At 65.3% G+C, this 45,759-nt stretch carries 45 protein-coding genes, 1 tRNA gene and 1 pseudogene; 25 read left to right on the plus strand and 22 right to left on the minus strand.

The genetic code is table 11. The features are described 5' to 3' along the window. Positions 1 to 194: 194 nt before the first annotated feature. The 6 genes from JNL31_RS15015 to JNL31_RS15040 form a co-directional block, all read right to left on the minus strand. Positions 195 to 986: a DUF1217 domain-containing protein gene (locus JNL31_RS15015; protein WP_294974841.1), complete on the minus strand. Its 792-nt coding sequence runs from the start codon at positions 984 to 986 to the stop codon at positions 195 to 197. Continuing rightward, positions 983 to 1,387, minus strand: coding sequence for a flagellar biosynthesis repressor FlbT (gene flbT, locus JNL31_RS15020; RefSeq protein ID WP_294974844.1), 405 nt, complete (start codon positions 1,385 to 1,387; stop codon positions 983 to 985). Before flbT ends, JNL31_RS15015 begins: the two co-directional genes overlap by 4 nt. Next, a complete protein-coding gene (gene flaF, locus JNL31_RS15025; RefSeq protein ID WP_294974847.1) occupies positions 1,384 to 1,755 on the minus strand; it encodes a flagellar biosynthesis regulator FlaF in 372 nt (123 codons plus the stop codon). The genes flbT and flaF overlap by 4 nt, the downstream gene beginning before the upstream one ends. 70 nt (positions 1,756 to 1,825) lie before the next feature. Next, positions 1,826 to 3,031, minus strand: coding sequence for a flagellin (locus JNL31_RS15030; protein WP_294974850.1), 1,206 nt, complete (start codon positions 3,029 to 3,031; stop codon positions 1,826 to 1,828). A 193-nt stretch (positions 3,032 to 3,224) separates the two neighbouring features. Beyond that, positions 3,225 to 3,536: a hypothetical protein gene (locus JNL31_RS15035; protein ID WP_294974853.1), complete on the minus strand. Its 312-nt coding sequence runs from the start codon at positions 3,534 to 3,536 to the stop codon at positions 3,225 to 3,227. Continuing rightward, entirely contained in the window at positions 3,523 to 3,795 is a 273-nt protein-coding gene (locus tag JNL31_RS15040) for a rod-binding protein (RefSeq protein ID WP_294974856.1), read from the minus strand. The genes JNL31_RS15035 and JNL31_RS15040 overlap by 14 nt, the downstream gene beginning before the upstream one ends. A gap of 1,238 nt (positions 3,796 to 5,033) precedes the next feature. On the opposite strand from JNL31_RS15040, the gene JNL31_RS15045 reads away from it, so the two are divergent. Beyond that, on the plus strand, positions 5,034 to 5,744 hold the full coding sequence (locus JNL31_RS15045) for a flagellar hook-length control protein FliK (protein ID WP_294974859.1): 711 nt from the start codon (positions 5,034 to 5,036) through the stop codon (positions 5,742 to 5,744). Positions 5,745 to 5,751: 7 nt separating this feature from the next. Further along, entirely contained in the window at positions 5,752 to 6,417 is a 666-nt protein-coding gene (locus JNL31_RS15050; RefSeq protein WP_294974862.1) for a flagellar hook capping FlgD N-terminal domain-containing protein, read from the plus strand. Positions 6,418 to 6,482: 65 nt separating this feature from the next. On the opposite strand, the gene ubiB is transcribed toward JNL31_RS15050, so the two are convergent. Together ubiB and ubiE are read right to left on the minus strand one after the other, a co-directional pair. Next, positions 6,483 to 8,015, minus strand: a complete 1,533-nt coding sequence (gene ubiB / locus JNL31_RS15055; RefSeq protein WP_294974865.1) for a 2-polyprenylphenol 6-hydroxylase — start codon at positions 8,013 to 8,015, stop codon at positions 6,483 to 6,485. Beyond that, positions 8,012 to 8,764 carry a bifunctional demethylmenaquinone methyltransferase/2-methoxy-6-polyprenyl-1,4-benzoquinol methylase UbiE gene (ubiE, locus tag JNL31_RS15060; protein WP_294974867.1) on the minus strand — a complete coding sequence of 251 codons (753 nt, stop codon included), beginning with the start codon at positions 8,762 to 8,764 and terminating at the stop codon, positions 8,012 to 8,014. The genes ubiB and ubiE overlap by 4 nt, the downstream gene beginning before the upstream one ends. An 83-nt stretch (positions 8,765 to 8,847) precedes the next feature. Between ubiE and JNL31_RS15065 the strand changes: the two genes are divergently transcribed. The 9 genes from JNL31_RS15065 to gyrB all read left to right on the plus strand — a co-directional run bounded on the left by JNL31_RS15065 (position 8,848) and on the right by gyrB (position 19,096). After that, complete coding sequence (locus JNL31_RS15065) at positions 8,848 to 9,525, plus strand: hypothetical protein (RefSeq protein ID WP_294974870.1); 678 nt, start codon at positions 8,848 to 8,850, stop codon at positions 9,523 to 9,525. Then, the gene (gene mutM / locus JNL31_RS15070) at positions 9,518 to 10,369 is read left to right on the plus strand and encodes a bifunctional DNA-formamidopyrimidine glycosylase/DNA-(apurinic or apyrimidinic site) lyase (RefSeq protein ID WP_294974873.1); all 852 of its coding nucleotides are present in this window, start codon (positions 9,518 to 9,520) and stop codon (positions 10,367 to 10,369) included. The genes JNL31_RS15065 and mutM overlap by 8 nt, the downstream gene beginning before the upstream one ends. Positions 10,370 to 10,429: 60 nt before the next feature. Continuing rightward, the gene (locus JNL31_RS15075) at positions 10,430 to 11,206 is read left to right on the plus strand and encodes an enoyl-CoA hydratase (RefSeq protein WP_294974875.1); all 777 of its coding nucleotides are present in this window, start codon (positions 10,430 to 10,432) and stop codon (positions 11,204 to 11,206) included. Between the two features lie 221 nt (positions 11,207 to 11,427). After that, complete coding sequence (gene rpsT, locus JNL31_RS15080) at positions 11,428 to 11,697, plus strand: 30S ribosomal protein S20 (protein WP_294974878.1); 270 nt, start codon at positions 11,428 to 11,430, stop codon at positions 11,695 to 11,697. Between the two features lie 518 nt (positions 11,698 to 12,215). After that, positions 12,216 to 13,580 carry a chromosomal replication initiator protein DnaA gene (gene dnaA, locus JNL31_RS15085; protein ID WP_294974880.1) on the plus strand — a complete coding sequence of 455 codons (1,365 nt, stop codon included), beginning with the start codon at positions 12,216 to 12,218 and terminating at the stop codon, positions 13,578 to 13,580. Between the two features lie 114 nt (positions 13,581 to 13,694). Then, positions 13,695 to 14,813: a DNA polymerase III subunit beta gene (gene dnaN / locus JNL31_RS15090; protein ID WP_294974882.1), complete on the plus strand. Its 1,119-nt coding sequence runs from the start codon at positions 13,695 to 13,697 to the stop codon at positions 14,811 to 14,813. 32 nt (positions 14,814 to 14,845) lie between these two features. After that, positions 14,846 to 15,940, plus strand: a complete 1,095-nt coding sequence (recF, locus tag JNL31_RS15095; protein WP_294974885.1) for a DNA replication/repair protein RecF — start codon at positions 14,846 to 14,848, stop codon at positions 15,938 to 15,940. 4 nt (positions 15,941 to 15,944) lie between these two features. After that, positions 15,945 to 16,565 (plus strand): LysE family translocator, encoded by a 621-nt coding sequence (locus tag JNL31_RS15100; protein ID WP_294974888.1) that lies wholly within the window; start codon positions 15,945 to 15,947, stop codon positions 16,563 to 16,565. Positions 16,566 to 16,645: 80 nt separating this feature from the next. Then, entirely contained in the window at positions 16,646 to 19,096 is a 2,451-nt protein-coding gene (gene gyrB / locus JNL31_RS15105; RefSeq protein ID WP_294974891.1) for a DNA topoisomerase (ATP-hydrolyzing) subunit B, read from the plus strand. On the opposite strand, the gene JNL31_RS15110 is transcribed toward gyrB, so the two are convergent. Genes JNL31_RS15110 through JNL31_RS15130 form a run of 5 tightly spaced genes read right to left on the minus strand, consistent with a single transcriptional unit; the run spans position 19,093 to position 26,560 of the window. Further along, complete coding sequence (locus tag JNL31_RS15110; protein WP_294974894.1) at positions 19,093 to 21,132, minus strand: hypothetical protein; 2,040 nt, start codon at positions 21,130 to 21,132, stop codon at positions 19,093 to 19,095. The genes gyrB and JNL31_RS15110 overlap by 4 nt on opposite strands. Beyond that, a complete protein-coding gene (locus tag JNL31_RS15115; RefSeq protein ID WP_294974897.1) occupies positions 21,129 to 22,115 on the minus strand; it encodes a uroporphyrinogen decarboxylase family protein in 987 nt (328 codons plus the stop codon). The genes JNL31_RS15110 and JNL31_RS15115 overlap by 4 nt, the downstream gene beginning before the upstream one ends. After that, entirely contained in the window at positions 22,112 to 23,167 is a 1,056-nt protein-coding gene (locus JNL31_RS15120; RefSeq protein WP_294974899.1) for a DUF4037 domain-containing protein, read from the minus strand. Before JNL31_RS15120 ends, JNL31_RS15115 begins: the two co-directional genes overlap by 4 nt. Before the next feature lie 27 nt (positions 23,168 to 23,194). Continuing rightward, positions 23,195 to 24,481, minus strand: coding sequence for an L-rhamnose catabolism isomerase (gene rhaI, locus JNL31_RS15125; RefSeq protein ID WP_366928950.1), 1,287 nt, complete (start codon positions 24,479 to 24,481; stop codon positions 23,195 to 23,197). A 9-nt stretch (positions 24,482 to 24,490) separates the two neighbouring features. Continuing rightward, entirely contained in the window at positions 24,491 to 26,560 is a 2,070-nt protein-coding gene (locus tag JNL31_RS15130) for a bifunctional rhamnulose-1-phosphate aldolase/short-chain dehydrogenase (RefSeq protein WP_294974901.1), read from the minus strand. A 157-nt stretch (positions 26,561 to 26,717) separates the two neighbouring features. Between JNL31_RS15130 and JNL31_RS15135 the strand changes: the two genes are divergently transcribed. The 6 genes from JNL31_RS15135 (at position 26,718) to rhaM (ending at position 32,620) form a co-directional block, all read left to right on the plus strand. Continuing rightward, positions 26,718 to 27,518, plus strand: coding sequence for a DeoR/GlpR family DNA-binding transcription regulator (locus JNL31_RS15135; protein WP_294974904.1), 801 nt, complete (start codon positions 26,718 to 26,720; stop codon positions 27,516 to 27,518). A gap of 41 nt (positions 27,519 to 27,559) precedes the next feature. Then, a complete protein-coding gene (locus tag JNL31_RS15140) occupies positions 27,560 to 28,606 on the plus strand; it encodes a rhamnose ABC transporter substrate-binding protein (RefSeq protein WP_294974907.1) in 1,047 nt (348 codons plus the stop codon). A gap of 70 nt (positions 28,607 to 28,676) precedes the next feature. Then, positions 28,677 to 30,188: a sugar ABC transporter ATP-binding protein gene (locus JNL31_RS15145; RefSeq protein ID WP_294974909.1), complete on the plus strand. Its 1,512-nt coding sequence runs from the start codon at positions 28,677 to 28,679 to the stop codon at positions 30,186 to 30,188. Between the two features lie 157 nt (positions 30,189 to 30,345). Continuing rightward, positions 30,346 to 31,353, plus strand: coding sequence for an ABC transporter permease (locus JNL31_RS15150; protein ID WP_294974911.1), 1,008 nt, complete (start codon positions 30,346 to 30,348; stop codon positions 31,351 to 31,353). Continuing rightward, the gene (locus JNL31_RS15155) at positions 31,350 to 32,306 is read left to right on the plus strand and encodes an ABC transporter permease (protein ID WP_294974914.1); all 957 of its coding nucleotides are present in this window, start codon (positions 31,350 to 31,352) and stop codon (positions 32,304 to 32,306) included. Before JNL31_RS15150 ends, JNL31_RS15155 begins: the two co-directional genes overlap by 4 nt. Continuing rightward, positions 32,306 to 32,620, plus strand: a complete 315-nt coding sequence (rhaM, locus tag JNL31_RS15160) for an L-rhamnose mutarotase (protein WP_294974916.1) — start codon at positions 32,306 to 32,308, stop codon at positions 32,618 to 32,620. Before JNL31_RS15155 ends, rhaM begins: the two co-directional genes overlap by 1 nt. Before the next feature lie 4 nt (positions 32,621 to 32,624). Here rhaM and JNL31_RS15165 read toward each other — a convergent pair whose 3' ends face one another. Both JNL31_RS15165 and JNL31_RS15170 read right to left on the minus strand, forming a co-directional pair. Further along, complete coding sequence (locus JNL31_RS15165; RefSeq protein WP_294974918.1) at positions 32,625 to 33,977, minus strand: FGGY family carbohydrate kinase; 1,353 nt, start codon at positions 33,975 to 33,977, stop codon at positions 32,625 to 32,627. A gap of 67 nt (positions 33,978 to 34,044) precedes the next feature. Then, positions 34,045 to 34,120 (minus strand) — tRNA-Arg (locus tag JNL31_RS15170). A gap of 262 nt (positions 34,121 to 34,382) precedes the next feature. Here JNL31_RS15170 and JNL31_RS15175 point away from each other — a divergent pair. Further along, positions 34,383 to 35,393, plus strand: a complete 1,011-nt coding sequence (locus tag JNL31_RS15175; RefSeq protein WP_294974961.1) for a LacI family DNA-binding transcriptional regulator — start codon at positions 34,383 to 34,385, stop codon at positions 35,391 to 35,393. A gap of 135 nt (positions 35,394 to 35,528) precedes the next feature. Here the strand turns inward: JNL31_RS15175 and JNL31_RS15180 are convergent, their stop codons facing one another. The 4 genes from JNL31_RS15180 to JNL31_RS15195 are packed head-to-tail and all read right to left on the minus strand — an operon-like array spanning position 35,529 to position 37,891. After that, positions 35,529 to 35,705, minus strand: coding sequence for a Trm112 family protein (locus JNL31_RS15180; protein WP_294974921.1), 177 nt, complete (start codon positions 35,703 to 35,705; stop codon positions 35,529 to 35,531). After that, positions 35,702 to 36,343 carry an LON peptidase substrate-binding domain-containing protein gene (locus tag JNL31_RS15185; RefSeq protein WP_294974924.1) on the minus strand — a complete coding sequence of 214 codons (642 nt, stop codon included), beginning with the start codon at positions 36,341 to 36,343 and terminating at the stop codon, positions 35,702 to 35,704. Before JNL31_RS15185 ends, JNL31_RS15180 begins: the two co-directional genes overlap by 4 nt. 27 nt (positions 36,344 to 36,370) lie before the next feature. After that, the gene (gene trxA, locus JNL31_RS15190; RefSeq protein WP_294974927.1) at positions 36,371 to 37,273 is read right to left on the minus strand and encodes a thioredoxin; all 903 of its coding nucleotides are present in this window, start codon (positions 37,271 to 37,273) and stop codon (positions 36,371 to 36,373) included. Between the two features lie 60 nt (positions 37,274 to 37,333). Continuing rightward, on the minus strand, positions 37,334 to 37,891 hold the full coding sequence (locus JNL31_RS15195) for a DNA-3-methyladenine glycosylase I (protein ID WP_294974930.1): 558 nt from the start codon (positions 37,889 to 37,891) through the stop codon (positions 37,334 to 37,336). Positions 37,892 to 38,008: 117 nt separating this feature from the next. Here JNL31_RS15195 and JNL31_RS15200 point away from each other — a divergent pair, with 117 nt between their 5' ends. From JNL31_RS15200 to JNL31_RS15215, 4 genes are all read left to right on the plus strand, one after another. After that, complete coding sequence (locus tag JNL31_RS15200) at positions 38,009 to 38,863, plus strand: EAL domain-containing protein (protein ID WP_294974933.1); 855 nt, start codon at positions 38,009 to 38,011, stop codon at positions 38,861 to 38,863. Positions 38,864 to 39,068: 205 nt separating this feature from the next. After that, positions 39,069 to 40,244 (plus strand): acetyl-CoA C-acetyltransferase, encoded by a 1,176-nt coding sequence (locus tag JNL31_RS15205; protein ID WP_294974936.1) that lies wholly within the window; start codon positions 39,069 to 39,071, stop codon positions 40,242 to 40,244. A 135-nt stretch (positions 40,245 to 40,379) separates the two neighbouring features. Beyond that, a complete protein-coding gene (gene phbB, locus JNL31_RS15210) occupies positions 40,380 to 41,102 on the plus strand; it encodes an acetoacetyl-CoA reductase (RefSeq protein WP_294974939.1) in 723 nt (240 codons plus the stop codon). Positions 41,103 to 41,253: 151 nt separating this feature from the next. Next, entirely contained in the window at positions 41,254 to 42,114 is an 861-nt protein-coding gene (locus JNL31_RS15215) for an EamA family transporter (RefSeq protein WP_294974942.1), read from the plus strand. Here the strand turns inward: JNL31_RS15215 and JNL31_RS15220 are convergent. The 3 genes from JNL31_RS15220 to JNL31_RS15230 form a co-directional block, all read right to left on the minus strand. Continuing rightward, positions 42,111 to 42,278: a DUF465 domain-containing protein gene (locus JNL31_RS15220; protein WP_294974945.1), complete on the minus strand. Its 168-nt coding sequence runs from the start codon at positions 42,276 to 42,278 to the stop codon at positions 42,111 to 42,113. The two genes, JNL31_RS15215 and JNL31_RS15220, sit on opposite strands and share 4 nt — an antisense overlap. A 96-nt stretch (positions 42,279 to 42,374) precedes the next feature. Then, positions 42,375 to 43,133 (minus strand): methyltransferase, encoded by a 759-nt coding sequence (locus tag JNL31_RS15225; RefSeq protein WP_294974948.1) that lies wholly within the window; start codon positions 43,131 to 43,133, stop codon positions 42,375 to 42,377. After that, positions 43,133 to 43,348, minus strand: coding sequence for a DUF2007 domain-containing protein (locus JNL31_RS15230; RefSeq protein WP_294974951.1), 216 nt, complete (start codon positions 43,346 to 43,348; stop codon positions 43,133 to 43,135). Before JNL31_RS15230 ends, JNL31_RS15225 begins: the two co-directional genes overlap by 1 nt. A 51-nt stretch (positions 43,349 to 43,399) precedes the next feature. On the opposite strand from JNL31_RS15230, the gene JNL31_RS15235 reads away from it, so the two are divergent. The 3 genes and pseudogenes from JNL31_RS15235 to JNL31_RS15245 form a co-directional block, all read left to right on the plus strand. After that, a complete protein-coding gene (locus JNL31_RS15235; RefSeq protein WP_294974954.1) occupies positions 43,400 to 44,416 on the plus strand; it encodes a polyprenyl synthetase family protein in 1,017 nt (338 codons plus the stop codon). 247 nt (positions 44,417 to 44,663) lie between these two features. Continuing rightward, positions 44,664 to 45,491 carry an FHA domain-containing protein gene (locus tag JNL31_RS15240; RefSeq protein ID WP_294974957.1) on the plus strand — a complete coding sequence of 276 codons (828 nt, stop codon included), beginning with the start codon at positions 44,664 to 44,666 and terminating at the stop codon, positions 45,489 to 45,491. Then, positions 45,475 to 45,759 (plus strand): annotated as a pseudogene (locus tag JNL31_RS15245) (serine/threonine-protein phosphatase); the annotation flags it as partial. The gene JNL31_RS15240 and the pseudogene JNL31_RS15245, both read left to right, overlap by 17 nt.

Genomic DNA, 45,759 nt, shown 5'->3' on the forward strand with positions numbered 1-45,759 from the left:
CCGCGCGATCTCCCGCTGGCTCGTGCCCCGGCGATGCTCCGCAAAAATCACCGCACGCTCGCATGCGTCCAGATGCCGCCCCCGCCTCTCCATCGCAACCCCCCTCCAAACCTCAGGTGTTGCGTTCCTTTCTAGAGGCTATGAAGCGTTAACCGAGGGTGGTGGCCCATTCCGCCCGCAGAAGCCCCGCGGCTCTAGCCCCGCAGCAGCGCCAGCGCCGTCGCGGCGGGAGAGTTTCCGGACCCCAGTTCCTTGATCTCGGCCCGCACCAGGAAGCGGCGTGTCAGCGCCTCCATCTTTGCGGAATCCCTGAACTGGCTGACGTCGGACGAGCCGAAGGCGGCCTTGGTCTTCGCCTTCAGCACGGAAACCTGCTGGTCGATGTCGATCGAGGAAAAGCTGTCGGGCAGGCCGAGCGCGGTCTGGAAGACCTCACGCAGGGGTTCGCTGCCGAGGATCGTGTACCATTTCGCCGCATCGCTGCTGGTCTTTGCGGCCAGTGCCCCGACCTCGCGCTCGGCGTTCATTGCCAGGCGATAGGTATTGTTCTGCTCGCCGACCGCCGTCTCGAACGATCGGGCGCGATACTGGGTCAGGATTTCGTCCGCGAAGGTGGAGATCTTCGTGCGCGGCACCGAGAAATCGCCATAGCCGAAGGCGACGGCGAATTTCTGGTACTGCTTGTCGGCCAGCTTGTTGGCCAGGCTGCCTTCCTTCAGCGTGCCCCCTTCCAGGATCTTCCGGACGAAGGCGGTGTTGTTGACATCGCCCTCCAGCCCGAAGGCGGTGAGGGCGATGCGCAGAAGCCGCTTGTCATTCACCAGCTTCTCGGCAGTGTCGGCCTTGCCGATCTTGTCGCGGAAATAGGCCTCGTCCCGCTGTTGGACCGGAAGCGCCTGCTGCACCGCCTGTTGCTTTGACATGGTCCGCTTGAGGAAGGCCCAGCCGGTGTAGCCCGAAAGCGGCAGGACCGGCTGGAAGCTCACGCCCGGCTGGCGGCGAAAAGCCGCTCCTCGCGTGGCAAAAGGGACCGCAATGCCTTGAGCGCCTGGTAGTGCTGATCCTCCATCACCGCCCGGCTGGCAAGGGTCAGCTGGGTGCGGCTGTCATAGTCGGTCAACACCTGGGACAGTTGCTCGATTCCGCGCAGAAGCTGCATCCGCGCCTCTTCCGCGTCGGCATCGCCGGTCAGAACAAGCTGGGCGATGTAGCAGACCCGGCGAACGGGGGTGTTCACCTCCTCCGGGTGGATCGCGTCGCGAAGCCGGAGGATATTGGCGTTGGGCGTCATGATCGCAAGACGCGAGCGTTTCTCGCCGTTCTCGATCACCGCGCCGTTGATCAGCACGCGCTCATGCGGGCCGAGTTTCAGGACAAGACCAGTCATTTCGTCCCCCCGTCCCCGCGCAACCCCCGCATCACGGCCAGGTTGATGTCGGCCAGAACCTCGACGGTGGCCTTGTCGTCCAGGACGGCGCGGCTGTGCTTCGCTGTGAATTCGTAAAGATAGAACAATCGGGCCCGCAATGCCTGTGGCAATCCGTTGCCGGGCAACGCCACGTCGGAGGCGAGCGTGGACCAGAGCTGCGTGTTGTCGGTCACCGCGCGGACCAAGGCGGGAAAATCGGTCGCCCGATTGGTCCAGGCGGAGCGCAACGCTTGCGTCACCTGCGCGAGCAGATCGTATTCGACCGAGCGGAGCGACCGGGTCGGCGCCTCGCGCTGGGCGTAGCTGATGGCGGAATGGAAGGTCATGGGGTGTCCATCTGTTCGAAAGCGAAGGGGTGAAACGGGCCGCGAGGATCACCCCCACGGCCCGAAGTGCTTAGCGGAACAGAGACAGGAGGCCCTGCGGCTGCTGGTTGGCGATGGACAGCGCCTGGGTCGCGAGCTGCTGCTGGACCTGCAAGGCCTGCAACCGGGCCGAGGCTTCCTCCATGTCGGTATCGACCATGACACCGATGCCGGTCTTGAGCGAGTCGGTCAGGTTGCCGACAAACTCGTTCTGGATGTCGATGCGCTTCTGCGACGAGCCGAAGGAGGCCGCGGCGTCGATCGAGGTCTGGAGCATGCCTTCGATCGCGTTCAGCGCGTTCGCGGGCTGGTTCACGACGTCAACGGTGTTCAGGCCCGAAAGCCCGCCCGTCCCGCGCGTGGCCGAGACCGAAATCGCTGCCGACTGGTTGGTGTTGTTTGCAACCTCCAGCTCACCCGAGTTCAGCGTCAGGGTAAAGTCGGTATCGGACAGCCCGTTCGAGGTCAGCGAGGCCTTGAGGCCCGCCACCAGCGCATCGCCCGTATCGCCCTTCTGCACCACGTAGCTGCCCTGCACCGAACCGACGTTGAGCGTGATCTTGTCGCCCGCGACCAGTTCGGTCAGGTCGGCGGGATCGGCGGTGGAGTCGTTCGAGGCCAGCGCCCCGGCACCGCCCTGGAAGGCGAAGCCATCCAGCGTGACCGGCGTGCCGGTGACCACGTTGGCCGCCGACAGCGTGCCGCCGCCCGCCGTCAGCGCGGCACCGGCATTGGTCGACAGGTTCTGGGCGTCGACCGTGATGTTCGAGGAGGTGACACCGGTCTGGCTACGGTCGAGCGAGGAGAGCACGTTCACCGTGGTCTGGGAGCCATCGACCAGGTTCAGCCCGTTGAACTGCGCCGCGCCCACGGTCGATTCGATCTGCTTGGTGAGCGCGTCGATGTCGGTCTGGATCTTGTTGCGGTCGACGTTTTCGGCCTGGGCGGCGACGATCTTGCCCTTCATCTCGGTGAGGAGCTTCGTCACGGTTTCCGAGGCGTTGCGCGCGACGGTCAGCGTGGCCGAGCCGACGGAGAGGCTGTCGGAGATGCCCTTGAAGCCCTCGACGTCGGATTCCATCACCTTGGAGATCGCCCAGACGGCGGCGTTGTCCTTGGCGGTGGCCACCGACTTGCCGGTAGAGATGTCGGCCTGGGTCTTGCCGAGGTTGGCGTTGATGCCCTTCATCGTCTGCAGGGCAACCATTGCGCTGGTATTGGTCAGGATCGACGACATGTTTCAGTCCTTCACACGGGGCCGCTGATTTCACGGCCGGGAAGCCACAAGCGTGGCAGTTCAGGCGTTCTGTCCGTGCTTTCCGGGGATCCGGGAAGCGCCGCCCCGGCATGGGACGCAAGGGCAATGAAGCGTGAATCCAGCTAACCAATTCCTAAGCGCCAATCGGTAAATGCCCGGCATTTGAATAAGTTCAGACACGTCTGGCCGGGGCCGCGCCCAGGGGCGCGATCTGTGCCTTCCGCCCGCGCGCGTCATAGGTGGTGAGCGTCGGGCCCCGGGCGATCTCGGACAGGCGCAGGCGGGCGGCTTTCACCCCACGCGAGGCCGCGTCGAGCAGGTGCGCATTGCGCAAGGCCTTGCGCTGCAACCGTTCGGCAGAGATGCGGTCGCAGGGCGCGACGCTGGCTGCCTCGATCAAGGGCGTGAGGCGGGACAGGCCGGCCAGATCGCCCGCGAGAAGCGCGGCGGCGGCCTGATCGAGCAGGATTTCAAGCGGCGTCATCTTCGGCCTTCACCATCGAGTTGAAGATCAGTTCGGCAAGCCCCAGCCCGCCGTGCTGCACGATGAGCCGCGCCTGCTCCTGGCGCAGGAACGAGGAAAACTGCGCCTCGCCCTCGCCGCCGCCGAAGCTGCCCTGCATCTCTCCGAGGCCGGAATGGGCAAGCATTTCGGAGAGGAAGGTGGCCTCAAGCTCCTCGGCCTTCGACATCAGCTGGTCGTGGCGCGAGGGCGGTTGGGCGGCGACGGGCGGGATGTCCATGGCGGTCTCCGGGATCGGTCGGATTTTTCGCAACGATCCGCGACGGGGGTAAAGAATAGGTAACTTCTGCACGGCATAAGCGGGGAAGTTGCGGCAGAAGTCGTGGAACCATGCAAAGCGTTCTGGCCATCAGTCCTGTGTCATCGCGCCCGTCAGGGGGGCTGGAGGAGCTTGAGGCGATGCCGGACGGCGGCTTCGCATTGGCCTTCGGCGACGACGTTGAAAGAGGCGGTGGGGAGCGGTCCGAGGATGCGTGTCTCTTTCCGGTGCAAACCCTTGCGTCGCTCTGGGCAAGCGCCGGTGTCGTGGCCGGGGCTGTTTGTCCGGCAGCGGATCGGGAAGTGCCGGGGGCGGAGGCGGCCCTCTCTGTCGAGGCCTGTGCAATCAGGTCCGGCGTTCCTGCCGAGGGAGCGGGCGACAGTCTGGTCCCGGTCATTGCGGAGGCTGGCGGGCCGACAGCGGCCGTCGCGCGATGGGTCCCTCCGCCTCCGCAACCGGAGGATGGCTTCGCTGCGGCGGGAAATGTCGGGTCGGAGGGGATCGGCGCGGATGTTACCGCTCGGGGTGAAAGGCTTCGGCTGGCTTCGGTAGCCGAGGTCGGTTCGGAACCGGATGGCGCAGCCGCGAAGGGGACGCCATCTGCGCCGGGGAAAGTGGCATTGGTGGCCCGGGACAAAGGCACCGTGACACCTGCATCAGGGTCTGCATCGGCGCAAGGGGACTTTGCCGTGTCTCCCCCAATGCCGGTGAGCTTCCCGCCTGATGCGCCGGTCGAGGCGATGGACTGGGGGAAGGTGGCGTCGCCAAGCTTGGCGCCCCTTCCAGTCAAATCCGTGACATCTTCCCCCGAAACCGGTCTCGATGCGGACTTGCCGATCCTTCCGGACAGAGGGGAAACGGTCTCTCGCCCCGGGATACCGGAAGCCGCACCGATCGTCGCTCCGCAAGGGCCCGTGCCGGGGATGCCGGGCTCTGGGTCAGTGTCACCCCCTCTCCCGACTGGCGCCATCCCCGATGCTGCCAATGACCCAACGCGGATGTCTGCTGCCATTTCGGTGGGCCAGCGATTGAAGCAGGTCCCCGGCGAAAGCGAAAGGGAGCCGATTCCGGTTCTCGCGCGCCCGGAGGATGCTCAACCGCAACAGCCCGGCTTCTGGGAACGGTTCCTCACAGGGTTTCATCCTGCTTCGATTGCAGGACAAGGCGCCAAGGCAACGGACCTTCCGGAGTTTGCCCCGATGGCTTTTCCCCCAGAAGCGCCGGGGAATCGGCTCGTCGATACGCCCGTCCTGCAATCTGACGCGGGACTTGTCCTCGATCCCGGTCGGCAGCCGACCGGCCAAGCTGCACCGGCAAGCCCCGCGCTGCCCATCACCGCCGCACAAGCGCCCGAGGCGATGCCAGTGTCGGCCGATCCGGTGACGGCTTCCTCCCTTGGGCAGGAGCCGGACACCGACTCCGACCCTGTCCTGGCGGCCTTTTCCCCCGGCCTGCTGGTCACGCCGGGGCAGAGGTTCACTGGGGCTCCGCAGCCCGTCAGCTTGCCCATGCCGCAGGTCGCGTCGCAGATCGCCGCCGGACTGTCCCGCAGCCCCGAAGGGACGACCGAGCTTGCGCTTTCGCCCGAGGAGTTGGGCGATGTCCGCCTGAAGCTGAAGCCCGATGCGGCGAACCCGGACCGGATGGTGGTGATGATCACCTTCGAGCGGCCCGAGACGCTGGACCTTTTCCGCCGCCACGCAGGCGACCTGACCGAAGCCTTGCGGACGGCGGGCTATGCCGGGGTCGACATCGGCTTTGGGCAGGAGGGCGGCGGCGCCTCGAAATCAGACCGTCCGCAGCATGCCTCCAGTTCCGGCCTTGGCCGGTCCGCAGCGCCGGACAGCACCAACCCGATCGCAACCACCCCAAGCCTGATGGCCGGGGCATCCCTTGACCTGAGATTGTGAGGCCGGAATGGACGTCACTTCAGCCACATCCGCAACTGCGACCACCGCAACAGCATCGGCATCGGCCGGCGCGACGGCGATCAGCTCGGATTTCAACACCTTCCTGCGGATGCTGACCGTGCAGATGCAGAACCAGGATCCGCTGAATCCGATCGATTCGGCGGATTACGCGGTGCAGCTCGCCACCTTCTCGGGCGTCGAGCAGCAGGTGAAGACCAATCAGCTTCTGGCCGACATGCAGGGCAAGTTCCAGCAGCTTGGCATGGCGGAAATGGCCAGCTGGATCGGCAAGGAGGCACGCTCGGCCGCTCCGGTGAGCTATGATGGCTCTCCCGTCACCCTGTCGCCGAATCCTGCGGTGGGTGCGAACCGGGCCGTGCTGGTGGTGAAGGACGCGCAGGGCAACCTCGTCTCGCGCGAGGAGATTCCGGTCAGCGCCCAACCCTACCAATGGCTCGGGGCGGGCATCGACGGCAGTCCCCTGCCCGCTGGCACCTACTCCATCGAGCTGGAAAGCCTGAACGGTGAGACAGTCATTTCCTCGCTTCCGGTCGAGCACTATGCGCGCGTGATCGAAGCGCGCGGGGGCACAGGGGGCACCGTGCTTGTGCTGGAAGGCGGGGCGGAGGTGCTGGCGAGTGACGTCACCGCCTTGCGCGAACCTCAGGGGTGAGGGACAAAAGTCTTCGAAGACTTTTGGCAAACTCCTTCTAAGGAATTTGGCCCCTGCTCCAGCGGTCACACCAGCCGGTCGACCAGTATCCCTGCCCCGAAAGCCGCAAGCGCCATGAGGCCCCAGAAGAGCGGCGCGAGCGAGCGCTGCGGTCGTGGCGGCAGGGTTGCAGGGTTCCCGGCGCGGATCAGTTGCGCCTCGACCAGCGCGGGAAGCTTCGGGCCGAACCGGGCCAGAACGCGGGCGGTCTTGACCAGGTCGCGCAGAACAGCCTTCGGCCCCACGTTCTCGCGGATGTAGCGTTCGACGACGGGGCTCGCGACCTGCCAGATGTTGATGTGCGGGTCGAGCGAGCGGGCGACGCCTTCGACGACAACCATGGTGCGTTGCAGAAGGATCAGTTCGGTCCGCGTCTCCATCCCGAACCGTTCCGTGACTTCGAAGAGATAGGCGAGGAGCCGCGCCATGCTGATCCGGCTGGCCTCCATGCCGAAGATCGGCTCGCCAACCGCGCGGAGCGCGCGGGCGAAGTCGTCGATGTCACGGTCGGCGGGGACGTAGCCCGCCTCGAAATGCACCTCGGCGACGCGGCGGTAATCCTTGCGGATGAAGCCCATCAGGATCTCGGCATAGACCCGGCGGGTGTATTCGTCGATCCGGCCCATGATCCCGAAGTCATAGGCGATGATGTCGCCGTTGGCCGCGACCTTCAGGTTCCCTTGGTGCATGTCGGCATGGAAGAAGCCGTCGCGCAGCGCGTGGTTCAGGAACAGCTGCAACACGCGCGCGGCCAGCACGCGGCGGTCATGCCCGGCGGCGTCGATCAACGCGATGTCGTTCAGGCCGATGCCTTCCGCCCAGCCCAGCGTCATCACGTTGCGCGATGACAGGAACCAGTATGGTCTTGGCACCTGGAAATGTTCGTCCTTTTCCGTGTTCGCGGCAAATTCGGCGGCGGCAGAGCTTTCCAGCCGCAGGTCCAGCTCGCCCATCACCACGCCCTCGAAATGGGCGATCACGTCGACCGGGCGCAGGCGGCGCGAGAAGGGGGCGATGCGTTCGATCCAGCGGGCGGCAAGGTAGAAGGCGTCGATGTCCTTGCGGAAGGCGCGCTCGATCTGCGGGCGCAGGACCTTCACCGCGACATCCTCATCCGTATCCACCAGCCGGGCGCGGTGGACCTGGGCGATGGAGGCCGCGGCGACGGGTTCGGAAAACTCCGAGAACAGGGCAGAGACCGGAAGCTCCAGTTCCGCCTCGATCATCTGTTTCGCAATCTCGGTCGGGAAAGGGGGCAGCTTGTCCTGAAGGTATTTCAGCTGATCGGCCAATTCCTCACCCACGATATCCGGGCGGGTCGACAGCACCTGGCCGAACTTGATGTAGGCGGGGCCAAGCGCGGTCAGCGCACGGGTGGCAGGGGGCAGCGCGGGATCGCCCTTCAGTCCAAGCCACTTGAACGGCCAGCCCAGCATCCGCGCGGCGAAGCGCAGGCGCGGGGGCGCGCGGAACGCCTCCAGCACCACGTCCATGGCACCCGTGCGCTCCAGCGTGGCGCCGGTGCGGATCAGGCGGATGACGTTGTGCGGACCCTTCACAGCTTCCAGCCGGAATGCAGGGCGGCGATGCCGAGGGAGAGGTTGCGGAATTTCACCTGGCCGAAGCCCGCCGCGCGGATCAATGCCGCAAAGGTCTCCTGATCGGGGAACTTGCGGATCGATTCGACGAGGTACCGGTAGCTTGCCCGGTCGCCGGCGATGATCTGGCCCATCACCGGGATGACGTTGAAGGAATAGATGTCGTAGGCCTTTTGTAGCAGGTCGTTCGGGATCTGGCTGAACTCCAGCACCATCAACCGCCCACCGGGTTTCAGGACGCGGTAGGCCTCGCGCAGGGCGTCGGGGATGCGGGTCACGTTCCGGATGCCGAAAGAGATCGTGTAGGTGTCGAAGGCATTGTCTGGGAAGGGCAGCGCCATCGCGTCGCCGACCACCCAGTCAAGGCTGTGCGCCATCCGCTCGGCCTCGGCCCGCTTGCGACCCTCGATCAGCATCGGCTCGGTCAGATCGCAGACAACCGCGCTGGCACCCGGCGCGCGTTTGAGGAACCGGAAGGCCACATCCCCGGTCCCGCCGGCCACATCCAGCAGGCGCTGGCCGGACCGGGGGGCCAGCCAGTCCATCATCGCATCCTTCCAGAGCCGGTGGATGCCGACCGACATGACGTCGTTCATCACGTCGTATTTCGAGGCCACGCGACTGAAGACGCCATGCACCATCCCGGCCTTTTCAGCCTCGGGCACGTCCTGAAAGCCGAAATGGGTGGTCTTGTCCGTATCCTGCGTCATCGTCCGCCGCCAAAGTGATGCCACATCGGAGTTATACCGAAGCGTGCACAAGGAAAACCTGTGTCGGCAAAAAAGGCTGTGTGATGAGTGCGACAGAAATGCTCGGTTCGGTTCTGGGGGCCTGGCCGCTCGCCGTGGTCCCGATGATTACCTTCGGCCCGTTTGCACTGATCCTGTGGTGGCGACTGCGGCGGCGCAGCCGACGGATTGCGGCCGCCAGGGCCGCAGGAACTGTCGTCCCGATCCACAGTCCTTTCATGGCGAAGTTGCCCGCGCGCTATGCCGCCATTTCCCGTATCGGCACGGATGGCGCAGCCCCCATGACGCTGGACGACCATATCCTCCGCCCCTCGGTCGGCGTGAAAGGGATGGTTGCGGGGCTGTCCGTCGCCGCAACGGCGTTTGCGCTTTGGCCCGAAGTCGCGCCTGCAGGTTTCCACGAAGCGATGGCCGAGCTTCCCGGACCGACGCTCATCCCCCAGCTTGTGCTTCTGGCGGTGGTCGCGAATGGCCTGCTCTATATCTTTGGCACCGAAGCGCGCTACAACCGCGACAAGCTGATCACGACACGCATGATGTTCAGCCGGCGGGAGTATCGCTGGAAGGATCTGGACTGGATCGGCGATACCGGGGCCTATGATCTGGTCTTGCAGTTCAATTCGGGCGGCAAGGCCAAGGTGCTGAAACACTGCAGGGGAATCGAGGACTTCAAGATGTTCGCGCAACAGCAGATCCAGAAAAACCGGGCCGCCGGTGCCTGAACTGCCCGAGGTCGAGACCGTGCGCCGCGGCCTTCTGCCGGTCCTGGAAGGGGCCGTCATCGCCCGGGCCGATGTCAACCGGCCCGATCTGCGCTGGCCTTTGCCGGAACGGATGGCGGAACGGCTGAGCGACAAGCGCGTGGCAGCGCTGCGGCGGCGGTCGAAATACCTGCTGGCCGACCTCGACTCGGGCGAAACGCTGCTGGTGCATCTGGGGATGTCGGGGCGGATGCTGGTGTCCGGCGTCACGCTGGGGCAGTTCCACCATGACCACCCAGCGCCACAGAAGCACGACCATGTGGTCCTTCACATGGACAGCGGCGCGCGGATCACCTTCAACGACGCCCGCCGCTTCGGCGCGATGGACCTTATGCCGACGGACCGCGCCTCCGAGCATATGTTGCTGGCCGGTCTGGGGCCGGAGCCCTTCGGCAACGATTTCAACGAGCCCTACCTTGCCGCCCGGCTGAAGGGCCGCAAGACTCCGGTCAAGGCCGCCCTTTTGGACCAGCGGATCGTCGCGGGCCTTGGCAACATCTACGTCGCCGAAACGCTGTATCGCGCGCGCATCAGCCCGCTCAGGTTGGCAGGCGACCTTGCGGAACCCCAGGTCCACGCCCTTGTCCCGATCATCCGCGAGGTGCTGGCCGAGGCGATTGAGGCAGGTGGCTCGTCCTTGCGTGATTTCCGGCAGGCCAATGGCGAGCTGGGGTATTTTTCCAAGCATTTCCAGGTCTACGACCGCGAAGGCGGCCCCTGCGAGACACCGGGTTGCGCGGGCACCATCACCCGGACGGTGCAATCTGGCCGCTCCTCGTTCTGGTGCCCGGCCTGCCAGAGGTGACTTGCCAAGCCGCGCATTGGTGGTAGGAGTCCCCTCCTGTCTGCCACGAAGGAGGCCGCCATGGCCTATGAAACGCTGATCGTCGAGATCGAGGACTATGTCTCGGTCATCCGGCTGAACCGCCCCGAGGCGATGAACGCCCTGAACTCCACGCTGATGCGGGAACTTGCTGCGGCGGTGACGGTGGCGGAAGCGAATGACAGGGTGCGTTGCATCGTCATCACGGGATCGGAAAAGGCCTTCGCCGCCGGGGCCGACGTGAAGGAAATGGCCGAGAAAAGCTTCATCGACGTCTATTTCGATGATCTTTTCGGCCCGGAGGCCCGGATCATCGCCAGTGCCCGCAAGCCGATGATCGCGGCAGTCAGCGGCTACTGCCTGGGCGGTGGCTGCGAACTGGCGATGCTGGCCGATTTCATCATTGCTGCAGACACCGCGAAGTTCGGCCAGCCCGAGATCAACCTCGGCATCGTCGCCGGGATGGGCGGCACCCAGCGGCTGACCCGGGCGGTCGGCAAGTCGAAATCGATGGACATGCATCTGACGGGCCGCTTCATGGACGCCGCCGAGGCGGAACGCAGCGGTCTGGTCAGCCGTGTGGTCCCCGTGACCCGGCTGATGGAAGAAGTGATGAAGGCCGCCCAGAAGATCGTCGAGAAATCGGCGTTCACGGCGATGGTCGTCAAGGAATGCGTGAACCGGGCGCAGGAAACCAGCCTTGCCGAGGGGCTTCTGTTCGAACGCCGCATGTTCCACGCCCTCTTCGCGAGCGAGGACCAGAAGGAGGGCATGGCCGCCTTTCTGGAAAAGCGCCAGCCGCAGTTCCGCGACCGCTGACACCCTCCTCGTTCGACGCACGTCCTTGTCGAAGGTCGCACGCGAGGCCTGACGACGCCATCGACAAGCAAGGGCTTTCCTTTCCCCACGACTTGCCCTATAGGCCAGCGCCACATGCGCGTGGGCCCGCTTAGGCAAGAATCAGACCCTTCCTTCGGGATGGGGCCTTCTGGTCTTTCGTGCGACAGAATTGAAACCGATAGACCGCAAGGAAGCCACCCATGGCAAATACCGCCCAGTCCAAGAAGCGCGCCCGTCAGGCCGACGCCCGCTATGCCGTCAACAAGGCCCGCCGCTCGCGCATCCGCACATTCCTGCGCAAGGTCGAAGAAGCCATCGCCTCGGGCAACGGCGAAGCCGCCCAGGCTGCGCTGAAGGCCGCCCAGCCGGAACTGGCGCGTGGCGTCACCAAGGGCGTGCTGCACAAGAACACCGTTGCGCGCAAGATGTCGCGCCTCGCCTCGCGCGTGAAGGCCGTCGTCAAGGCCTGATCGGCCTCACGCGGACCGAATCCGGAACAGAAGGGCGCACCCGCATGGGTTGCGCCCTTCGGCATTTTTCCGCCCTTCGGCTGCGTCATTTTGACCCTGCGTTGCCGATTTGCCAGAGGGACCGGATTCGGTTTTGGGGAATCCATGTCAAGCGCGTTGTTCGGTTGCAGAGCCCGCGCGGGGGTTGTTAGCGTGAGCCTGCGATTCACTTCGTCTTGGGGGACAAGAACGGGTCGCAAAGGGAAAGCTGCTGCACGGATTGGGCGCCTGCCGCGCCGGAAGATCTGAGTTTTCCATTTGCGATCAAAGAGTTGGAGGCGGCATCCAAGCCGTCCCATCACGTTCGGGAGGGCTGCTGATTGTCCGGCAGTTCTGCTGTGCGTTGTTCCGTCCCGCTGACAAGCCGTTGTTCCGGTGGCCCGCAGGCGGCCTTCGGGCGGCTTGGCCGGGGTGGCTCGTCCAACGACGGAACAGGGCAGGGCCGGGTTTCTCCGGTTCATATTTTGACAGGTCAAAGAATGACGAATGAAACCTGGGGGCAGGTTCGGGAAGAGCTGATCAAGCGGGTCGGCAAGCACAATTACGCCACATGGATCGAGCCGCTGAAGCTGTCGCAGCTGAAGAACGGCGTTGCACGTTTCGAGGTGCCGACGATCTTCTTCGGCGACTGGGTGCAGCGCAATTATGCCGACCATATCCGCAGCCAGCTGACCAGCGCCGGGGCTTCGGTCGACCGCGTTGAGTTCACCGTCGGGACCGCCCCGGTGGTGACCCGTGCCGCCGCCACAGGGGCGGCCAAACCTGCGCCCAAGGCCACAAGGGCCCGCGCAGCCGAGGAAGAGCTTCCCGGTGCACCGCTGGATGCCCGCTTCACCTTCGACAGCTTCGTCGTCGGCAAGCCGAACGAATTGGCCCATGCCGCTGCCCGCCGGGTGGCCGAAGGCGGGCCGGTCACGTTCAACCCGCTGTTCCTGTACGGCGGCGTCGGCCTCGGGAAAACCCACCTGATGCACGCCATCGCGCATGAGCTTCAGGCCCGCCATCCCGAGTTGCGGGTGCTGTACCTGTCCGCCGAGCAGTTCATGTATCGCTTCGTGCAGGCCCTGCGCGACCGGCAGGTGATGGACTTCAAGGAGCTGTTCCGTTCGGTCGACGTGCTGATGGTCGACGACGTCCAGTTCATCGCCGGCAAGGATTCGACGCAGGAGGAATTCTTCCATACCTTCAACGCCCTGGTCGATGCGAACAAGCAGATCGTCATCTCCGCCGACCGCGCCCCGGGCGAGATCAAGGATCTGGAGGAGCGGATCAAGTCGCGCCTGCAATGCGGGCTGGTCGTCGACCTGCATCCGACCGACTACGAGCTGCGGCTCGGCATCCTGCAACAGAAGGTCGACTTCTATCGCAACCAGTATCGCGGGCTGGCCCTGGCCGATGGCGTGCTGGAGTTCCTCGCGCACCGGATCACCACCAACGTCCGCGTCCTGGAAGGCGCGCTGACCCGGCTCTTCGCCTTCGCCTCGCTGGTCGGGCGCGAGATCACGCTGGACCTCGCCCAGGACTGCCTGGCCGACATCCTGCGCTCCTCGGACCGCAAGCTGTCGATCGAGGAAATTCAGCGCAAGGTGGCGGAACACTACAACGTCCGCCTCTCCGACCTGATCGGCCCGAAGCGCCTGCGCACCATCGCCCGGCCACGGCAGGTGGCGATGTATCTGTCGAAACAGCTGACCCCGCGCAGCCTGCCGGAGATCGGGCGTCGTTTCGGGGGCAGGGATCACACGACAATCATGCATGGCGTGCGCAAGATCGAAGAGCTGATGACCACCGACAGCCAGCTTTCCGACGATCTGCAACTTCTGCGCCGTCTTCTGCAGGGGTAAGGCCGGGGCCGCCCTTGACGGCCCCGACAATCCTACGCACAGTCCACACAACGGTTGTGACCCGGTGGAAACCGGACAAATTCGCTGTCCCTGACGGGTCGGCAGGGGGACAAGATGAAGCTCAGCATCGAACGCGCCACTTTGCTCAAGGCGCTTGCCCAGGCGCAGTCGGTGGTCGAACGGCGCAACACGATCCCGATCCTGGCCAACGTGCTGATCGAGGCCGAGGGCAACCAGGTGTCCTTCCGCGCCACCGATCTGGACATCGAGGTGGTGGACCGCGCCCCCGCCATGGTGGAACGCGCCGGGGCGACCACGGTTTCCGCCGTGATGCTGCACGAGATCGTCCGCAAACTGCCCGACGGCGCGCTGGTGAACCTGACCGAGGATGCCGCTTCGGGCCGGTTGACGATCATGGCCGGCCGGTCGACCTTCAGCCTGGCGACGCTGCCGAAGGAAGACTTCCCGGTGATGGCCACCAGCGAGTATTCCTCCAACTTCTCGGCCAAGGCGCCTGATCTGCGGCGGCTGTTCGACAAGGCCAAGTTTGCGATTTCCACCGAGGAGACGCGCTATTACCTGAACGGCGTCTACATGCATGTGGCCCAGGGCGAGGGCGGGAAGGTCCTGCGCTGCGTGGCGACGGACGGGCACCGCCTGGCCCGCATCGACGCAGCCCTGCCGGACGGGGCGGAGGGGATGCCCGGTGTGATCGTGCCCCGCAAGACGGTGGGCGAACTGCGCAAGCTCCTCGACGATGACGATGCCAACATCGCCGTCTCGGTTTCCGAAACGAAGGTTCGCTTTGCCACACCCGCCATCACCCTGACATCCAAGGTCATCGACGGCACCTTCCCGGATTACACCCGCGTCATCCCGACCGGGAACACGCGCAAGCTGGAGGTGGACGCTTCGGAGTTTGCCAAGGCGGTGGATCGCGTGGCGACGGTGTCATCGGAACGCTCCCGCGCGGTGAAACTGTCGCTGGAGGAGGACCGGCTGGTGCTGTCGGTCAACTCGCCTGACAGCGGCGCCGCAGAGGAAGAACTGGCGGTTGCCTATGGCGACGAGCGGCTGGAGATCGGCTTCAACGCGAAATACCTCCTGGAAATCGCCAGCCAGGTTGACCGCGAGAATGCCGTCTTCCTGTTCAACTCTGCCGCCGACCCCACCCTGATGCGCGAAGGCAATGACACTTCGGCGGTCTACGTCGTCATGCCGATGCGGGTCTGATCCCGCAAGCCTTTGCACTGAAAGGAACTCCGGTGGGCGGTCTGGCGATCGAAACCCTCGCCCTGTCGCATTTCCGCAGCCACCGGGCGACGCGGCTAAGCTTCGACGGCCGCCCCGTCGCCATCACCGGGCCGAATGGCGCCGGCAAGACCAATGTGCTGGAAGCCGTGTCCCTTCTCTCCCCCGGACGCGGCCTGCGTCGTGCCGGTGCAGAGGACCTTGCCCGCCGCCCGGAAGTGCTCGGCTGGAAGATCAGTGCCTCGGTCCGGGGCCTTTCCGCAGCGCATGAGCTGGAAACCTGGGCCGAACCCGGCGAGGCGAGGCAGGTCCGCATCGACGGCAAGGCCGTTCCGCAGGCAAGCCTTGGCCGGGTGCTGCGCGTCCTCTGGCTGGTTCCGGCAATGGACCGGCTCTGGATCGAAGCGGCAGAGGGCCGCCGCCGCTTTCTGGACCGGCTGACGCTTTCCTTCTTTCCCGAACATGCCGAACAAACGCTCACATACGACAAGGCGATGCGCGATCGCAACCGGCTGATCAAGGATCAGGTGACGGACGCGCACTGGTATGCTGCCCTTGAATCGCAGATGGCCGAGGCTGGGGAGCATATCACCGCGCACCGCCGCGTCGCCATTGCCCGCATCGCCGCCGCTGCCGATCCGGCCAGCGCCTTCCCCTCCGCCGATCTGACGCTGACCGGGCCGGATGGCAGCGAGGAACCGCAAGACCTCGCCCTTGCGCTCGCAGAGGGCCGCCGCCGCGACATCGCCGCCGGACGTACGCTCGTCGGTCCGCACCGCGCCGACCTCAAGGCCCGATATACCGCCAAGGATGCCCCCGCGGACCAATGTTCAACCGGAGAACAGAAGGCGCTGCTGATCAGCCTGATCCTCGCGAACGCACGCGCCCTGGCACAGGATCTTGGCCGCGCGCCGATCCTCCTGCTGGACGAGGTCTCCGCGCACCTGGACGAAGCCCGCCGCTCCGCGTTGTACGACGAAATCTGCGCGCTTGGCGCGCAAGCCCTGATGACCGGCACGGAGACCGGGCTTTTTGCGGCATTGGGCGACCGGGGGCAGACCGTTGCCGTGCGCGACACTGAGACCGGCTCACAGATCACGATGGAATAACCGAATGACCGTTTCGTTTCATGAACTCCTCCTCTACGCTCTGGGCATGGCCGGGCTCTGGGCGGTGCCGGGCCCGGTCTGGGTCGCGCTGATTGCCCGCGCCCTGTCCGGTGGCTTCTCCGCTGCCTGGCCCCTCGCCATCGGCGTCGCCATTGGCGACCTTGTCTGGCCGCTGACCGCTATCCTGGGGTTGAGCTGGATCGAAAGCACCTACGGCGACTTCCTGTCCATCCTGCGCTGGGTCGCCGCCGCGATCTTCCTGGTCATGGGTGTCATGCTGATCCGCAAGCCCGCCGCTGCGCTGAGCGCCGACAGCCGCCTGACCCGCCCCGGCATGTGGGCCGGGTTTTCGGTCGGCGTCGCCGCTGTGATCGGCAACCCGAAGGCGATCCTGTTCTACATGGGCGCGCTGCCCGGCTTCTTCACGCTGGAACGCCTGACCGCCCCCGACATCGCCGCGATCATCGCCATTTCGGCGGCGATCCCGATGGCCGGAAACCTGGGCCTCGCCCTCTTCCTCGACCGCGCGCGGCAGCTTTTGTCCAGCCCGGAAAGCGTGCATCGGCTAAACGTCGGCTCGGGTGTCCTGCTGATCTGCGTAGGGCTTGTGATCCCCTTCCTCTGACACCAAATCTGGTGGCCAAGGGGTGACATTCATGCCCCGAAACGCTATAAATCGCGCGCAACGATCAAGGTTCCCCACGCATGGCTGAAGCCGCCAAGAAGCCCGCCGAATACGGTGCCGATTCCATCAAGGTTCTCAAGGGATTGGAGGCTGTCCGCAAGCGCCCGGGAATGTACATCGGCGACACCGACGACGGCTCGGGCCTGCACCACATGGTGTACGAGGTCGTCGACAACGGTATCGACGAAGCGCTGGCCGGGCATGCGACGGCGGTGATCGTGAAAATCCACGCCGATGACAGCGTTTCCGTCTTCGACAACGGCCGCGGCATCCCGGTCGACATGCACCCCGAGGAGGGTGTGTCCGCGGCCGAGGTCATCATGACCCAGCTGCACGCGGGCGGAAAGTTCAACAACACGGATGAGGGCGGCAACGCCTACAAGGTCTCGGGTGGTCTGCACGGCGTCGGCGTGTCGGTGGTCAATGCGCTCAGCGAATGGCTGGAACTGACCGTCTGGCGCAACGACACCGAATACCGCGCCCGGTTCGAGGATGGCGATTGCGTGGTGCATGTGCACGAGGTCGGCCCGGCGCCCGGCAAGCGGGGAACCGAGGTGCGCTTCCTGGCTTCGGCCAAGATCAACCGCCCGGACGGCACCTTCTCGAACCTCGACTACAGCTTCAAGACGCTGGAAACGCGGCTGCGGGAGCTCGCGTTCCTGAACTCCGGCGTGCGGATCATCCTGGAGGATGAGCGCCACGCCGAACCGCAGCGGATCGAGCTGTTCTACGAAGGCGGCGTGCGGGAATTCGTGAAGTACATCGACCGGTCGAAGACGTCCGTGATGCCGGAACCCATCTACATGGTGGGCGAGAAGAATGGCATCGGGGTCGAGGTCGCGATGTGGTGGAACGACAGCTACCATGAAACCGTATTGCCGTTCACAAACAACATTCCGCAGCGTGACGGCGGCACCCACCTGGCCGGATTCCGGGGCGCGCTGACCCGGACGATCACCGGCTACGCCCAGTCCTCGGGTATCGCCAAGCGCGAGAAGGTGGATTTCACCGGCGACGATGCGCGCGAGGGGCTAACCTGCGTGTTGTCGGTCAAGGTGCCGGACCCGAAATTCTCCAGCCAGACCAAGGACAAGCTGGTCTCTTCCGAGGTCCGCCCGGCGGTGGAGAACCTGGTGAACGAGAAGCTGTCGGAGTGGTTCGAGGAGAACCCCGGCCCGGCGAAGATCATCGTCGGCAAGATCATCGAGGCCGCCCTGGCCCGTGAAGCCGCCCGCAAGGCCCGCGAACTGACCCGGCGCAAGACTGCGCTGGACGTGGCCTCGCTGCCCGGCAAGCTGGCCGATTGCCAGGAACGCGATCCCGCGAAGTCGGAGCTGTTCCTGGTCGAGGGTGACTCGGCAGGCGGCTCGGCCAAGCAGGGCCGCAGCCGCGCCAATCAGGCCGTCCTGCCCCTCCGCGGCAAGATCCTGAACGTGGAACGGGCGCGGTTTGACCGGATGCTCTCCAGCCAGGAGATCGGGACGCTGATCACCGCGCTTGGTACCGGCATCGGCCGTGACGAGTTCGACATCGGCAAGCTGCGCTACCACAAGGTCGTCATCATGACCGACGCCGACGTCGACGGCGCCCATATCCGCACGCTTCTGCTGACCTTCTTCTTCCGGCAGATGCCGGACCTGATCGAGGGCGGCTATCTCTACATTGCCCAGCCACCCCTCTACAAAGTCGCGCGCGGCAAGTCCGAGGTCTACCTGAAGGACCAGGCCGCGCTGGACGACTATCTGGTCGAGATGGGCACCGAGGGCGCCGTCCTGCGGCTGACCGACGGCACCGAAATCGCGGGCAACGACCTTGCCCGCGTGATCGAAGGCGCCCGCCAGTTCCGCCGGGTGCTGGACGCCTTCCCGACGCATTACCCGCGCGCCATCCTGGAGCAGGCCGCGCTTGCCGGGGCTTTCGATCCGGGCCGGGCGGACGATGATCTGCAACTGGTTGCCGACACGGTGGCCAAGCGCCTGAACCTGATCGCGCCCGAGTTCGAGCGCGGCTGGCACGGCCGCATCACCCAGGATCACGGCATCCGCCTGTCGCGTATCCTGCGAGGCGTCGAAGAGCTGCGCACACTTGACGGCGCGGTCCTGCGGTCGGGCGAGGCTCGGCGGCTGTCCCAGATCGCCGGGCAATACCGCGACATCTACCGCGACCCCGCCCGTCTGGTCCGCAAGGACCGGGAGCAGGCGATCCACGGGCCGATCGACCTGTTGAAATCGATCCTGGCCGAGGGCGAAAAGGGCCTGACCCTGCAACGCTACAAGGGTCTGGGCGAGATGAACCCCGACCAGCTCTGGGAAACCACACTGGACCCGGAGGCGCGGACACTGTTGCAGGTCAAGGTCGACGACCTGGCCGAAGCCGACGACATCTTCTCCAAGCTGATGGGCGACGTGGTGGAACCGCGGCGGGAGTTCATCCAGCAGAACGCGCTGTCGGTCGAACACCTGGACTTCTAGAGCCACCCCAAGGGATGCGCCGAAAACCCGTGGCAGGCCGAGCCGTCGGGGAAATCGATCGACCAGTTCTCCGGCGTGGTCGGCCGGCCTTCGCGCACCCAGCGACCCCAGCGAGCGGCGATGATGGCGTGAATGTCGGCGCGGCGGCCAAGGCTTTGCAGCGCAAGGAAAAGATAGTGGTGCATGAACGGGCCAGCGAGCGCAGGCTGGCCCACCAGTGGCCCGTCCTCGGGGTTCAATGACCGGGCGACGATCCGGTCGGCGAGAGCCTCCGCTTCCGCCCCCTCGACGATCCCGGTCAGGATCAGCAGCGCCAGCGCCAGCTGGCTGGCCGCCTCCCCGCCGGGGCTTTCGCGCCAGCCGTCAGCCGCGCGATGCCCTTGCAAGGCCCGCGCCAAACCTTCCGCCGTCTCACTCCAATCCGCTGTCCGCCCAACCCGATCTGCCATCCCCGCCGCGAGCCGCAAGGCATGCAGGTAGCGCAGGTTCAACGTCAGGTTCGGCTCGGCGCGGCTCATCGGCGACCAGTCGAGGAACAGTCTTCGCCCCGGCGGATTGCGCAGCAGACCATCCGGCCCCCTCGCCATGGCCATCCGTTCCAGCATCCGCATTAGCACACCCCAATGCCGCTGCCAGACCGCCTCCGGCTCGGCCACGCCGGGATGCGTCGCGCAGCCCGCCAGCAATTCAACCCAACTGAAATTGTAGTCGGTTACAGCATAGGCCGGAACCTCGCCCGGCAGGACCGACGGTAGCAGCCCCTCCGCATCCACCCCCTCCGCCGCCATGTCGATGGCAAATAGCAGCGGCCGCGGATCGTCCGAGATGGCCCGCAACGCCCAGTCCTGTGCAACCGCATCGCCGAGCCAGAGACTGCTTTCCCGCCAGACCCCGTCAACGAAACCGTCCTGCAGGCAGTTCAGCGTCGTGCGGCGGCACATCTCGGCCACACCCGCCAGTACGCCCTCCAGCTTCGGCAGGGGCCGGGCTTCCACCGGCGTCACCGGAAGGCGGACATGGAAGCGGGGCGCCGGGGACACGCCGCCGCCGTCCAGCGCGAAGACCAGATAGCGCGCGCCGCGCGGAGTGAAGCCCTCGACCAGCTGTCGTCCGGACCGCAGGATGAAACGGTCGGTCGGTCGCATCCGGCAGTAGGTTTCAGGATCGGAGAGCAACAATTCACCGTGCCGCAGCTTCTCGGCATGGGAGACGAGCAGGCGCTCACCCCCAGCCGCCGTCACTTCGGCGCCAGCCAGACAGGCCCGACTTTCGCCCAGATCGAAGACCCAGATCGCCGAAGTTCCGCGCGGCAAAAGCGCCGGGGTCGGGCCGGTCACAGAAACTGAAAAGACTTTTCGCAAGTCGGCATGGGGGTCATCGGAAGCAGCCACCGCCGGTCCGGTCCGCACCTGCCATGGGGCGTCCAGCACCCGCAACTCCTCCACCGGCAGCGCCGTCGCCCTTGGCCGCGGGCGGTGCCAGATCGGCCCCTCGGCGCCCTGCACCACCCGCGCCTTGTCCCAGGCGGAGGCGTCGGCTTGGACCCAGTCCATGGCCAGACGCAGGTCCCGGTCCTCGACCCCGGTGCCATAGATCGAAACCCGATCCACCCGCGAGGACCACGACAGGTCGCGCCGCACCGACCAGCTGGAGCCCGTGGTCAGTACCACCTCGCCATCCAGCTCCAGCCAGCCGATCATCCCGCAAGCCCCCCGATGGACATAGGCGAAATGGGAATAGCCGGGGGAATAGACCTGCACCGCCAGCCGGTTCAGGCCGGGTTGCAGAAGGTCTGTGACCAGCCGTTCATCTACGGCCATCGACGACGGCCACGAGCGCTCCGACCCTCGCCCGATGAACACGCCGTTGATCCAAAGCCGATAGCGACTGTCAGCGCTCAACCGGAAGATCGCCTGTCTCGGAAGCGCCGACAACCGAATATCCGACCGAAAGTTCAGGTAGGCTTCGTGCAGGTCGAACGGATGCGCCGAGCCGATCCAGACGGCCCCATCCGGCACCGTGAGCCCATCGCTCAATTCAGCGTCCCGTACTGCGCTGCCAGCTTGTTCACCAGCCGATAGGCCCGGATCAGCCTCGACGGCGGGATGTCCGGCTGGATAAAATGCCCGCCGTTGAAGATGAACCCGCCGCCCGGCGCATAGATGCCGAAGCGCTCGGTGATGTATTCGTCCAGCTCGTCGCCGTCATATTTCAACAGCCCGTCCACCACGTCCAGCGAGCCGTAAATGACGATCTTGTCGCCCCATTTCGCCTTGACCTCCCTCGGGTCCATCCCGGCGCTTTCCTGCACCGGGTGCCAGGAGGTGAAGCCCATCTCGATGATGTCGTCCACCACCTGAAGGATATAGCCGTCGGAATGCAGGTTGACCGGCATCCCGCGGCTGCGGGCATGCTGGACCACCCGCATCGCATACGGCTTGATCAGTTTCCGCCAGGATTTCGGCGAAAACAGCATCGTCCCGTTCGATCCCCAGTCGTCAGAAAGCGTCATCATGTCCACCCCGGCCTCGATCATCTGGTCGACCTGCACACACAGCCAATCGGCATAGCGGTCGAAGAAGGCAGCCATCAGGTCGGGGTTGCCGCCCAGGTTCATCCAGCAGTTCTCGATCCCGAGGAAACTCGACGTCCCTTCCACCATCCCCCAGCAATGCGCCAGCACGCAGCGCTTGCCCTTGTGGTCGCGGATCGCAGTGGCGATGTTGGTGCCGCCGAAATCATAGTTCCAGTCGGTGAAGTTCAGCCATTTCGGATCGCGCGGGTCCTCCAGCGGCACGCCCGCCAGTTCATGAATGTCGAAGCGGCGGCCATGCTGGTTGGGAAAGGGCATCAGGCCGACGAAGACGTCGATGCCGAACTCCTCGATGAACTTCTCGCGCGGGCCATAGTCGGCCTCCAGCCGTTCGAGGAACTGCTTCTGGTAGAGCCAGCAGTCGATCGGCGTGCGGTCCACCGGCTGGTGGTTGATCGTCGCCATCACCCGTTCATAACCGTTCATTCGTATTCCTCCAGAAGCAGCATCCGCCGCCAGTCCTCCAGGCCCACTCCGGCGACGAATTCGGAGTGGAAGCCTTCCCAATGCACCTGCTCCCATTGCGGGACGATGCCCCGGATCTCGGCCGGGCATTTGCGGATCAGCTCGGCATAGGCCGATTCCAGCAGGCGATATCCCGAGGTTTCCGAGACCTTGTAGCGCGGATGCGGCGCGATCAGCCCGTCTTCCACCATCGCCGCATCCAGCACGTCAGACATCTGGTGCAGCAGTTCCAGCTTCCGCTCCCAGCCTGTCGACAGCTTCGGTGCTTCCTCGACAATCGTAGCCAGCCGCGCGCCCATCCGGGGCAGGCGGTGGAACATTACCGTCAGCCATTTGTCGTAAGGATAGTATTGCCGGTCCAGCAGGAAGGCCATCTGCACCCCCCAGCGCAAAGACCGCGCGAAGGTCGTGTTGGCATACAGCTCATTGTCGCGCAGCAGAGCCCGCTTCAGTGCATAGACTCCCATGCCACTGAAGTACCGACACCAATGGGCCAGCCGCCGCAATCTGACCTCTTCGGGGTAGTAGCCGTTCAGCGCCGCCCGCACCGCCGAGAACCGGCCGGAGGGGTCATGCCAGACCTCTCCGGCGACGATGTGTATGATGTCTTCCTCGGGGATCGCCAGCCATTCCGAATAACTGTTCGGTGGATGGTCCAGCCCGATGGTCGACCGCAGGTGTTGCTCCAGCGACCCCAGCGCCACGCCTTTGGTCCGGGTATAGCCCTCGCGCAACTCGCGTCCGCGCCAACTGGCCGGTAGCCCCTCGGCCAGCGCGTCCTCGATCGTCGGCCCGCGCGCCGCCATCACCGCTTCGGGCAGCAGCACATTCACCCGCAGCCCGAAATGGTGGTCCGTCGAATATTCATCATCCAGCCGCAGCACCTCGGAGCCATAGCCGAACACCCCCGCCGCCATCTGCACCGTCTCGAACGGGAAGCGGGCGGCCAGCAGGGGCAGCACCACCTCGTCCCAGAAGGCATGGCTTTCGTCGATGATCGAGTGCTGTGTCATCCGCCCGGCCTCCCCTCCGGCACGAAGTCAGACGATGCCGGACGAAGACCCCTTCACCTCCGGCCGCTCCTTCGCCACCCGGTCCCGGTAGCCCGAGCTGCGATAGGCCGCGATGGGATCATAGGCCCCGCCCGCCCTGATCCGCGCTTCCGCCAGGATCGGCGAGACATCGGTCAGGAACCCGGCCTTCAGTGTTCGATGCGCCGCCATCACGTCATTTGCGTCCTGCGCCTCGGCCAGCGCCTTCCGGTCGACCAGCGAGGCCTGCACATAGGCCCGCGCGATCTCCACCGCCGACCCCATCAGGCTTTCGATCGGATCGGTCACGTTGTGGCTTTGGTCGATCATGTAGCTGGGGTTGAACCCCTTGGCCCCCCGCAACTCCGCCTCGACCAGTTCGTTGAAGACCAGGAACAGCCGGAACGGATCGACCGAGCCCGAATCCAAATCATCGTCGCCATACTTCGAATCGTTGAAGTGGAACCCAGCCAGCCTTCCCACATGCACCAGCCGCGCCACGATCTGCTCGATGTTTACATTTGGCGCGTGGTGGCCGAGGTCCACCAGGCATTTCGCCTTCGGGCCAAGGTGCTGCGCCGCCATCAGCGATGAACCCCAGTCGGAAATTACCGTCGAATAGAAGGCCGGCTCATACATCTTGTGCTCGATGAACATCGCCATGTTCGCCGGAAGCGCCGCATAGACCTGCTCCATCGCCGACAGGTAGCTCTCGAACATCCCGCCAAGGCTCTGCTGCCCGGCGAAGTTGGTCCCGTCGCCGATCCAGACCGTCAACGCAGGCGCACCCAGGGCCTTGCCGATCTCGATGCACTCGATGTTGTGCGCTACCGCCTGCGCGCGGGTATCCGAACGGGTGTTCGCCAGCGACCCGTAGCGGTAGCTCAACCCCTGATCCGCCTGATCCTGGAAGGTGTTGGAGTTCACCGCATCGAACCCCAGCCCATACTGCGCCGCTTCCTGCCGCAGCGCGTTGTAGTCGGACACCTTGTCCCACGGGATATGCGGCGAAACCGTCCGGGTTCCGCGCGTCAGCTCTTGGATCACCCCGCAATCGGCCAGCTTGTCATGGATGTTCCGCGGCTCACCCCGCCCCGGGAACCGCGCGAACCGCGTGCCCCCGGTCCCCACACCCCAGGTCGGCACGGCGACCGACCAGCCCATCGCGCGTGTCACCACGGCCTCGATATCCACCCCGCGACGGGCAAGTTTCCGCCCCAAAGCCCCGAACTCGTCCTGATGCGCGGCCTTCGCGGCATCGTTCAGCGACCCGACCAGATCTTCGGAAACCAGCATCCCCACCCCCTAGCGCGTGAAGGACACGGCATTGCCCGCGTCCACGTTCAGGAAATTCCCCGTCGACTTGTTCGACAGGTCGGAGGCGAAGAAATAGACCCCCTCGGCGATGTCCTCGGGGAAGACCGACCGCTGCAAGAGGCTCCGCTTGCGGTAATGCTCCTCCAGATCGGTGACGGCGATCTTGTTCGACGCCGCGCGCTGTTCCGACCACTCGCCCTTCCAGATCTTCGAGCCGCGCAACACCGCGTCCGGGTTCACCACATTGACCCTGATCCCCAGCGGTGCCCCCTCCAGCGCCATGCAGCGCGCCAGATGAATCTCCGCCGCCTTCGCTGTGCAATAGGCGCTGGCTCCCGGCGACGCCGCCACCCCGTTCTTCGACGAGATGAACACCATCGACCCTCCGATACCCTGCGCCTTCAGCACCCGATAGCCCTCGCGCCCGACCAGGAAGTAGCCGGTGGACAGGATGTCCATCGTCTTGTTCCACATGGCGAGGGTGGTATCCTCAACCGCCGCCGCGGACGTGATCCCGGCGTTGTTCACCAGCACGTCCAGCCCGCCGTACTCGCCGACCGTATACTCCACCGCCGCGATGACCGCCGCCTCGGAGGTCACGTCCATCACCACGCCCCGCACCATGTCGCGGCCATAGCGTTTGCCGAACCCCGCCACGACCTCGTCCAGCGCGGTCTGGTCGATGTCGGCCAGCACCACGTTGCAGCCCTCGCGCAGCAGGCGTTCGGCAGAGGCCGAGCCGATTCCCCCCGCACCGCCGGTGATGAAGGCAACCCGCCCCGCCATCGGCTTCGGTTTCGGCATCCGCTGCAGCTTGGCCTCCTCCAGCAGCCAGTATTCGATGTCGAAAGCCTCCTGCTCCGGCAGGCCCTGATACTGGGAAACCCCGGAAGCCCCCCGCATCACGTTGATCGCGTTGACGTAGAACTCCGCCGAAATCCGCGCCGTCGCCTTGTCCTTGGCAAAGGACAGCATCCCCACGCCGGGCACGAGGTAGATCACAGCGTTCGGGTCGCGCATGGCGGGGGAATTCGGCCGCTTGCAGCGGTCATAATAGGCCGCGTAATCCGCGCGATAGCCGACGATCAGCCCATCCAGCGCAGCCGCATCGGCCTCGGCGGGCACGACCAAGGGCTTGATCTTCGTCCGCAGGAAGTGATCGGGGCAGGACGTCCCCATCGGCGCCAGATGATCCAACGAACGAGAGTTCACAAACTCCAGCACCTCCGGCGCATCGGTGAAGTGACCCACCATATGCGCGCCTTGCGAGATGCGCCCCCGGATCAGCGGCATCAGCCGCCGCGCCGTGGCCTTCCGGTCCTCCGCAGGCAATGCAAGCACCTTCTCGCCGCCAAACACCGGGCGCTTCACGTTCGCGTCCAGCCAGACCGCCGCCTTGTTGATCATCTCCAGCGTGAGCAGGTAACAGTCCTTCGCCGTGTCCGCCCAGGTGAACAGCCCATGCTGCCCCAGCACGACGCCTTTCAGCTTCGGGTTATCCTCCGCCATCCGACCCAGCTTGATGCCAAGGTCAATCCCCGGCCGCTGCCACGGCAGATAGCCCAGTTCGCCGCCGAAAATCTCCTGCGTCAGCCGCACCTGATCCGCACTCGCGGCAATCGCGATCACCGCATCGGAATGCACATGGTCGACATGGGCCTTCGGCACGAAGCCATGCAGCCAGGTGTCAATCGACGGCGCGCGCGGGTTCAGGTTGAAGATCGTATGCCCCAGCGCCTCGACCATCGCGTCTTCCTGGTCCAGCCCCCGGTATTGCCCACGCAACTGCATCAGCTTGGTCATGTACAGCGTCGCGAACCCGTCCAGCTTCATCGACCCGATGTCGCCGCCCGAGCCCTTGACCCACAGCACCTCCACCGGCTCACCGCTCAACGGATCGGTGGCGGAAACCTTGGCGCTGGTATTCCCGCCGCCGAAGTTGGTGATTCGCAGGTCCGACCCCAGCAGGTTCGAGCGGTAGAGCAGCTTGCCCGGTTCATCCAGAGTGGCGGCGTAAGCGTCGTCCCAGAGGGACTTGAGGGCGATTTCCTGGGTCATCGGTCCGACTTTGGCTGAAGGGGTTTGTCCCGCAGGATAGGCTGCAAACGCTCACAGTCAATCACGAATGCGCATTCTGCGGCGCAGAGACTCTTCCGCGATGCAGCATTGCGATTGTTTATTGACGGATATGAGCGACTCTGACAGCCTTCCACTCATGATGCACGAACGCGAAAGATGGCAGCTGATCCTGACCCGCCTGCGGGACAAGGGGATCGTCCGCGTTGCTGACCTGGTCGGCGTTACCGGCGCCTCGGTCGCGACCCTGCGCCGTGATCTTGCGAAACTCGAAGACTCCGGCCAGCTGCGCCGCGTCCACGGCGGCGCGGAATCGGTCGCCTCGGCGCAGACCCCGCTCACCGCGCCCAGCTTCGATGCCAGCCAGACCCTGAACGCCGACCTGAAGCAGGCCGTGGCCCAGGGCGCGGCCAGCCTCTGCCAGGATGGCGAGTCGATCATCCTGAACGCGGGTTCGACGACCTGGTTCATGGCGCAATGCCTGCGCCAGCACCGGATGCAGGTCCTGACCAACTCCTTCCCCATCGCGCAGGAACTAATCGCCCATTCCGCGAACCGCGTCGTCCTGCCCGGCGGCGAGCTGTACCGCGAGGCCGGGATCATCCTGTCGCCCTTCGACGAGGACGCGATCCAGCATTTCGCCGCGTCGAAGATGTTCATGTCCTGCTATTCGGTCACGCCGCTCGGCATCATCGAAAGCGACCCGCTGGTGGCCCGGGCCGAAGCGAAGCTTCTCAGCCGGACCGAGAAACTGATCGTCGTCGCCGATTCGACCAAGTTCGAGGCGCGCGGCAACATGGTGGTCTGCCCCCTGTCCCGGGTGACGACGCTTGTCACCGACACCGGCGCGCCACCGCACATGCTGGATCACTTGCGCCAGACCGGCGTCGAGGTGGTCCTGATCGACCCCAGTCAAGCGAAGGTCCTGACCGCAGCCTGAGGAGGGGGCGGCAGGCGAAACATAACGGGAGGATACGACCAATGATGATGAAACTGACCGGCCTTGCCCTTGCGGCTGGCCTTTCCGCCCTGATGGGCTCGACCGCGATGGCAGAACCCGTCACCGCCGCCCCCGGCCAGGCCGTGAACGCGGTTCTTCTGCCCAAGTTCCTCGGCATCCTGCCCTTCGACCAGGCCAACCGCGGTGCGCAGGAAGCCGCCAAAGAACTGGGTTCCACCGGCACGCTGGAATTCATCGGCCCGACCCCTGAAAACTCCGCCGCCGGCCAGATCGAGATGCTGACCACCGCGACCACCCAGAAGCAGAACGTGGTCATGCTGTCGAACAACGCGGGCGACCAGATCGCCCCCGCCGCCGAAGCCGCCGCCGCCGCGGGCACCAAGGTCGTGACCTGGGACAGCCCGATCCCGAACGGCGCGGGGGAATCGTTCTTCGTGGCCCAGGTCGACTTCGGCTCGATCGGCACGGTGATGGCCGACATGGCCTTCGACCTTGCCGGGGGCGCGGGCGAATTCGCCGTGCTGTCTGCCAGCCCCGACGCCTCGAACCAGAACGCCTGGATCGACGCGATGAAGAAGGTCCTGGCGGAAGACGCCAAGTACAAGGACCTGAAACTGGTCGACGTCGTCTACGGCAACGACCAGTCGGAAGAGAGCTACAACAAGGCCCTCGGCCTCGTGGACAAATACCCCGACCTCAAGGTCATCATGGCCCCCACCACCGTCGGCATCGTCGCCGCCGCCAAGGCCATGCAGGACGAGGGTCTGTGCGAGAAGGTCAAGGTCTCCGGCCTCGGGCTGCCTGCCGAAATGGTCAGCTACTCGCTGAACGGCTGCGCCCCGCAGTTCGCGCTGTGGAGCTTCGTCGACCTCGGCTACCTGACCTATCAGGCCTCCTACGCTTTGGCGACCGGCGCCATCAAGGGCGAAGTCGGTGAGGAATTCACCGCAGGCCGCATGGGTGCCTTCAAGATCGAGGAAGACCCCGGTCGTCCGGGTGCCAAGCGGGTGCTGATGGGGCCGTTCACCGTCTACACCAAGGACAACGTCGAAGCCGCCGCCAACTGACGGCCGCTTCACCGCTCCCTGGGGGTCGCCCTGCGCGGCCCCCTTCCCCCAACCTATCGGAACCTCGCCCGTGACCCAGCCGGTCCTGGAACTTCAAGGCCTGTCCAAGTCTTTCGCGGCCACCCAGGCGCTGAAGGACATGAGCCTGACCATCCTCCCCGGCGAGGTCCACGCGATCGTCGGCGAAAACGGCGCGGGAAAATCCACGCTGATCAAGATCATGACCGGGGTTTACCAACCCGACAGCGGCACCATCCGCGTCGACGGCCAGCCCGTCACCCTGCGCTCCACCGAGTCCGCCCAACTGGCAGGCATCGCCGCGATCTACCAGGAACCGATGGTCTTCCCCGACCTCAACGTCGCCGAGAACATCTTCATCTCGAACCGCGCCAAGGGCCGCATCATGCGCTGGTCCGAGATCTACCGTGAAGCCGACGCCCTCATCGCCCCCCTGGGTGTCAAGCTCGACGTCCGCCGCGCCGCCGCCGGGCTGACGCTGGCCGAGCAGCAGACGGTCGAAATCGCCCGGGCGCTGTCGCTCAAGGTCAAGGTCCTGATCATGGACGAACCGACCGCCAGCCTCTCTGCCCACGAAGTCGCCCGCCTGCTCGACATCGCCCGCGCGCTGAAGGCGCAGGGCGTGGCTGTCATCTACATCTCCCACCGCCTCGACGAAATCTTCCGCATCGCCGACCGCGTCACCGTGATCCGCGACGGCCAGCACATTTCCACCAAGCCCATCGTCGAAGTCAGCGAAGACGGTCTGGTGAAAGACATGGTCGGCCGCGCGCTGGAAAGCTTCGCCGTCAAGACCGCCGCCAACCCGCATGGCGAAACCCTGCTTTCTGTCCATGACCTCGGCTGCGAAGGGGTGTTCAGGGGCATCACCTTCGACCTCGCCAAGGGCGAAGTCCTCTGCCTCGCCGGTCTCGTCGGCGCGCGCCGCACCGATGTCGCCCTCTCTCTCTTCGGCATCGCCCCGGCGACGGAGGGAACAATCACCCTCGCCGGAGCGCAGGTCCGCATCACCACCCCGCAACAGGCGATGGACCTTGGCATCGCCTATGTCTCGGAGGACCGCCGCAAGCTTGGCCTAGCCATGCCCATGTCGATCTTCGCCAACATCTCGTTGGCCAGCCTCGGAAAACTCCTGAAACCCTTCGGCCTCATCGACCGCAAGGCCGAGGCCGCCATGGCCGAGACCTACCGCAAGCGCCTTGCCATCCGCTCGCCCGACACAAGCGTCGAAGTCGGCAAGCTCTCCGGCGGCAACCAGCAAAAGGTCATGCTTGCGAAATGGCTTGAGACGAAACCAAGGGTCCTGATCTTCGACGAACCCACCCGCGGCATCGACGTCGGCGCCAAGGCCGAGGTTCACGCCATCATCCGCCAGCTCGCCAGCGAAGGCGTCGCCATCCTCGTCATCTCCTCCGACCTGCCCGAGGTGCTGGCGCTCGCCGACCGCGTCCTCGTCATGCGCGAGGGCCGTCAGGCCGGAATCCTCCCCATCGAAGAGGCCACGCAGGAACGCGTCATCGCCATGGCCGCCGGGCAAGCCACCGCAGAGAGACCCGCCGCATGACCGCACGCCCCCAAGCCCTTTCACATTTGCCCAAATATCCCCGCCGGAGGCCGTCCGAGCCGGTTGCGCGCCCTTCGCGCGCAGAGGCGAGACAAAAGGCTTGCGCGTCAGCGCTCAATTCGAAAACCGCCTCAACCCGCGTGACCGGAGGCCGAGAATGACCGGCCTCCTCACCCGCGCCTCGCCGCAGACCCTGCGCCTTCTGGCCCTCGGCCTCGCCCTGCTGGCAACGGTGCTGTTCTTCGCCACCCAGATCGAAGGCTACCTCTCCCCCCGCATGTTCACCCGGATCAGCACCTCCGCCGCCGTGGTGCTGCCCATTGCGGTCGGGCAGGCCATCGTTATCATGACCCGCAACATCGACCTTTCCGCCGGGTCGGTGATGGGCGTCACCGCCTACATGACCGGGCAGCTCCTCGGCGCGATGCCCGAGTTGCACCCGATCCTCGCGGTCCTTTTCTGCATGGCGCTTGGCGCGGGCTTCGGCGCGCTGAACGGGATCATCATCGCCTTCGGCCGCGTCCCCTCGATCATCGTCACCCTCGGCACGCTGGCCCTCTACCGCAGCTTCCTCGTCGAATGGTCCGACGCCAAGACCATCACCACCGCCAGCCTTCCGCAATGGCTGGTCGACCTGCCTTCCGCCAACGCCTTCTCGGTCGGTGGGCTGGATGTCCGCGTCACCGTCCTGATCGCGCTGGCCGCCTGCCTCGTCAGCGGCCTCGCCCTCACCTTCCTGCGCCCCGCCCGCCGATTCTACGCGGTCGGCTCCAACCCCGACGCCGCCGTCATGGCCGGGATCAACGCCCGCCGCGTGGTCCTGACGGCCTTCATCATCAGTGGAGCCTTCGCAGGCCTCTCCGGCTTCCTGTTCCTGGCCAAGTTCGGCAACATCACCGTCGTCGCGGGCCTCGGGTTCGAACTCAAGGCCATCGCCGCTGTTGTCGTCGGCGGCGTCTCGATCATGGGCGGCTCCGGCTCGATGATCGGCGTCCTGATGGGCGCGCTCCTCGTCGACACCATCGACAACTCGCTCACCCGCTGGGCCGTGATCAGCGAATTCTGGCGCGACGCGCTCCTCGGTGGCCTGATCATGGCCGCCGTCACCCTCGACACGCTCGCCAGCCGCCAGCTGACCCGTCTTCGGAAAGGGAGCAGCCAATGACCCGCTTCCTCACCCCCTGGGAAACCGGCCTCCTCGCCGTCTTCCTTGCCACCCTTGCGCTCAACACCGCCTTCGCGCCCGAATTCCTGACGGTCCAGAACCAGATCAACCTCTTCCAGCTGTCGATCGAGAAGATCATCGTCGCCTTGGTCATGACCCTCGTGATCATCAACGCCGAGATCGACCTCTCCGTCGCCTCGATCATGGGCCTCTCCGCCGCGCTTTTCGGTTCTCTCGTCAACGCGGGCACCCCCGGAGGCCTCGCCATCCTGATCTGCCTTGCCGCAGGCCTCGTCGCGGGCCTCGTCAACGCCATCCTCGTTGCCCGCGTCGGCATCCCCTCGCTGGTCGTCACCCTTGCCATGCTGATCGGCTTCCGCGGTCTTGCGCGCGTCCTCGTCAAGGACAACTCGCTCGGCAACTTCCCCGCCTGGTTCACCGACCTCGGCCAGAAGGGCATCCTCGGTCCGATCCCCCTCGCCATCCTCCTCTTCTTCGTCCTCCTCCTCCTCCTCGGAATGACCCTCCACCGTTCCAGCTTCGGGCGTCAGGTCATCGTCATCGGCACCAATGCCGAGGTCGCCCGCTTCTCCGGCCTGAACGTGGCGCGGGTGAAGACGGTGCTCTTCCTCCTCTCCGCCCTGATCTCCGCCCTCTGCGGCCTCCTCTACGCCGCCCGCCTCGGCTCCGTCCGCGGCGACACCGCCTTCGGGTTCGAGCTTGACATCATCACCATGGTTCTTCTGGGCGGGGTCAGCATCTTCGGCGGCAAGGGCAGCATGACCGGCGTGTTCCTCTCGATCCTGATCATCCTGAACCTGCGGAACGGCATGGGCCTGATGAACATCACCGGACACATGCAGACCGGGGTGATCGGCATCCTCCTCATCGCCTCGGTCCTCCTCCCCAACCTCCTGGCCGATCTCCGCGCCAGCAGACGAAAGGACGCCTGATGCAGCGCCACGCCTTCAAGATGCGCCTGAACCCGGGGATGGAGGCCGAATACACCCGCCGCCACGACGCGATCTGGCCGGACCTCGTGCAGCTTCTGAAGGACACCGGTATCTCGAACTACTCGATCCACCTGGACCGTGAGACGATGACCCTCTTCGGCTACCTCGAACGCCGCGACGACCACACAATGGACGACCTGCCAAACCAGCCGGTGATGAAACGCTGGTGGGCCCACATGGGCGACATCATGGCCACGAACCCAGACGGCTCCCCAATCGCGATCCCGCTCGCCGAGACCTTCTACATGGCCTGACCGCTCACCAGCGCGCCACCGCTTCCCGCCAGCCCGCGACATAGCCCGTCCACAAGCGATCACTCTCAGGCATCACCTCCAGCCCCTTCGGCGCGGACACCGCCATCGGCCCCGCCAGAAGCGCCGCGCCCAAGCCCGTGCCCGCGCCTTGGCCCGAGCCGCGAACAACCCGCCCCGTCGCCGTCGCCAGCATCCGCAGGAAGGGAAGATTCCCCCCGAAGGCCCCCTCGACGATCACCGGCCCCTCGGCCCCGGCCAGCGACAAACACTCCGCCCCCATCAGTGCCGCATAAAACGACGCCGCCGCCATCCGCGCGCCGCCCTCCGGCTCTCCGCCGATCCAGCCGAACCGCTTGCCCGGAAACGGCCCTGTCTCGGGATGCAGGGACGGCATCGCCATCACCCGTTCCTCCAGCACCCCACGCAGATCATCCGGCGACGGCTCGACGATCCGCCCCCCCATGATCTCATCCATCTCGCGCCCGCCCATGAACCGTGCGGTCGGGACCGGCTGGCCCAGCGCGTTCACGTTCACCAGCACGTCCCGGCCTGCCTCCAACTCTGGCGGCCGACCGCCCAGCGCCATCACGATCATCCAGGTCCCGGTCGACAGCACCCCGCAGGGCGCCTCTGCCAGATGCGGCACCAGCGAGGCGTTGGAATCATGGATGCCGCACAAGACCGGCGTCCCCGCGGGCAGACCCGTCGCTGCCGCCACCTCCGGCAGCACCGGCCCCAGCACATCCGCGGCCTTCCGAACCGGAGGCAACGAGCTGTCCCACCCCATCCGCGTCACCAGCGAGGAAAACCGCCCCTCCCACGGGTTCCACAGATCGGTATGACAGCCCAGCGAGGTCGCCTCGCTTGTCGCAACGCCCGACAGCCGGAACGCCCAGTACTGCGCCAGCATCAGGACATGACGCACCCTCGTGAAGTCTTCCGGAAACGCGCGGGACAGCCAGAACAGCTGCGCCCCGACATTCAGCCCGCCCGGCAGCCTCGGCGACCCCGTCTCCTGAAATTCCGGCCGGACCGCGTCATACTCCGCCGCCATAAGGTCCGGCCCGTCATGTTCGTAATCCAGCATCGGCAGCGCCAGCCCGCCCCGATCATCGACCAGCACCGCCGCCGCGCCATGCGTGGTGATCGACACCGCATCCACCCCCCGCGCCGCCGCAGCCCGCAGCCCGCCCAACGCGAAAGCCCACAGCATCTCGATGTCATGATGCGGATAGAGCCCATCCCGCCGCACCGCATTCGGAGTGCGCGCCAGCACCTCCTCGGCCCCGGTCGCGAGATCCACGACCAGCACCTTGGCGTTGGTCTTGCCAATATCCAGAACTGCAATCCGCCGCATCCGCATGCCTCCGGGAACCGCCCGGGAACAAGCCTATCCGATTGATTTCAATGCGGGAAGCTAAGGATGGTGACCCCGGATGGATTCGAACCATCGACCTGCCGCTTAGGAGGCGGCCGCTCTATCCCCTGAGCTACGGGGCCACGGCTTCCTCATGCGACGAAACCGCGCCCATTTCAACCACCGGGAAAAGAAAAGGGGAGGCAAGTTTGGCCCACTACCTCCCCCTTGGTCCGTCGCATCCAGTTTGAGAGCTTGCAGGACACGCCAGATATGACCAGCTTCAGGGAGACACCTTTGGCTGTTAGCGGTAACATTAGCAGATGAAACCGGCTTGGACAAGCTTTCTCTTTGGCGCTAACAAAGGGTATTGCAGCCCCGTGCCGGAAAAGCCCCTTGACCAAGATCACGCCCGACCCGCGCCACACCCTGACCCTCCGCGACGTGTCCGAAGCCTCGGGCGTTTCGGAAATGACTGTCAGCCGGGTCCTGCGCAACCGGGGCGACGTCTCCGCCCCCACCCGGGAAAAGGTGCTGGAGGCCGCCCGCGCCCTTGGCTACGTGCCGAACAAGATCGCCGGGGCGCTCGCCTCCCAGCGCGTGAACCTGGTGGGCGTGGTGATCCCGTCGCTGTCCAACATGGTCTTCCCCGAGGTTATGACCGGCATCTCCGAAACGCTGGTCGGCACCGGTCTGCAACCCGTGGTCGGCGTCACCAACTACCTGCCCGACCGCGAGGAAAGCGTCATCTACGAAATGCTGTCCTGGCGCCCGTCGGGGATGATCATCGCGGGCCTTGAGCACTCCGCGGCCTCCCGCGCCATGCTGGCGCGCGCCGGAATCCCTATCGTCGAGATCATGGACATCGACGGCGACCCGATCAATCACGCCGTCGGCATCTCGCACCGCCGCGCCGGACGACAGATGGCCGAGGCGATCATCGCCGCAGGCTACCGCAAGATCGCCTTCCTCGGCACCCAGATGCCGAACGACTTCCGCGCAAAGAAGCGGCTGGAGGGGTTCGAAGAGGCGCTTGCCAAGGCTGGCCTGTCGTTGGTCGACCGCGAATTCTACTCGGGCGGCTCGGCGCTGCTGAAGGGCCGCGAGATGACGGCGGCCGTCCTGACCCGCAGCCCGGATGTCGATTTCCTGTATTACTCCAACGACATGATCGGTGCCGGGGGCCTCCTCTACTGCCTGGACAAGGGCCTGGACGTCCCCGGCCGCATCGGCCTCGCCGGGTTCAACGGGGTGGAGCTGCTGGACGGTCTTCCAAGGAAACTTGCCACGATGGATGCCTGTCGGCTGGAAATCGGGAAGAAGGCCGCCAGGATCATCGCCGAAGCTCCCGGGGTGGCGCAGGTGGAGGAGCTGTTCCCGACGCTGGAACCCGGGGATACGATCCGTCATGCGTAGGGTGCGCTACGAGCCCACCGTCGGATGGTGCGGCTCTTAGCGCACCCTACACCATTTCTGGACCTTACCACCTGGTTAACGCCAGCGCGTAACCCATTGATTTTCAAAGGCTCAGAAATCTGTCCACCGTGGACACTACTCCAGCTCCCGCGCTTCGCTGACCAGCATGACCGGGATCCCGTCCCGGATCGGAAAGGCCAGGTGGGCCGCCTTCGAGATCAGCTCCTGCTTCTCGGCATCATAGGTCAGCACCGCATGGGTGACGGGGCAGACCAGCGCCTCCAGCATCTTCCGGTCGGCGGGTTCGCTCATTGCAGGGTCTCCTCTTCGCCACTGGCGCGGAGCGCGAATTCGATCAGCGTGACGATGGTCTCGCGCCGGGTGGTCAGGGTGGGCGCTTCCAGCAGGGCCTGCTTGTCCTCGGGCGAGAAGGGGCAGAGCATGGAAAGCGAGTTGATCAAGAGCTCCGCCTCGGCCTCCTTCAGGCTGTCCCAGTCGGTCGAGAGGTTGAGCCGGGAGAAGTAGCGGGCGAGGAGGCCCATGAACTCCTCGCGGCGGAAGCCGGGGTCATCCTCGGTCGGTCCCAGGTCGCGGGCGAAGGGGGCCCAGTCGACCAGGCATCGACGGTAGGGGGCGAAGCCCTGCACCTCTTCCTTCACCCGGTAGCGGGAAATCCCGGAGAGCGTGATCATGTAGCGCCCGTCCTCGGTCTCCGAAAACCCGGTCAGCCGCCCCGCGCAGCCGATCGCCTGCAGGCGCTTCTCCCCGGCGGGGGTCTCGCGGGGCTGGATCATCCCGATCAGCCGGTGGCTGGTCTTCAGGCAATCCTCGATCATCGCCAGATAGCGCGGTTCGAAGATATGCAGCGGCAGCCGGGCCCGCGGCAGCATGAGCGCGCCCGGCAGGGGGAAGACCGGGATGGTATCCGGCAGGTCGGCGGAGGTGATCATGGGCATGAGGGTAGCCCGCGTCAGGGATCAGGCAAATATCATCGACGAAAGGCGGCGGCGACCGGCAAGGACGATGGGATCCTGCGGCTTCAACGCCTCGAAGATCGTGAAGAGCTGGGTCTTGGCCGCGCCGTCGTTCCATTCGCGGTCGCGGCGGAAGAGTTCGAGGAGTTCGTCCACCGCTTCCTTCTGGTTCCCGGCAGCCAGCAGCGCGGCGGCGAGGTCGTAGCGGGCCTGGTGATCGTCGGGGTTCACTTGGACCGCCGCGCGAAGCTCGGCCTCCGGCCCGGCATTGGCTGCCTGCTTCGCCAGTTCCAGCTGGGCGCGGACGGCGTCGAGTTCCTTCGACTTCGCGATGGCGGCAGGGGCGGCAGCGATCAGCCCCTCGGCCTGGTCGAGGTTCGAGAGAGCCAGGTGCGCGCGGATAAGGCCACCGTAGGCCGCCGCATTCTCCGGCTCCTCCCCAAGAATCGCGGCGAAGGTTTCGGCGGCATCCACTGCCGCGCCCTCGGTCAGCATGTCCTCGGCCGCCTGGATCGCCTCGGCCAGCCCGCCGTCACCGGCAAGGGCCGAGACGCGGTCGACAAAGGCCTTGAGTTCGGACGCGGGTACGGCGCCCTGGAACCCGTCGACCGGCTGGCCCTGCCAGAAGGCGTAGACCGTGGGGATCGACTGGATGCGCAACTGCGCGGCGATGCGCTGGTTCTTGTCGACGTCGACCTTTGCCATGCGCACCTTGCCGCCCGCGGCAGTAACGGCGGCTTCCAGCATCGGGCCAAGCGTCTTGCAAGGCCCGCACCAGGTGGCCCAGAAGTCGACGATGACCGGCACTTCGCGGCTGGTTTCGATCACCTCTGCCATGAAGGTGGCCTCGGTCACGTCCTTGATCAGATCAACTTCAGCTTGCGGCTTTTCGCTTAGTCCCAGCATGGCGGACTCCTGTCGGATGTTTGCCCATATATGGCGGGGCGGAAGCGAAAGGCCAAGGGGTCAGCCCCAGTGGCAGTCGGCGAGATGGTCGTTGACCATGCCCGATGCCTGCATGAACGCATAGGTGATGGTGGGCCCGACGAAATTGAAGCCCTCGCGCTTCAGTGCCTTCGACATGGCCTGAGATTGCGCGGTCTGGCCGGGGACATCGCCATGGGTTCGCGGGCGGGGCGAGGGCGGCGGGGCGAAAGCCCACAGGAAGGCCGAGAAGCCTTCGCGCGCCTCGATCCGCAGGAAGGCTTGGGCGCCCCGGATCGTACCTTCGATCTTGCCGCGGTGGCGGACAATGCCGGGATCGCCTAGCAAGCGAGCCGTCTCGGGCTCGCCCCAGCTCGCGATCAGCTCAGGTTCGAAACCCCTGAAGGCCGCGCGGAACCCCTCGCGCTTGCGCAGGATGGTGATCCAGGACAGCCCGGCTTGGAAGCTCTCCAGAATCAGCAGCTCGAACAGGCGGCGAGGATCATGCTCCGGGCGGCCCCATTCATGGTCGTGGTAGGCAACGTAAAGCGGATCGGTGCCGCACCAGGGACAGCGGGTCAAATTGTCGGCATTTTTCATCGGCGAACCTTGGTCTGGGCTACGGGACAGGTTGGAACAAAATGCGAATATTGATCTTCCGTTTACTGATGGCAGGCTAGGGTGTCGAGCGTCGAATGCTCTGGCCGGGGGGGTTGCATGAGCTATCTGAAGGAACCGAAGTCGTCGAAGTTCGACCGCGACCCCGCGCTGGCGAGTCCGCTTGCCGCGGCGATTTCGGCGCAGGACCGGGAAACTCTGGCAATGGTCGCCTCGGCCCTGAAGGACCGGCGGATGCGGCTCGCGTTCCAGCCGGTGGTCTATGCGGCCGACCCGTCGGTGATCGGTTTCTTCGAAGGTTTCATCCGCCTTCTGAACTTGCGTGACCAGGTGATCCCCGCACGGGACTTCATGGGTGCAGTGGAACAGCAGCAACTGGGGCGCGAGATCGACTGCGCAGCCCTGCAGCTGGGACTTATGGCGATGCAGCGCAATCCGCAGATCCGGGTGTCGATCAACATGTCGGCAAGATCCGTCGGCTATCGTCCCTGGACGGACATCCTGCGCCGTGCCTTGCAGGATTCACCGCGGCTGGGTGCCAACCTGATTCTGGAGATCAGCGAGGCGTCCGCCCTGCAGGTGCCCGATGTGCTGAAGCCCTTCATGTCGGACATGCGCGAACACGGAATCGTCTTCGCGCTGGACGATTTCGGAGCAGGGATGACCTCGCTGCGTGTTCTGCAGGACCTGGGGTTCGAGATCGCCAAGATTGACGGCAGCCTGGTCAAGCACGTCGATCGCCTTTCCGAAGGCCAGGCCGTCGTTCGGGCCGCAATCGCGATGGCCGAGGAGCTGGGCATGTATGTGGTTGCAGAAGCGGTCGAAACCGAGGGCGAAGCGACCTGGTTGCGCGAAGCAGGGGTGGGGTGCTTGCAGGGCTATCTCTTCGGCCCGCCGACGGTGACACCCGACTTTCGCGCCTTCCGGCACGGCAGACCAACTGTGACCGTCTGATCGCCGCGGCGAAAAGCGTTTGCCGTCGGCTGTGCATGCTTGGAACCTTTCCTGCTTCACTGCGGCAAGGCGACGCCGGACCTGTGCCCCATGCGCCATGGTTCTTGCACTTGCAGCAAGATGCCCGTAGGGCATGGATGGACGCGGCGCGATACCCTCGTGCCACGGCCTTGCAGCTCTAGACGCATAGGGAGAGGACCTGGGAATGACCAATGTCGTAATCGTGTCGGCGGGCCGCACCGCCGTGGGCAGCTTCAACGGCGCGTTCGCCAATACCCCGGCGCATGACCTTGGGGCAGCGGTGATCGAGGCGGTCGTCGCCCGGGCCGGCATCGACAAGGCCGAAGTCGACGAGACGATCCTGGGCCAGGTGCTGACCGCCGGTCAGGGCCAGAACCCGGCACGGCAGGCGCATATCAAGGCGGGCCTGCCGAAGGAAGGCAGCGCCTGGTCCTTGAACCAGGTCTGCGGTTCCGGCCTGCGGGCGGTGGCGCTGGGGACGCAGCATGTCCAGCTGGGCGACGCGAAGATCGTCGTCGCGGGCGGGCAGGAATCGATGTCCCTCAGCCCCCACGTCGCGCATCTGCGGGCCGGGCAAAAGATGGGCGACTTGAACTTCATCGACTCGATGATCAAGGACGGGCTCTGGGACGCCTTCAACGGCTATCACATGGGCCAGACGGCTGAGAACGTCGCCAACCAGTGGCAGATTTCCCGCGACATGCAGGACGAATTCGCCCTCGCCAGCCAGAACAAGGCCGAGGCCGCACAGAAGGCCGGCAAGTTCAAGGACGAGATTATTCCGTTCACCATCAAGACCCGCAAGGGCGACATCGTGGTCGATGCCGATGAATACATCCGCCACGGCGCCACGATGGAGGCGATGCAGAAGCTGAAACCCGCCTTCGTCAAGGATGGTTCGGTCACGGCGGCCAATGCCTCGGGCATCAACGATGGCGCTGCTGCGGTCGTGCTGATGACCATGGAAGAGGCCGCGAAGCGCGGGCTGAAGCCCTTGGCGCGCATCGCCAGCTACGCGACCGCCGGGCTCGACCCGTCGATCATGGGCGTCGGCCCGATCCATGCCTCGCGCAAGGCGCTGGCCAAGGCGGGCTGGAAGGTCGGCGACCTGGACCTCGTCGAGGCGAACGAGGCCTTTGCGGCGCAGGCCTGCGCGGTGAACAAGGACATGGGCTGGGACCCGTCGATCGTGAACGTGAACGGCGGCGCCATTGCCATCGGCCACCCGATCGGCGCGAGCGGTGCGCGTATCCTGAACACGCTGCTGTTCGAGATGGGCCGCAGCGGGGCGAAGAAGGGCCTTGCCACCCTGTGCATCGGCGGCGGCATGGGTGTTGCCATGTGCCTGGAGCGCGCGTGACCCCCACTTGATACTGCGGCGCAGAAAAGTGTCGCGAATGCGAAACGGGCGCGCAATAATGTTGCGCGCCCGAATTCGTTTCGGTAACAGGATTTCAATGGCATACGGTAGCATACCCTCAGGAGGAGAATCACGATGGCACGGGTTGCATTGGTCACGGGCGGATCGCGCGGTATTGGCGCGGCGATCTCGGTTGCGCTGAAGGCGGCGGGCTACAAGGTCGCGGCGAACTATGCTGGCAATGACGACGCGGCGGCGGCCTTCACCAAGGAGACGGGCATTCCGGCCTACAAGTGGTCGGTCGCGGACTACGACGCCTGCGCGGCAGGGATCGCCAAGGTCGAGGCGGACCTTGGCCCGATCGAGGTGGTCGTGGCCAATGCCGGGATCACCCGCGATGCGCCTTTCCACAAGATGACGCCGCAACAGTGGAAAGAGGTGATCGACACCAACCTGACTGGCGTGTTCAACACGGTTCATCCCATCTGGCCGGGCATGCGGGACCGCAAGTTCGGCCGCGTCGTGGTGATCTCGTCGATCAACGGGCAGAAGGGCCAGTTCGCGCAGGTCAACTATGCCGCGACCAAGGCCGGCGACCTTGGCATCGTGAAAAGCCTGGCGCAGGAAGGCGCGCGGGCAGGGATCACGGCCAACGCCATCTGCCCCGGCTACATCGCGACCGAGATGGTGATGGCGGTGCCCGAGAAAGTGCGCGAGAGCATCATCGCCCAGATCCCCGCCGGTCGCCTGGGCGAAGCGGCCGAGATCGCGCGCTGCGTGGTGTTCCTTGTGTCGGATGACGCGGGATTCATCAATGGCTCGACCATCAGCGCGAACGGCGGGCAGTTCTTCGTCTGACACCTTCGCCTGCGACTTCGTCTTCTTGTCGGGGATGCCCCGCGAGATGTGACACGGTCTTTGACGGGCATTCCGGGGCCGTCCTTCGGGGCGGCCCTTTTCCTTGGGCAGGCGAGCGGCTATTCAGGCCCGGCTGCATCGGGAGGGGACTGTGACCAAGGGGCGCGCGACGCTGATCGGGTTTTCTGCGGTGTTGATGTGGTCACTGCTGGCGCTGTTCACTATCGGCAGCGCGCCGGTGCCACCGTTTCTTCTGAATGCGATCTGTTTCGGGATCGGCGGCCTGATCGGGTTGCTCTGGACCGCACGTCAGGGCTTCGGCGTGCTGCGCGGGGTCGGCTGGAAGGTCTATGCCTTCGGGACCATCGGACTGTTCGGCTATCACTTCCTGTATTTCACCGCCTTCCGGTTGTCTCCCACGGCAGAGACCGGGCTGATCGCCTATCTCTGGCCGCTGTTCATCGTGCTGTTCTCCGGCCTGCTGCCAGGGGAAAGGTTGCACACCCAACATGTGGTCGGCGCGCTGATTGCTTTTGCGGGGGCCGCCGTGATCGTCCTGGGACGAGGCGGAGAGGCATCCGGGTCGGCTTTGGGGATGGCGCTGGCCTTTGTCTGCGCGTTGACCTGGGCAGGCTATTCAATCCTTTCGCGGCGGCTGGGTGCGGTGCCGACCGAAAGCGTCACGGTCTTCTGCCTGGCGACGGCGGTGATGTCGGTAGTCAGTCACCTGGCGCTGGAAACGACGGTCTGGCCGGACAACGGACTGGGCTGGGCGGCGGTACTGGCGCTGGGGATCGGACCGGTCGGAGCGGCCTTCTTCACCTGGGACATCGGAATGAAGCGCGGAGATATCCAGCTTCTGGGCGTAGCAAGCTATGCGGCGCCCCTGCTGTCGACATTGGCGCTTGTCGCGGCAGGAATAACGCGACCGACCTGGGCAATCGCCCTGGCCGCGGTCCTGATCACCGGTGGGGCGGCGCTGGCCGCGCGGGCCAGCGCCGGAAAACGCTAGTTCGTGCTCAGGCGCGCGATTTCCTCCTTGATGCGCAGTTTCTGCTTTTTCAGATCGGCGATCTGCAGGTCATCCGTTCCGGGGCTGCGCTGGGCGAGTTCAACCATCTCCGAGAGAGTCTCGTGCTTCTTGCGCAGTTCCGCCAGATGCGATGCGATCGTCATGGTCGTCCTCCTCGGTTGTTCACAGCCCGAGTGCACCACGAAACCCGAGTCGTGTCATCACCTGTTACGATCATGTGACAGAATGATCCGGCGAATTCAGCGGAACAGCGCCAGCAGATCGGCACCTTCGCGCAGGATGGCGTTGGCCTGCGGCGTATAGCTTTCGCGGTCCCCGTCATGGGCCGGACCCTGGTGGATGACGAAGGGAGCAAGCAGCCGAAAAGGGGCGCGGCCCCCCTTGCGGGCCTGGATGATGACGCGGAGCGCGGGTCGACCTTCGCGCGCGGCAAGGGGCAGGACTGTGGCGGAGCCCAACTTCGGAGCGAGTGCAGAAACCACCTCCGGCAGGCCGTCCGATCCGCAGATCAAGGTCATCCAGCCGCCGGGACGCAACCGGCGGGCAGCAGCGGCCACCCAGTCGGAAAGCGGCGTATCCACCCGCATCGCCCGTGACCGCGCCGCAACAGGGGAAGGGCTGCCGCCAGCGTGATAGTAGGGCGGATTCGCAATCACATGGTCGAAGTCCCGCCGAAGGGACGACGGCATCCGGTCAATGTCGCCTTCGTGGACTTCGGCCGCGATCCGGTTGCGTTCGGCGTTGCGACGGGCAAGCTCGGCATAGGCGGGTTGCAGTTCCAGCCCCGCCAGGTCCAGGCCCGGCACGCGATGCCCTAGGCACAGCATTGCCGCCCCCGCCCCGCAGCCCAGGTCCAGAACGCTGTCGCCCGGCTTCACCGGACAGGACGCCGCGAGCAGAACCGGATCGGTCGCGGCGCGATAGCCTTTCAGCGGTTGCAGAAGCCTCAGACGACCGCACAGGAATTTGTCGTCCGACAGCTCGGCATCGGCAAACATCAAAGGTCCAGGGGAACGTCGTTGTCGCGCAGGATGGCGGTCGCGCGGAAGTGATGCTGGTCGGCGACCATCAGCCGCCGCGGCAGGATTCCAAGGCTGCCATCGAGGACGCTCATGTGGACGTCCAGCGGAAAGGCCGCTATACCCTCGCCTTCAAGAAGGACCGTGGCAAAGGCGATCAGCGTAGGGTCGGTCGTGCGCAGAAGTTCCTTCATCAGATCGGGTTACTCCCGCCGGTCGCGCGGGGCAAGGGCGGCAAGAACGGCATGGACGGAGCGGGCGAAAACGCGGTGGACAAGAGCTTGACGCCGCAGGACAGGCTGACTGCCGCATTGGCCGAGGACATGGCTGCGGTGAACCGGCTGATCCGCGAGCGCATGGCGAGCGAGCATGCCCCACGGATTCCCGAAGTGACGGCGCATCTGGTCGAGGCGGGGGGCAAGCGCCTCCGGCCCCTGCTGACACTGGCGGCGGCACGGCTGCTGGGCTACGCGGGCGACGACCATGTGAAGCTGGCGGCGACGGTCGAATTCATCCATACCGCGACGCTCTTGCACGATGACGTGGTGGACGAAAGCCAGCGACGTCGCGGACGACCGACGGCGAACCTGTTGTGGGACAACAAGTCGTCCGTGCTGGTCGGCGACTACCTTTTCGCGCGCAGCTTCCAGCTGATGGTCGAAACCGGCAGCCTGCGCGTGCTGGACATCCTGGCCAACGCCTCGGCCACCATTGCCGAGGGCGAGGTGCTGCAACTGACTGCTGCGCAAGACCTGCGGACGGATGAGGCAATCTATCTGCAGGTCATCCGCGGCAAGACGGCGGCGCTGTTCGCTGCGGCGACCGAGGCCGGCGGCGTGATCGCGGGCGCGAAGGAAGGCGAAATCAAGGCGCTCCGCGAATACGGCGATGCCCTGGGAATTGCGTTCCAGATTGTCGACGACATGCTGGATTACGGTGGTTCCGATGCTGTTATCGGGAAGAATACCGGCGATGATTTTCGCGAAAGGAAACTTACGCTTCCGTTGATCAAGGCTGTTGCCAAAGCGAGCCCGGATGAGCGCGCGTTCTGGGTGCGAGTCATCGAGAAGGGCAGCCAGAATGACGGCGATCTGGCACATGCCATGGTGATTCTGCAAAGGCACGACGCAATATCTGCCTGTCGCCTGGATGCCGTGGCCTGGGCTGCAAGGGCAAAAGCGGCGCTTGACAACCTGCCCGTGCATCCGCTTCGCGACATTCTTTCTGAGCTTGCAGACTTTGTGGTAAGCCGCATATCCTGACTTGGCGCGATCCGTGAAATGACCGAATTAGGATCATTTTTTGGACAAAGTCTTCCCATAGCACAGCGGGACGGGAGTGGTGTGTCTTTAAGCCTTGTCCGCGATGTTGGTAGCCGTGGCGGCGGGCCCGATTGGATGTCGGGCGCGTTGGGCCCGGAAGGATGGCAGGACGTGTTGAGGTCCTGGTAACCCGAGCCGGGTGACTATGGATGAACTCCGGGGGAAGGCCCGGAACGGAGTGCGGCAGATGAAACTTCTCGACTGGCTCTTCCGGCGGAAGGCGAAAGCGACCCGCGGCGCGCGCTTCAGCGGCAGCGAAGCCGAACAGATTGAAGCGACCCGGGCGGCGATCGATCAGGTGGCCAAAGGCACTGGTCCGGCTGCGGGCCGGTTTCCGAAGCTGTCCGATGGTGCGCCCGAAGTCCTGACCCAGACGCCGAACAGCGCGGTGGTGGCCAAGGAAGGCCCGACTCCCGTGGTGAACATCTGGGAAATGGAAGAAGAGCCGGAACCTGCGGTCCCCGTTCCAACCCCGGCGCGCGAGATTGCAGCGGACGCGGGGGCACGTCGCCGCTCCACGCGCACCAAGACCCGGGTTCTGGGTTTCGAGCCACAGCCGGCAGCAGTTGTGCCGCTGTTCGACGAAGGCCGGATGAACGAGTCGATCGAGCCCGGAGACAAGGCGGGCGTGGTGATGTATCCGACCGGCTGGCTGGTGATCAAGTCCGGCCCGGGCCGCGGTGCGGCCTTTCCAGTGATGCGGGGCGTGTCGCAGATCGGGCGCGGGCTGGACCAGACCATTGCGCTGGATTTTGGTGACATGGCGATCTCGCGCCAGCATCACGCTGCCATCGCCTACGACCCGGCGACGCACCAGTTCCATGTCGGGCACGGCGGCAAGTCCAATCTGGTGCGCCTGAACGGCAAGCCCCTGCTGTCGACCGCCGTGGCAGGCGACGGCGACGAGATCCAGATCGGCGAGACGACTTTGGTGTTGAAGGTGTTGTGTACAGCCGACTTCAATTGGTCGGCGGTCGACTCCGAGGGAGACGGCAATGATATGGCGATCGCGTGAACCCCGCTACGATGTCGCCTCGGGCATAAGCCAGGGCGCGCGTGACTATCAGGAAGACGCGATCACGGCAGACTTTCCGGTCGGTGCCGAAGCCGGGTTCGTTGTCCTGGCCGATGGCATGGGCGGTCATGCGGCGGGCGATGTCGCCTCCAAGATCGTCCTGACCGAGGTCTTCAGCGAACTGAAGTTTCACTTCGCCGATGTCGAGGCCTTCGAATCCCGGGCGCCGGAGATCCTGCGCGGCGTGGCCGACCTTGCCAATGAAACC

It is taken from the genome of Tabrizicola sp. (assembly GCF_016792905.1).
GTDB lineage: Bacteria > Pseudomonadota > Alphaproteobacteria > Rhodobacterales > Rhodobacteraceae > Tabrizicola.

Excerpts from the sequence above, each read along its gene's own strand:
- flbT (WP_294974844.1), bottom strand. The coding sequence starts at position 1,387 with ATGACTGGTCTTGTCCTGAAACTCGGCCCGCATGAGCGCGTGCTGATC.
- flaF (WP_294974847.1), bottom strand. The coding sequence starts at position 1,755 with ATGACCTTCCATTCCGCCATCAGCTACGCCCAGCGCGAGGCGCCGACC.
- JNL31_RS15030 (WP_294974850.1), bottom strand. The coding sequence starts at position 3,031 with ATGTCGTCGATCCTGACCAATACCAGCGCAATGGTTGCCCTGCAGACG.
- JNL31_RS15035 (WP_294974853.1), bottom strand. The coding sequence starts at position 3,536 with ATGACGCCGCTTGAAATCCTGCTCGATCAGGCCGCCGCCGCGCTTCTC.
- JNL31_RS15040 (WP_294974856.1), bottom strand. The coding sequence starts at position 3,795 with ATGGACATCCCGCCCGTCGCCGCCCAACCGCCCTCGCGCCACGACCAG.
- JNL31_RS15045 (WP_294974859.1), top strand. The coding sequence starts at position 5,034 with ATGGCTTTTCCCCCAGAAGCGCCGGGGAATCGGCTCGTCGATACGCCC.
- JNL31_RS15050 (WP_294974862.1), top strand. The coding sequence starts at position 5,752 with ATGGACGTCACTTCAGCCACATCCGCAACTGCGACCACCGCAACAGCA.
- ubiE (WP_294974867.1), bottom strand. The coding sequence starts at position 8,764 with ATGACGCAGGATACGGACAAGACCACCCATTTCGGCTTTCAGGACGTG.
- JNL31_RS15065 (WP_294974870.1), top strand. The coding sequence starts at position 8,848 with ATGAGTGCGACAGAAATGCTCGGTTCGGTTCTGGGGGCCTGGCCGCTC.
- JNL31_RS15075 (WP_294974875.1), top strand. The coding sequence starts at position 10,430 with ATGGCCTATGAAACGCTGATCGTCGAGATCGAGGACTATGTCTCGGTC.
- rpsT (WP_294974878.1), top strand. The coding sequence starts at position 11,428 with ATGGCAAATACCGCCCAGTCCAAGAAGCGCGCCCGTCAGGCCGACGCC.
- dnaA (WP_294974880.1), top strand. The coding sequence starts at position 12,216 with ATGACGAATGAAACCTGGGGGCAGGTTCGGGAAGAGCTGATCAAGCGG.
- dnaN (WP_294974882.1), top strand. The coding sequence starts at position 13,695 with ATGAAGCTCAGCATCGAACGCGCCACTTTGCTCAAGGCGCTTGCCCAG.
- JNL31_RS15100 (WP_294974888.1), top strand. The coding sequence starts at position 15,945 with ATGACCGTTTCGTTTCATGAACTCCTCCTCTACGCTCTGGGCATGGCC.
- gyrB (WP_294974891.1), top strand. The coding sequence starts at position 16,646 with ATGGCTGAAGCCGCCAAGAAGCCCGCCGAATACGGTGCCGATTCCATC.
- JNL31_RS15115 (WP_294974897.1), bottom strand. The coding sequence starts at position 22,115 with ATGAACGGTTATGAACGGGTGATGGCGACGATCAACCACCAGCCGGTG.
- JNL31_RS15120 (WP_294974899.1), bottom strand. The coding sequence starts at position 23,167 with ATGACACAGCACTCGATCATCGACGAAAGCCATGCCTTCTGGGACGAG.
- rhaI (WP_366928950.1), bottom strand. The coding sequence starts at position 24,481 with ATGCTGGTTTCCGAAGATCTGGTCGGGTCGCTGAACGATGCCGCGAAG.
- JNL31_RS15130 (WP_294974901.1), bottom strand. The coding sequence starts at position 26,560 with ATGACCCAGGAAATCGCCCTCAAGTCCCTCTGGGACGACGCTTACGCC.
- JNL31_RS15135 (WP_294974904.1), top strand. The coding sequence starts at position 26,718 with ATGATGCACGAACGCGAAAGATGGCAGCTGATCCTGACCCGCCTGCGG.
- JNL31_RS15140 (WP_294974907.1), top strand. The coding sequence starts at position 27,560 with ATGATGATGAAACTGACCGGCCTTGCCCTTGCGGCTGGCCTTTCCGCC.
- JNL31_RS15150 (WP_294974911.1), top strand. The coding sequence starts at position 30,346 with ATGACCGGCCTCCTCACCCGCGCCTCGCCGCAGACCCTGCGCCTTCTG.
- JNL31_RS15155 (WP_294974914.1), top strand. The coding sequence starts at position 31,350 with ATGACCCGCTTCCTCACCCCCTGGGAAACCGGCCTCCTCGCCGTCTTC.
- rhaM (WP_294974916.1), top strand. The coding sequence starts at position 32,306 with ATGCAGCGCCACGCCTTCAAGATGCGCCTGAACCCGGGGATGGAGGCC.
- JNL31_RS15165 (WP_294974918.1), bottom strand. The coding sequence starts at position 33,977 with ATGCGGCGGATTGCAGTTCTGGATATTGGCAAGACCAACGCCAAGGTG.
- JNL31_RS15180 (WP_294974921.1), bottom strand. The coding sequence starts at position 35,705 with ATGAGCGAACCCGCCGACCGGAAGATGCTGGAGGCGCTGGTCTGCCCC.
- JNL31_RS15185 (WP_294974924.1), bottom strand. The coding sequence starts at position 36,343 with ATGATCACCTCCGCCGACCTGCCGGATACCATCCCGGTCTTCCCCCTG.
- trxA (WP_294974927.1), bottom strand. The coding sequence starts at position 37,273 with ATGCTGGGACTAAGCGAAAAGCCGCAAGCTGAAGTTGATCTGATCAAG.
- JNL31_RS15195 (WP_294974930.1), bottom strand. The coding sequence starts at position 37,891 with ATGAAAAATGCCGACAATTTGACCCGCTGTCCCTGGTGCGGCACCGAT.
- JNL31_RS15200 (WP_294974933.1), top strand. The coding sequence starts at position 38,009 with ATGAGCTATCTGAAGGAACCGAAGTCGTCGAAGTTCGACCGCGACCCC.
- JNL31_RS15205 (WP_294974936.1), top strand. The coding sequence starts at position 39,069 with ATGACCAATGTCGTAATCGTGTCGGCGGGCCGCACCGCCGTGGGCAGC.
- phbB (WP_294974939.1), top strand. The coding sequence starts at position 40,380 with ATGGCACGGGTTGCATTGGTCACGGGCGGATCGCGCGGTATTGGCGCG.
- JNL31_RS15220 (WP_294974945.1), bottom strand. The coding sequence starts at position 42,278 with ATGACGATCGCATCGCATCTGGCGGAACTGCGCAAGAAGCACGAGACT.
- JNL31_RS15225 (WP_294974948.1), bottom strand. The coding sequence starts at position 43,133 with ATGTTTGCCGATGCCGAGCTGTCGGACGACAAATTCCTGTGCGGTCGT.
- JNL31_RS15230 (WP_294974951.1), bottom strand. The coding sequence starts at position 43,348 with ATGAAGGAACTTCTGCGCACGACCGACCCTACGCTGATCGCCTTTGCC.
- JNL31_RS15235 (WP_294974954.1), top strand. The coding sequence starts at position 43,400 with ATGGACGGAGCGGGCGAAAACGCGGTGGACAAGAGCTTGACGCCGCAG.
- JNL31_RS15240 (WP_294974957.1), top strand. The coding sequence starts at position 44,664 with ATGAAACTTCTCGACTGGCTCTTCCGGCGGAAGGCGAAAGCGACCCGC.